This is a genomic window from Bradyrhizobium sp. 190, assembly GCF_023073415.1.
Lineage (GTDB): Bacteria > Pseudomonadota > Alphaproteobacteria > Rhizobiales > Xanthobacteraceae > Bradyrhizobium.
The window spans coordinates 1-57,253 of the sequence record NZ_JADPJL010000034.1 but is presented as its reverse complement, the minus strand read 5'-3'; the positions used below and the strand labels follow the sequence as shown (position 1 = coordinate 57,253).

49 protein-coding genes and 1 pseudogene (1 of these 50 cut by a window edge) are annotated in these 57,253 nt (G+C 63.3%); 39 read left to right on the top strand and 11 right to left on the bottom strand.

The annotated features are described in order from the left end of the window. The 3 genes from IVB22_RS20365 to IVB22_RS20355 all read left to right on the top strand — a co-directional run. Positions 1 to 890, top strand: the 3' portion of a protein-coding gene (locus tag IVB22_RS20365; RefSeq protein ID WP_247519068.1) for an alpha/beta fold hydrolase. 106 nt of this gene lie to the left of the window's left edge; 890 of the gene's 996 nt are visible here — the last part of the coding sequence; its start codon lies off the left edge, out of view; the stop codon is at positions 888 to 890. A gap of 126 nt (positions 891 to 1,016) precedes the next feature. After that, entirely contained in the window at positions 1,017 to 4,253 is a 3,237-nt protein-coding gene (locus IVB22_RS20360; RefSeq protein WP_247519067.1) for a bifunctional cytochrome P450/NADPH--P450 reductase, read from the top strand. Between the two features lie 162 nt (positions 4,254 to 4,415). After that, the gene (locus tag IVB22_RS20355; protein ID WP_247519066.1) at positions 4,416 to 5,090 is read left to right on the top strand and encodes a spermidine synthase; all 675 of its coding nucleotides are present in this window, start codon (positions 4,416 to 4,418) and stop codon (positions 5,088 to 5,090) included. Between the two features lie 152 nt (positions 5,091 to 5,242). Here IVB22_RS20355 and IVB22_RS20350 read toward each other — a convergent pair whose 3' ends face one another. Continuing rightward, positions 5,243 to 6,157 (bottom strand): alpha/beta fold hydrolase, encoded by a 915-nt coding sequence (locus tag IVB22_RS20350; RefSeq protein WP_247519065.1) that lies wholly within the window; start codon positions 6,155 to 6,157, stop codon positions 5,243 to 5,245. A gap of 167 nt (positions 6,158 to 6,324) precedes the next feature. Between IVB22_RS20350 and IVB22_RS20345 the strand changes: the two genes are divergently transcribed. The 17 genes from IVB22_RS20345 (at position 6,325) to IVB22_RS20265 (ending at position 21,327) form a co-directional block, all read left to right on the top strand. Next, positions 6,325 to 6,705, top strand: a complete 381-nt coding sequence (locus IVB22_RS20345; protein WP_247519064.1) for a hypothetical protein — start codon at positions 6,325 to 6,327, stop codon at positions 6,703 to 6,705. Continuing rightward, positions 6,702 to 7,784: an alpha/beta fold hydrolase gene (locus tag IVB22_RS20340; RefSeq protein WP_247519063.1), complete on the top strand. Its 1,083-nt coding sequence runs from the start codon at positions 6,702 to 6,704 to the stop codon at positions 7,782 to 7,784. Before IVB22_RS20345 ends, IVB22_RS20340 begins: the two co-directional genes overlap by 4 nt. Next, entirely contained in the window at positions 7,781 to 8,374 is a 594-nt protein-coding gene (locus IVB22_RS20335) for a GNAT family N-acetyltransferase (protein WP_247519062.1), read from the top strand. The genes IVB22_RS20340 and IVB22_RS20335 overlap by 4 nt, the downstream gene beginning before the upstream one ends. A gap of 262 nt (positions 8,375 to 8,636) precedes the next feature. Then, the gene (locus IVB22_RS20330; RefSeq protein WP_247519061.1) at positions 8,637 to 9,113 is read left to right on the top strand and encodes a phasin; all 477 of its coding nucleotides are present in this window, start codon (positions 8,637 to 8,639) and stop codon (positions 9,111 to 9,113) included. A 293-nt stretch (positions 9,114 to 9,406) separates the two neighbouring features. Beyond that, positions 9,407 to 10,690, top strand: a complete 1,284-nt coding sequence (locus IVB22_RS20325; protein ID WP_247519060.1) for a DUF445 domain-containing protein — start codon at positions 9,407 to 9,409, stop codon at positions 10,688 to 10,690. Between the two features lie 184 nt (positions 10,691 to 10,874). Then, the gene (locus IVB22_RS20320; protein WP_247519059.1) at positions 10,875 to 11,645 is read left to right on the top strand and encodes a triacylglycerol lipase; all 771 of its coding nucleotides are present in this window, start codon (positions 10,875 to 10,877) and stop codon (positions 11,643 to 11,645) included. Positions 11,646 to 11,819: 174 nt separating this feature from the next. Beyond that, positions 11,820 to 12,689: a phenylacetic acid degradation operon negative regulatory protein PaaX gene (paaX, locus tag IVB22_RS20315; protein ID WP_247519058.1), complete on the top strand. Its 870-nt coding sequence runs from the start codon at positions 11,820 to 11,822 to the stop codon at positions 12,687 to 12,689. Between the two features lie 75 nt (positions 12,690 to 12,764). Continuing rightward, entirely contained in the window at positions 12,765 to 13,757 is a 993-nt protein-coding gene (gene paaA / locus IVB22_RS20310) for a 1,2-phenylacetyl-CoA epoxidase subunit PaaA (protein ID WP_247519057.1), read from the top strand. A 13-nt stretch (positions 13,758 to 13,770) separates the two neighbouring features. Next, complete coding sequence (paaB, locus tag IVB22_RS20305) at positions 13,771 to 14,058, top strand: 1,2-phenylacetyl-CoA epoxidase subunit PaaB (RefSeq protein WP_057844448.1); 288 nt, start codon at positions 13,771 to 13,773, stop codon at positions 14,056 to 14,058. A gap of 129 nt (positions 14,059 to 14,187) precedes the next feature. Then, complete coding sequence (paaC, locus tag IVB22_RS20300; RefSeq protein WP_247519056.1) at positions 14,188 to 14,964, top strand: 1,2-phenylacetyl-CoA epoxidase subunit PaaC; 777 nt, start codon at positions 14,188 to 14,190, stop codon at positions 14,962 to 14,964. Continuing rightward, positions 14,958 to 15,461, top strand: coding sequence for a 1,2-phenylacetyl-CoA epoxidase subunit PaaD (paaD, locus tag IVB22_RS20295; protein ID WP_247519055.1), 504 nt, complete (start codon positions 14,958 to 14,960; stop codon positions 15,459 to 15,461). Before paaC ends, paaD begins: the two co-directional genes overlap by 7 nt. A gap of 2 nt (positions 15,462 to 15,463) precedes the next feature. After that, positions 15,464 to 16,543, top strand: coding sequence for a 1,2-phenylacetyl-CoA epoxidase subunit PaaE (gene paaE / locus IVB22_RS20290; RefSeq protein ID WP_247519054.1), 1,080 nt, complete (start codon positions 15,464 to 15,466; stop codon positions 16,541 to 16,543). A 133-nt stretch (positions 16,544 to 16,676) separates the two neighbouring features. Next, complete coding sequence (gene paaI, locus IVB22_RS20285; protein ID WP_247519053.1) at positions 16,677 to 17,135, top strand: hydroxyphenylacetyl-CoA thioesterase PaaI; 459 nt, start codon at positions 16,677 to 16,679, stop codon at positions 17,133 to 17,135. Positions 17,136 to 17,151: 16 nt separating this feature from the next. Then, positions 17,152 to 18,483, top strand: coding sequence for a phenylacetate--CoA ligase PaaK (gene paaK / locus IVB22_RS20280; RefSeq protein ID WP_247519052.1), 1,332 nt, complete (start codon positions 17,152 to 17,154; stop codon positions 18,481 to 18,483). A 138-nt stretch (positions 18,484 to 18,621) separates the two neighbouring features. Continuing rightward, positions 18,622 to 18,942, top strand: coding sequence for a GIY-YIG nuclease family protein (locus IVB22_RS20275; RefSeq protein WP_247519051.1), 321 nt, complete (start codon positions 18,622 to 18,624; stop codon positions 18,940 to 18,942). 83 nt (positions 18,943 to 19,025) lie between these two features. Continuing rightward, a complete protein-coding gene (locus IVB22_RS20270) occupies positions 19,026 to 20,045 on the top strand; it encodes a zinc-binding alcohol dehydrogenase family protein (protein ID WP_247519050.1) in 1,020 nt (339 codons plus the stop codon). 226 nt (positions 20,046 to 20,271) lie between these two features. Continuing rightward, positions 20,272 to 21,327, top strand: a complete 1,056-nt coding sequence (locus IVB22_RS20265) for a YeeE/YedE family protein (protein WP_247519103.1) — start codon at positions 20,272 to 20,274, stop codon at positions 21,325 to 21,327. Here IVB22_RS20265 and IVB22_RS20260 read toward each other — a convergent pair. The 3 genes from IVB22_RS20260 to IVB22_RS20250 form a co-directional block, all read right to left on the bottom strand. Continuing rightward, positions 21,324 to 22,547 (bottom strand): bifunctional alpha/beta hydrolase/OsmC family protein, encoded by a 1,224-nt coding sequence (locus IVB22_RS20260; protein WP_247519049.1) that lies wholly within the window; start codon positions 22,545 to 22,547, stop codon positions 21,324 to 21,326. The genes IVB22_RS20265 and IVB22_RS20260 overlap by 4 nt on opposite strands. 28 nt (positions 22,548 to 22,575) lie before the next feature. Next, positions 22,576 to 23,241 (bottom strand): sulfite oxidase-like oxidoreductase, encoded by a 666-nt coding sequence (locus tag IVB22_RS20255; RefSeq protein WP_247519048.1) that lies wholly within the window; start codon positions 23,239 to 23,241, stop codon positions 22,576 to 22,578. Positions 23,242 to 23,333: 92 nt separating this feature from the next. Further along, positions 23,334 to 24,755, bottom strand: a complete 1,422-nt coding sequence (locus IVB22_RS20250) for an amidase (RefSeq protein WP_247519047.1) — start codon at positions 24,753 to 24,755, stop codon at positions 23,334 to 23,336. A gap of 107 nt (positions 24,756 to 24,862) precedes the next feature. Here IVB22_RS20250 and IVB22_RS20245 point away from each other — a divergent pair, with 107 nt between their 5' ends. Further along, positions 24,863 to 25,714 (top strand): alpha/beta hydrolase, encoded by an 852-nt coding sequence (locus IVB22_RS20245; RefSeq protein WP_247519046.1) that lies wholly within the window; start codon positions 24,863 to 24,865, stop codon positions 25,712 to 25,714. 180 nt (positions 25,715 to 25,894) lie between these two features. Here IVB22_RS20245 and IVB22_RS20240 read toward each other — a convergent pair whose 3' ends face one another. Beyond that, positions 25,895 to 26,671, bottom strand: a complete 777-nt coding sequence (locus IVB22_RS20240; protein WP_247519045.1) for an SDR family oxidoreductase — start codon at positions 26,669 to 26,671, stop codon at positions 25,895 to 25,897. A gap of 171 nt (positions 26,672 to 26,842) precedes the next feature. Here IVB22_RS20240 and IVB22_RS20235 point away from each other — a divergent pair, with 171 nt between their 5' ends. After that, positions 26,843 to 27,922 (top strand): tartrate dehydrogenase, encoded by a 1,080-nt coding sequence (locus tag IVB22_RS20235; protein WP_247519044.1) that lies wholly within the window; start codon positions 26,843 to 26,845, stop codon positions 27,920 to 27,922. A 155-nt stretch (positions 27,923 to 28,077) separates the two neighbouring features. Here IVB22_RS20235 and IVB22_RS20230 read toward each other — a convergent pair whose 3' ends face one another. Genes IVB22_RS20230 through IVB22_RS20220 form a run of 3 tightly spaced genes read right to left on the bottom strand, consistent with a single transcriptional unit; the run spans position 28,078 to position 31,253 of the window. Continuing rightward, entirely contained in the window at positions 28,078 to 28,992 is a 915-nt protein-coding gene (locus IVB22_RS20230) for an NAD(P)-dependent oxidoreductase (protein WP_247519043.1), read from the bottom strand. Positions 28,993 to 29,043: 51 nt separating this feature from the next. Next, the gene (locus tag IVB22_RS20225; protein ID WP_247519042.1) at positions 29,044 to 30,294 is read right to left on the bottom strand and encodes a Zn-dependent hydrolase; all 1,251 of its coding nucleotides are present in this window, start codon (positions 30,292 to 30,294) and stop codon (positions 29,044 to 29,046) included. A 41-nt stretch (positions 30,295 to 30,335) separates the two neighbouring features. Next, positions 30,336 to 31,253 carry a LysR family transcriptional regulator gene (locus tag IVB22_RS20220; RefSeq protein WP_247519041.1) on the bottom strand — a complete coding sequence of 306 codons (918 nt, stop codon included), beginning with the start codon at positions 31,251 to 31,253 and terminating at the stop codon, positions 30,336 to 30,338. Positions 31,254 to 31,373: 120 nt separating this feature from the next. Between IVB22_RS20220 and IVB22_RS20215 the strand changes: the two genes are divergently transcribed. From IVB22_RS20215 to IVB22_RS20190, 6 genes are all read left to right on the top strand, one after another. After that, positions 31,374 to 32,195 (top strand): putative hydro-lyase, encoded by an 822-nt coding sequence (locus IVB22_RS20215; RefSeq protein ID WP_247519040.1) that lies wholly within the window; start codon positions 31,374 to 31,376, stop codon positions 32,193 to 32,195. An 82-nt stretch (positions 32,196 to 32,277) separates the two neighbouring features. Beyond that, positions 32,278 to 33,522 carry an ABC transporter substrate-binding protein gene (locus tag IVB22_RS20210; RefSeq protein WP_247519039.1) on the top strand — a complete coding sequence of 415 codons (1,245 nt, stop codon included), beginning with the start codon at positions 32,278 to 32,280 and terminating at the stop codon, positions 33,520 to 33,522. A 190-nt stretch (positions 33,523 to 33,712) separates the two neighbouring features. Next, a complete protein-coding gene (locus IVB22_RS20205; RefSeq protein ID WP_247519038.1) occupies positions 33,713 to 34,591 on the top strand; it encodes a branched-chain amino acid ABC transporter permease in 879 nt (292 codons plus the stop codon). Further along, a complete protein-coding gene (locus IVB22_RS20200) occupies positions 34,591 to 35,571 on the top strand; it encodes a branched-chain amino acid ABC transporter permease (RefSeq protein WP_247519037.1) in 981 nt (326 codons plus the stop codon). The genes IVB22_RS20205 and IVB22_RS20200 overlap by 1 nt, the downstream gene beginning before the upstream one ends. After that, the gene (locus IVB22_RS20195) at positions 35,568 to 36,305 is read left to right on the top strand and encodes an ABC transporter ATP-binding protein (RefSeq protein WP_247519036.1); all 738 of its coding nucleotides are present in this window, start codon (positions 35,568 to 35,570) and stop codon (positions 36,303 to 36,305) included. Before IVB22_RS20200 ends, IVB22_RS20195 begins: the two co-directional genes overlap by 4 nt. Then, on the top strand, positions 36,289 to 36,993 hold the full coding sequence (locus IVB22_RS20190; RefSeq protein ID WP_247519035.1) for an ABC transporter ATP-binding protein: 705 nt from the start codon (positions 36,289 to 36,291) through the stop codon (positions 36,991 to 36,993). The genes IVB22_RS20195 and IVB22_RS20190 overlap by 17 nt, the downstream gene beginning before the upstream one ends. Before the next feature lie 128 nt (positions 36,994 to 37,121). Here IVB22_RS20190 and IVB22_RS20185 read toward each other — a convergent pair whose 3' ends face one another. Then, the gene (locus IVB22_RS20185) at positions 37,122 to 37,781 is read right to left on the bottom strand and encodes an aldolase (RefSeq protein ID WP_247519034.1); all 660 of its coding nucleotides are present in this window, start codon (positions 37,779 to 37,781) and stop codon (positions 37,122 to 37,124) included. 120 nt (positions 37,782 to 37,901) lie between these two features. Between IVB22_RS20185 and ltnD the strand changes: the two genes are divergently transcribed. The 6 genes from ltnD (at position 37,902) to IVB22_RS20155 (ending at position 47,328) form a co-directional block, all read left to right on the top strand. Then, positions 37,902 to 38,816: an L-threonate dehydrogenase gene (gene ltnD / locus IVB22_RS20180; RefSeq protein WP_247519033.1), complete on the top strand. Its 915-nt coding sequence runs from the start codon at positions 37,902 to 37,904 to the stop codon at positions 38,814 to 38,816. A 379-nt stretch (positions 38,817 to 39,195) separates the two neighbouring features. After that, positions 39,196 to 39,978: a 2-oxo-tetronate isomerase gene (gene otnI, locus IVB22_RS20175; protein WP_247519032.1), complete on the top strand. Its 783-nt coding sequence runs from the start codon at positions 39,196 to 39,198 to the stop codon at positions 39,976 to 39,978. Next, positions 39,975 to 41,252: a 3-oxo-tetronate kinase gene (otnK, locus tag IVB22_RS20170; protein ID WP_247519031.1), complete on the top strand. Its 1,278-nt coding sequence runs from the start codon at positions 39,975 to 39,977 to the stop codon at positions 41,250 to 41,252. The genes otnI and otnK overlap by 4 nt, the downstream gene beginning before the upstream one ends. Before the next feature lie 173 nt (positions 41,253 to 41,425). Next, positions 41,426 to 43,117, top strand: coding sequence for a methyl-accepting chemotaxis protein (locus tag IVB22_RS20165; RefSeq protein WP_247519030.1), 1,692 nt, complete (start codon positions 41,426 to 41,428; stop codon positions 43,115 to 43,117). A 247-nt stretch (positions 43,118 to 43,364) separates the two neighbouring features. Beyond that, positions 43,365 to 45,395, top strand: a complete 2,031-nt coding sequence (locus IVB22_RS20160) for a methyl-accepting chemotaxis protein (protein ID WP_247519029.1) — start codon at positions 43,365 to 43,367, stop codon at positions 45,393 to 45,395. Between the two features lie 232 nt (positions 45,396 to 45,627). Continuing rightward, positions 45,628 to 47,328 carry a methyl-accepting chemotaxis protein gene (locus tag IVB22_RS20155; protein ID WP_247519028.1) on the top strand — a complete coding sequence of 567 codons (1,701 nt, stop codon included), beginning with the start codon at positions 45,628 to 45,630 and terminating at the stop codon, positions 47,326 to 47,328. 85 nt (positions 47,329 to 47,413) lie between these two features. Here IVB22_RS20155 and IVB22_RS20150 read toward each other — a convergent pair whose 3' ends face one another. Next, complete coding sequence (locus IVB22_RS20150) at positions 47,414 to 47,704, bottom strand: hypothetical protein (protein ID WP_247519027.1); 291 nt, start codon at positions 47,702 to 47,704, stop codon at positions 47,414 to 47,416. A 113-nt stretch (positions 47,705 to 47,817) separates the two neighbouring features. On the opposite strand from IVB22_RS20150, the gene IVB22_RS41635 reads away from it, so the two are divergent. The 4 genes from IVB22_RS41635 (at position 47,818) to IVB22_RS20130 (ending at position 55,292) form a co-directional block, all read left to right on the top strand. Next, positions 47,818 to 48,750, top strand: coding sequence for a helix-turn-helix domain-containing protein (locus IVB22_RS41635; protein WP_247519026.1), 933 nt, complete (start codon positions 47,818 to 47,820; stop codon positions 48,748 to 48,750). A 258-nt stretch (positions 48,751 to 49,008) separates the two neighbouring features. Continuing rightward, positions 49,009 to 50,757, top strand: a complete 1,749-nt coding sequence (locus IVB22_RS20140; protein WP_247519025.1) for a methyl-accepting chemotaxis protein — start codon at positions 49,009 to 49,011, stop codon at positions 50,755 to 50,757. A gap of 169 nt (positions 50,758 to 50,926) precedes the next feature. Further along, complete coding sequence (locus IVB22_RS20135; protein ID WP_247519024.1) at positions 50,927 to 54,106, top strand: efflux RND transporter permease subunit; 3,180 nt, start codon at positions 50,927 to 50,929, stop codon at positions 54,104 to 54,106. Beyond that, positions 54,096 to 55,292 (top strand): efflux RND transporter periplasmic adaptor subunit, encoded by a 1,197-nt coding sequence (locus IVB22_RS20130; RefSeq protein WP_247519023.1) that lies wholly within the window; start codon positions 54,096 to 54,098, stop codon positions 55,290 to 55,292. Before IVB22_RS20135 ends, IVB22_RS20130 begins: the two co-directional genes overlap by 11 nt. Before the next feature lie 145 nt (positions 55,293 to 55,437). Here IVB22_RS20130 and IVB22_RS20125 read toward each other — a convergent pair whose 3' ends face one another. Continuing rightward, positions 55,438 to 56,952: an acetyl-CoA acetyltransferase gene (locus tag IVB22_RS20125; protein WP_247519022.1), complete on the bottom strand. Its 1,515-nt coding sequence runs from the start codon at positions 56,950 to 56,952 to the stop codon at positions 55,438 to 55,440. Positions 56,953 to 57,060: 108 nt separating this feature from the next. Between IVB22_RS20125 and IVB22_RS20120 the strand changes: the two are divergent. After that, positions 57,061 to 57,253 (top strand): annotated as a pseudogene (locus IVB22_RS20120) (IS110 family transposase); the annotation flags it as partial.

Genomic DNA, 57,253 nt, shown 5'->3' with positions numbered 1-57,253 from the left:
GCTGGCCGGAGATCGCGTTCTCCTGGCGTCACCAGATCAAGGCCTTGAGCGAGGCCGGCATCCGGGTCATCGCGCCGGATCAGCGCGGCTATGGCGCAACCGACCGGCCCGAGCCGGTCGAGGCCTACGACATGGAGCATTTGACCGGCGACCTCGTCGGGCTGCTCGACCACCTCAAGATCGACAAGGCAATCTTCGTTGGCCACGACTGGGGCGGCTTCATCGTCTGGCAGATGCCGCTGCGCCACATCGACCGCGTCGCCGGCGTCATCGGCGTCAACACGCCGCATTACGACCGCCTGCCGGCCGATCCGATCGAGCTGTTCCGGAAGCGGTTCGGCGACAGCATGTATATCGTGCAGTTTCAGGATCCCGCCCGCGAGCCCGACAAGATCTTCGGCAGCCGCGTCGAGCAGACGTTTGACGCGTTCATGCGCAAGCCGTTGCCGCGCAAGGACGGCGCTTCGGCCGCGCCGTCTGTCGCGGGTGTCGGCGCGTCGGCCAAGACCAACCTGGCTTTTCCGCAGATGATCGCCGCCTACGACGCAAAATTCGATCCGCGCACGCCGATCCTGTCAGCGGAGGAAAAGAAGGTGTTCGTCGATACCTTCACGAAAACCGGCTTTACCGGCGGCATCAACTGGTACCGCAACTTTTCGCGCAACTGGCAGCGCTCGGAAGGCCTCGACCATACGGTGCGCGTGCCGTCGCTGATGATCATGGCCGAGAACGACGCGGTGCTGCCACCATCGGCTGCCGACGGCATGGAGAAGATCATCCCCGATCTGGAAAAGTATCTCGTGCGCGACAGCGGCCATTGGACGCAGCAGGAAAAGCCGGACGAGGTCAGCGCCAAGCTGATCGAATGGCGTAAACGAAGATTCGGATAGAAAGCTAACGCATCGTCATTGCGAGGAGCGAAGCGACGAAGCAATCCATTCCTTCTTTCCACTGAGCGATGGATTGCTTCGCTTCGCTCGCAATGACGATTGAGGCAGGCAGGAGACACTTCGACAATGGCGTCCAGCAACAAACTGAATCCGATACCGCATCCGCCGAAGAAGCCCGTCGTCGGCAACATGCTGTCGCTGGATCCGAACGCGCCGGTGCAGCATCTGGTGCGGCTCACCAAAGAACTGGGGCCGATCTTCTGGCTGGACATGATGGGCGCGCCGCTCGTCATCGTCTCCGGCCACGATCTGATCGATGAACTCTCCGACGAGAAGCGCTTCGACAAGGCGGTACGCGGTTCGCTGCGCCGCGTCCGCGCCGTCGGCGGCGACGGGCTGTTCACCGCCGATACCAGTGAGCCGAACTGGAGCAAGGCGCACAACATCCTGCTGCAGCCGTTCGGCAACCGCGCGATGCAGTCCTACCATCCGAGCATGGTCGACATCGCCGAGCAGCTCGTGAAGAAATGGGAGCGGCTCAACGCCGACGAGGAGATCGACGTCGTCCACGACATGACCGCGCTGACGCTCGACACCATCGGCCTCTGCGGCTTCGACTACCGCTTCAATTCGTTCTATCGCCGCGACTATCACCCGTTCGTGGAATCGCTGGTGCGCTCGCTCGAGACCATTATGATGACGCGCGGCATTCCGCTGGAAGGCCTGTGGCTGCAGAAGCGCCGCCGCGACCTCGCGCTGGATGTCGCCTTCATGAACAAGATGGTCGACGAGATCGTCGCCGAGCGTCGCGGCAACGCCGAGGCCGCCGAGGGCAAGAAGGACATGCTCGGCGCGATGATGACCGGTGTCGACCGCGCCACCGGCGAGCAGCTCGACGATGTCAACATCCGCTACCAGATCAACACGTTCCTGATCGCGGGCCACGAAACCACCAGCGGACTTCTGTCGTGCACGATCTATGCGCTGCTCAAGCATCCCGAAGTGCTCAAGAAGGCCTATGAGGAAGTCGATCGGGTGCTCGGGCCCGATATCAACGCGCGGCCGACCTATCAGCAGGTTACGCAGCTCACCTACATCACCCAGATTTTGAAGGAGGCGCTGCGGCTGTGGCCGCCGGCGCCGGCCTATGGCATCGCGCCGCTTCAGGACGAGACGATCGGCGGCAAGTACAAGCTTAAGAAGAATACTTTCGTCACGGTGCTGGTGATGGCGCTGCATCGCGATCCCAGCGTCTGGGGTCCGAACCCGGACGCGTTCGATCCGGAAAATTTCAGCCGCGAGGCCGAGGCCAAGCGCCCGGTCAACGCCTGGAAGCCGTTCGGCAATGGCCAGCGCGCCTGCATCGGCCGCGGCTTTGCGATGCACGAGGCGGCGCTCGCGATCGGCATGATCCTGCAGCGCTTCAAACTGATCGATACGCATCGCTACCAGATGCATTTGAAGGAAACGCTGACGATCAAGCCCGACGGCTTCAAGATCAAGGTGCGGCCGCGCGTCGACAAGGATCGTGGCGCCTTCGCCGGCCGGGCAGCGGTGGCCGTGGCCGCCTCGAACGCCGCGGCGCCGCAGGCGCGGGCCCGCCCCGGGCACAACACGCCGCTATTGGTGCTATTTGGCTCAAACCTCGGCACCGCGGAAGAGCTGGCGACGCGGGTGGCCGACCTCGCCGAGGTCAACGGCTTTGCGACCAAGCTCGGCGCGCTCGACGATTATGTCGGCAAGCTGCCGGAGCAGGGTGGGCTGCTGATCTTCTGCGCTTCCTACAACGGCGTCGCCCCTGATAACGCGACGCAGTTCGTCAAATGGCTGGACAGCGGCCAGCCGAAGGATGCGCTCGCCAAGGTGCGCTATGCCGTGTTCGGCTGCGGCAACAGCGACTGGGCGGCGACCTATCAATCCGTGCCGCGCTTGATCGACGATCAGCTGGCTGCGCATGGCGCGCGCAGCCTCTATGCCCGCGGCGAGGGCGATGCCCGCAGTGATCTCGACGGCCAGTTCGAGAAATGGTTCGCGAAGGCCGCGCCCGCGGCGATGAAGGAACTGGGCGTCGATTCCAGCTTCGCCCGCAGCGCCGACGACGCGCCGCTGTATTCGGTTGAGCCAGTGGCGCCGTCCGCCGTCAACGTGCTCGTTACGCAGGGCGGCGTCGCGCCGATGAAGGTGCTGGTCAATTCCGAACTGCAGAACAAAAGCGGCGCCAATCCTTCCGACCGCTCGACGCGGCATATCGAGGTGCAATTGCCGCCCGGCATCACCTATCGTGTCGGCGACCATCTCAGCGTCGTGCCGCGAAACGATCCGGCGCTGGTCGATTCCGTCGCGCGCCGCTTCGGCTTCTTGCCTGCCGATCAGATCCGGCTGCAGGTGGCCGAAGGCCGCCGCGCGCAATTGCCGGTCGGCGATGCCGTGTCGGTCGGGCGGTTGCTGACCGAGTTCGTGGAGTTGCAGCAGATTGCGACCCGCAAGCAGATCCAGATCATGACGGAACATACGCGCTGTCCCGTCACCAAGCCGAAGCTGCTCGCCTATGTCGGCGACGACGAGGCTTCCACGGAGCGTTACCGCTCGGACGTTCTGGACAAGCGCAAATCCGTATTCGATCTCCTGGAGGAACATCCGGCCTGCGAACTGCCGTTCCACGCTTACCTGGAAATGCTGTCGCTGCTGGCGCCGCGCTACTACTCGATCTCGTCGTCGCCGTCGGGTGATCCGGCGCGCTGCAGCGTCACCGTCGGCGTCGTGGAAGCGCCCGCCAGTTCGGGACGCGGCGTCTACAAGGGCGTGTGCTCGAACTATCTCTCCGGCCGCCGCGTCGGCGACAATGTGCATGCCACGGTGCGCGAGACCAAGGCCGGCTTCCGCCTGCCCGATGATCCGACCCAACCCGTGATCATGATCGGCCCCGGCACGGGACTTGCGCCATTCCGCGGCTTCCTGCAGGAGCGCGCGCATCGTAAGGCGCAAGGTGCGAAGCTCGGCCCCGCGATACTGTTCTTCGGTTGCCGGCATCCCGAACAGGATTTTCTCTACGCCGATGAGCTGAGGGCCTTCGCCGCCGACGGCATTGCCGAACTGCACACCGCGTTCTCGCGCGCCGACGGGCCGAAAACCTATGTGCAGCATCAGGTGGCGGCGCAGAAGGAGCACGTGTGGAGCCTGATCGAGCAGGGTGCGATCGTCTATGTCTGCGGCGACGGCAGCAAGATGGAGCCGGACGTCAAGGCCGCGCTGGTTGCGATCTATCGCGAAAAGTCCGGCGCTGGCGCCGAAGGCGGCCTGCGCTGGATCGACGATCTAGGCACGAAGAACCGTTACGTGCTGGACGTGTGGGCGGGTGGATAGGTTCTTCGTAGGGTGGGCAAAGCGCAGCGTGCCCACCATTTTCACCACGATTCCGCTTGCAATGGTGGGCACGCTTCCGCCTTCGCTCGTTGAGCTACGGCGGACAAGTCGCTTTGCCCACCCTACGGTTCATGGCCGCGCAATCATGCTACAAGCCTTGGCATGATTCCCTGGGAAAAACTCGACACCGCCCGCATTCCCGGCACCGACGATGAACTCCGCCTGATGCGCCGCGGCAAGGAGTTCTCCATCATGCTCGGTACTAACGAGCTGATGAACAGCCGCCTCTCGGGGTCGGAAGCCGCACTTGCGACGCTTGCGGCGAAGAAGATCGAAAAGGTCGCAAAGCCGCATGTGCTCATCGGCGGATTGGGCATGGGCTTTACCCTGCGCGCGGCGCTCGCCGTGCTCGGAAACAATGCGCAGATCGTGGTGGCCGAACTGGTGCCTTCGGTCGTCGCCTGGGCACGCGGCCCGATGGCGGAAATTTTTGGCGACAGCCTCAGCGATCCCCGCGTGAGCATTCGCGAATCCGATGTCACCGAAATCATCCGCTCGCACCGTTTGAAATTCGACGCCATTCTGCTCGACGTCGACAACGGCCCGGAGGGGCTGACCCGCAAGGCCAATGACGCGCTGTATAGTCCGTCCGGATTGGATGCGGCGCGCACGGCGTTGCGGCCGGGTGGCGTGCTGGCGGTCTGGTCTTCCGGGCCCAATGCGCCGTTCACCAAGCGGCTTCGCGGCGCTGGCTTCGACGTCAACGAGGTCAACGTCCGCGCCACCGGAAGGGGCGGCGGTGCGCGTCACGTGATCTGGATCGCGACGAAGAATTGAGACTCGTTGAAGTCAATTCTCGCCGTCGTCCCTGCGAAAGCAGGGACCCATACGCCGCGGCCCGGCTGATGAAGGGCAGTGGTTGACGCCTTGCTTAACTCACGACGCCCTGTGGTTATGGGTTCCTGCGTTCGCAGGAACGACGAAAGAGCTCACGCCGCCTTCGCCGCCGCGCGATGGGCGTGCTCGTCGATCGCGCCGATGATCTGCGGCCACATCGGGATCGGCAGCGCGTGGCCCATGCCTTCGATCATCAGCAGCTTTGCGCCCGGAATTGACGCCGCCGTGTCCTTGCCGCCTTCGGGGCGCACCAGCGGATCGACGGTGCCGTGAATGACGAGCGTCGGCACCTTCACCTGACCCAGGCGCTCCTTGCGGCTGCCGGAGGCCAGCACGGCGCGCAATTGGCGGCCGACGCCGTTCGGATTGAGGCCGCGCTCATAGGTACGTGCAGCGCGTGCGGGGTCTAGCGCCTCGTCTTCCGGGAACGAGCCGACGCGCAGCACTTTCCAGGTTTTGGCAAAGCGCGCAAAATACTCTTCCTTGGTGGTGGGCGGCGGCGCCATCAGCATGGCGGCGGCCTCGCGCGTCGGCGGCGGTATTTTGGGATTACCCGTGGTCGACATGATCGAGGTCAGTGAACGCACCCGCTGCGGGAACGAGAGCGCGACTTCCTGCGCGATCATGCCGCCCATCGAGGCGCCGACCAGATGCGCGGACTTGATGCCGAGCACGTCCATCAGGCCGACCGTGTCCTTGGCCATATCGATCAGTCTGTAGGGCGCCGCCACCGGGATCTTCAGGAACCGCAGCTTCAGGAGTTCGAACGGCGTCAGCCTTTTGCCGCCAGACATATGCGAGGACTTGCCGATGTCGCGATTGTCGAAGCGGATGACGCGAAAGCCGCGCGCGGCGAGCTGGCGGCAGAAATCGTCATCCCAATGGATCATCTGGGCGCCGAGCCCCATGATCAGCAACAGCGGTTCCGCGGCCGGATCGCCGAAAATCTCAAAGCAGATATCGATGCCGTTGGCGCGAGCGATCTGTGGCGGCTGATGGGCGAGCATCGCGTTTGTCTTCCCTTGGGTGACCTGAGCTTTGAGTAACTATGGCACGGTTTCCCGCATCGCAGAAGGCTTGGCAGTGGTTGACCGGCCCGCCGCAACGGTGTGGTATGGGGCCAAATACAAGCGAAGCGTGGCAAGCGCTCGTAACCTTTCGGGAGAGGGCGCCAATGGCCGACAAAGGCAACGATCCTGCCGTGATCTGGCAGACCATGCTTGGAGAGATGGAGAAGGGGTTCAACTCCTTCGCCAACCAGGCGATGACCTCGCCGGAATTCTCCAAGGCGATGAATCAGGTCGGCGGCGTGACGGCCGGCGCGCAGAAGCAGCTTGGCGAGCTGATGGAGAAATACCTGCTCGCGATGAACCTGCCGAGCCGGGCGCAGATGGTCGGCATGGCCGAACGGCTGCAGTCGATCGAGGGCCAGCTCAACGAGATCAAGGCGATGCTGCATCAGGTGCATCATAACTCGCTGGCGCAGGACAGCGGCCTTGGCACGCCGCGGCCGCCGCGCACCAAGCGTCCGCCATCGGAGGGAGAGCAGAAATGAACGCTCCCGCGGGTCTCGATCTGGTCTCCATCTCGGAGCGGGTCCAGTCCGAGGTGCAGCGCGCGATCCAGCGCAGCATCAAGGGCGTCGAATATTTTTCCTCGTCCGGCCCTTCGCTCGGCTCGACGCCAAAGGACATCCTGGCCGTCCGCGGCACCATGAACCTCTATCACTATCGGCCGATCGCGGATGAAATCTACCGCATTCCGATCCTGATCGTGATGGCGACCACCAACCGCGGCTATATCCTCGACCTGGTGCCGGGCCAGAGCTTTATCGAGTTTCTCCTGAAGCGCGGCTATGACGTCTACATGCTGGACTGGACCGCGCCGAAGCCGGAAGAAAAATCCCTGCGGATGGAGGACTACGTCCTCGACTTCATCCCGGACTGCATCCGCCGCGTGCAGCAGGATTCTGGCGAGCACGACGTCAACGTGATCGGCTATTGCTTCGGCGGCGTGCTGTCGCTGCTCTACGGCTCGATCTTCAACGACGGGCCGATGAAGAACCTGATCTGCTTCACCACCCCGATCGATTTCCGCGAGATGAAGCTGTTCTCGAATTTCTCCGACCGGCGCTATTTCGATGTCGACCGCCTCGTCGACAGCGTCGGCAATGTGCCGCCGGAAATGATCCTGTCCTCGTTCGAAATGCTGCGGCCGGCCTCGCGCACCGTCAGCCAAGTGCAATTGTGGGAAAACATCTGGAACGACGAATACGTCAAGGCCTACCGGATGATGGATCGCTGGGGCACGGACACCTTGCCGCTGGCCGGCGAGTACTTTCGCGCCATTACCAAGGATCTGATGTGGGACAACAAGCTTTACAACGACACCATGTCGGTCGGCGGACGCGCGGCTGATATTTCCAAAATCAAGGTGCCGATCCTGCATGCGGTCGCCGAGCACGACCACATCGTGCCGTATGACGCGGCAAAACATCTGATCGCCAAGGTCGGCTCAACGGACAAGGAAGAGGTGATGCTGAAGGGCGGTCACGTCAGCGTTGTCGCCGGCGCCAACGCGATCAAGCGGCTGTGGCCGAAACTGGACTCCTGGCTAGGTAAGAGATCAACATGAGCGAAACACGTTCCTATCCCCGCCACGTCAAGACCGACGCCGGCGACATCGAATTTCGCCTGATGTCGCGCAGCGACGAGGCCGCGGTGCTGGCATTTGCGCAAAAGCTTCCGACGCATGATCTGCTGTTCCTGCCGCGCAACATCAGCCAGCCCAAAGTGCTGTCGGCCTGGATCAACGAGATCGAGCGCGGCGCGATCGTGAGCCTGGTGGCGATCAAGGGCGGGACGGTGGTCGGCTGCGGCACGCTGGTGCGCGACCCGCATTCCTGGTCGCCCCATGTCGGCGAGATCCGGATGGTGGTGTCGCTGGACGTGCGCGGGCAGGGCGTCGGCCGGGCACTGTCGCAGGAGACTTTCGCCATCGCCTTGGGCGCAGGTCTTGAAAGGTTGTCGGTGCAGATGACGGTCGACCAGCAGTCGGCGATTGCCCTGTTCGAGAGCCTCGGCTTCAAGGCCGAGGCCCTGCTGCGCGACCATGTCCGGGACGTCGATGGCAAGAAGCACGACATCGTCGTGCTCGGGCATAATGTGGCGCAGGTACGGGCACAGATGGAAGCCTATGGGCTGCCGGGGGCGGTCCAGCACTGACCGGCCGTACACCGCCCGGACAAAAACTCGCAAAACAACCCCATGCAAAGTAGAGCGTGGCGGCTCCGACATTGGACTAAAGTAGAACTTTTGCCGGTTCTCTGGGCAAAGCGCTCATCCAACATGCTCATCACGGACTCGTGATATCGCGCTGCAACATTGATGTTGCGCCGCACCATTAACTATGGCACAACACTCGTGCCCCGGGCCAATCCGGACGGGGTGAGCCCATAGCTCAAACCTGAGGATGGAGAGACCCCCAATGACCACCGAAACCAATTCCGTGCTGAACACCGTCAAGGAAGCCTTCGCGCCCGTCACCGAGGCGTTCACCAAGCTTCAGAACCTGGAAGTTCCGGAAGCTGCCCGTGAGTTCGTGAAGAAGCAGGCCGAGACCGCCAAAGTTCGCGCCGCCGACATGCATGCCGGTTCCGAGAAGGTCACCGCTGCCATCGAGACCGCCGTTGCCGGTTCGGTTTCCGAGGCCGCCAAGATCAGCCGCAACATCCAGCAGGCGTTCTATCAGGACGCGGAAGCGTTCTTCGTCGGCATCGACAAGCTGGCTTCGGCCAAGTCGCTGAGCGAAGCCGCCCAGATCCAGTCGGACATGGTCCGTGCGCGCGGCGAAGTGCTCGTCTCGCGGGCGAAGGCCACCACCGAGTATCTCGGCAAGCTCGTCACCGAGGGTGCCAAGAACGCACAGGACAACTTCGCCAAGGTCTACTCCAAGACCGCCTGATCGCGATCCGCCTGACAACTGCATTTTCGAAGGCCCGCTTAGGCGGGCCTTCTTTTTGTCTGCCGCTTGCGTGCCCCGGCTGCTGCGCAGCGCCAAAAGCGCGTTCACGCGCGTCTTCGACGCGCTATGGCGGCGTGGTGCGCTGCTGATCCGGGGTCCATCGTGTTGCGTGGGTCCCGGCTCTGCGGAGCAGCGCGAAGCCGGACGACGCTTCGCATCGCCTAGGCTGCACCGCGTCCGGGACACGTCGAGCGCGAGGCGTTAGAATTCGAATTCACCATTCGAAAGCCGTCATGACCCTTCCCGCCACCTTCATCGATACCCCCGCCGACGCCGCACGCGCCGCCGAGCTGCGCCGCGTGAAGTTATTGGCAACGTCAGTGCTGGCGGCGACCTTCGTAATTTTCTTGGCAGCGAGGGCGCTGCTGCCCCTGCATCCCGCCTTCGGCTTTATCGCAGCCTTCGCGGAAGCCGCCACCATCGGCGGTCTCGCCGACTGGTACGCCGTGGTCGCCTTGTTCAAAAGGCCGTTGGGCTTGCCGATCCCGCACACCGCAATCATCCAGAGCAACCAGCACCGCATCGCCGACAAGCTCGGCGAATTCATCGAGGTGCATTTCCTCGAATCTGCCCCGGTCGAAGCCAAGCTGCGGCAGATCGATTTCGGCTCGTTCATCGCCGACTGGCTGCGCGACCGAAAGCGCAGCGAGGATCTCGCGCGCTTTGCGCTGCGGCTGTTGCCCGAGGCGGTGGCGGCGACCGAGAACTCCGGCCTGATGACCTTCGTCAGCCGCCGCATCACCGCGCAACTGATGGCGATCGATCTCGCCCCGCTTGCCGCCGGAACGTTGCGCGCCTTCGTGAAGGAGGGCCGGCATCAGGGCCTGCTCGATGATCTCCTGCGCGGAGTGCATCAGACCATGACGCAGGCCGAGACCATGGCGATGATCCGCGAAAAGATCCGCGCCGAATTGCCGACGCTGCTCAAACTCTATCGTGCCGACAAATTTCTGGTGAACAAGATCGTCGCCTCGGCAAGCGCATTCTTCGAGGAAGTCCGTAGCGATCCCGCGCATCCGTTTCGCGGCGAGTTCGACCGCATGGTGCTAACCTTCGTCGACCGGCTTGGCACCGATCCGGCGTATGCCGAGCGCATCCAAGGCCTGAAGCGCGATCTGCTGGCGCGCCCCGAGCTGTCCGGCCTTGCGCGCCACATCTGGGCCAACGCGCGCTCGTTCTTCGAGCGCAGCGCCTCGGGCGAGACGCAGGTGCTGGAGCAGTACCTGGTGCGCATGTTCGTGACGGCAGGCGAGGCGCTGGCAGGCGACCCCGAACTCCGTGCTGAAATCAATCAGGGGCTCGTTGCGGTGATGCGGACCGTCGTCGCCGAGCAGAAGAGCGGGGTCTCGGGCTTCATCTCCGACCAGGTCAAATCCTGGGACATGGGGCAGTTGATCTCGCTGATCGAAATCAACATCGGCCGCGACCTGCAATACATCCGCTTCAACGGCTCGCTGATCGGTGGGCTTGCGGGGCTTGCCCTTTACACGCTCGAATACCTGCTGCGGCTGCTGTGACTAATTAATCACGTCAACGCTTTTAGTTGTTCCGACTGTGATCTGCCCCGCTTGCAACGGCAAAACCGGTTCCTTAGCTTTTTATGGAACAATGTTGCGTTGCGAACGATTCTACTGCGTTGCGTCTAACTGAACCAGTGGCGTGGCTGCCGAGACGTAAGGGGCCCGCCCGAGAGGAGACATAATGTCCGTTGCTACACAGACGCTTTCGCCGCCGTCCAGAACGCTGATGTTTCTGGAGGGGCGAGCCATTTCCGAACTGGGCGCTTTTCTCGGTGCGTTGCCGCTGCTCAGCCTCGCGCCGCGAGGCGATGGTCATCCGGTGCTGGTATTGCCCGGGCTTGTTGCATCAGACACTTCCACGCGTCCGCTGCGCAGCTTCCTGAAGAGCCGCGGCTACGCCGTCTCCGGCTGGCGTCAGGGCCGCAATCTCGGGCTGCGCCACGGCGTGCAGAACGCGATGGTCGATCTCGTGCACGAGTTGAGCGACACGCATGGCCGAAAGGTCTCCCTCGTTGGCTGGAGCCTCGGCGGTCTCTACGCACGCCAACTCGCCAAGATGATGCCGGAGCGCGTGCGCTCGGTGATCACGCTCGGCAGCCCGTTCGCCGCCGGGCCGAAGGCGACCAACGCCTGGCGCGTCTACGAGATGGCAAGCGGCCGCCGTGCCGACGAAGAGGATGCACGTTTCGGCGGAGCGCTGTCCGGCACGCCGCCGGTGCCGACGACCGCGATCTTCAGCCGCACCGATGGCATCTGCGCCTGGCAGGGCTGCATGGAGAAGACGTCAGCGTCTTCCGAGAGCATCGAGGTCGAGAGCAGCCATTGCGGCATGGGCCATCACCCAGCCGTCGTCTACGCCGTCGCCGATCGCCTGGCGCAGGCGGAAGGCGAATGGTCGCCGTTCGATCGAAGCGGCTGGCGCAGCCTGGTTTATCCGAACCCGCATCGGTAGACCTCATTCCGGGCCATGGTTCGAGACGCGCGGCTTTGCCGCGCTCCTCACCATGAGGACCTCCCAAGGTTTGACCTCATCCTGAGGAGCGGCCGCTTGGCCGCGTCTCGAAGGATGAAGCGCGGCTCTTGCCGAGATTGTCGCTCCCCCGAAAAACGCGCTATGCCTTGACGCATGCCGCCGCCGCTTGCCCGCATCGTCCAGCAGCTGAAGCGCGAACCGTCGCGCACCGGTTCGATCGTCATCACCGTATTCGGCGATGCCATCGTGCCGCGCGGCGGCTCGGTCTGGCTCGGCACGCTGCTGGAGTTCTTCGAACAGCTCGACATCGACGCCAGCGTGGTGCGCACCGCGATGTCGCGGCTCACCGCGGACGGCTGGTTCGAACGCAATAAAGTCGGCCGCAACAGCTTCTATCGCCTGGTGCAGAGCGGGCGGCAAACTTTTGATATCGCAACGAAACACATCTACGGCCCGCCAGCCTCCGACTGGACCGGCCGGTTCGAATTGCTGCTGATCGGCAATGGCGAAGACCGCGACGCCGCGCGCGAGGCGCTGAAGAATGTGGGCTTCGGCAGTCCGCTGCCGGGCGTGTGGGTCGCGCCGTCGGGCGTACCCGTGCCGGAGGAAGCCGCCGGCGCTATTCGTCTCGAAGTCTCGGCCGAAGACGACAGCGGACGGCGCCTGCTCAGTGAAAGCTGGCCGCTGCATCGCACTGCCGACGCCTATCAGAAGTTCATGAAAACCTTCGAGCCGCTGCACGGCTGGATCGTCAGCGGCGAACGGCTCGCAGAGGCGGATGCCTTCACCGCGCGGATCCTTTTAATCCACCATTACCGCCGTGTTGTGCTGCGCGACCCGCTGTTGCCGACGGCGCTGCTGCCGGCGGACTGGCCGGGCAGGGCGGCTCGATCGCTGTGCGGGGAAATCTATCGCGCGCTACTTCCCGCGTCCGAACAATGGCTTGACCATCATGCGACCAACGAGACCGGGCCGCTGCCGAAGCCCGGTGCGGAACTCGCCAGGCGATTTGGCGATCCGTAAATATGTTACAAAAATGTATTGCATATCTACATTTATGTTATATATTTCCTCCCAACGACATCAGGGAGGTCCGCCATGTACACGCAGGCGCTCAATTCGTCCGAGGGCGAAGACCGCAACGTTGAGGACGCCGCGCGGGCCGCGCAGTTTCAGGCGCGCATCGACGCTGACGAACGCATCGAGCCCAACGACTGGATGCCGGCAGCCTACCGCAAGACGCTGACGCGGCAGATCTCCCAGCACGCGCACTCCGAAATCGTCGGCATGCTGCCCGAGGGCAACTGGATCACCCGCGCGCCGTCGCTGCGCCGGAAGGCCGCATTGCTCGCCAAGGTGCAGGACGAGTGCGGCCACGGGCTCTATCTCTACGCCGCCGCCGAGACGCTCGGCACCTCGCGCGAGGAACTGGTCGACCTGATGCTGGCGGGGAAAGCAAAGTATTCCTCGATCTTCAACTATCCGACGCTGACCTGGGCCGACATCGGCACGATCGGCTGGCTGGTCGACGGCGCGGCGATCATGAACCAGATCCCGCTGTGCCGCTGTTCCTATGGTCCTTACGCGCGCGCGATGATTCGCGTCTGCAAGGAGGAATCCTTTCATCAGCGCCAGGGCTTTGAGATCATGCTGATGCTGTGCCGCGGCACCGACGAACAGAAAGCAATGGCGCAGGATGCGCTGAACCGCTGGTGGTGGCCGGTGCTGATGATGTTCGGTCCGCCCGACCAGGCCAGCCAGCACAGCGACACCTCGACCAAATGGAAGATCAAGCGTTTTTCAAACGACGAGCTGCGACAGAAATTCGTCGACGCCACCGTACCGCAGGCGCAGTTCCTGGGACTTTCGATTCCCGATCCCGGCATGAAACAAAACGAGGCGGGCAACTGGGAATACAGCGCGATCGACTGGGAAGAATTCAAGCAGGTGCTATCAGGCAATGGCCCTTGCAACCGCGACCGTCTCGCCGCGCGACGCAAGGCGCATGACGACGGCGCCTGGGTGCGCGAGGCGGCGATGGCCTATGCCGAGAAGCGCCGGCAGCGCGCCACCCTGCAGGCCGCAGAGTAGGGAGACCTTCTAGATGGCAACGCCGAACATTCCGCTCTGGGAAGTCTTCATTCGCAGCCGCAACGGGCTGGCGCACAAGCATGTCGGCTCGCTGCACGCCACCGACGCCACGCTGGCGCTGCAGGCTGCGCGCGACATCTATACCCGCCGCGGTGAGGGCCTCTCGATCTGGGTGGTGCCGTCGAGCGCGATCACCGCGTCCGATCCGTCCGAGAAGGGCATGATGTTTGAGCCGGCGGAATCCAAGATCTACCGGCACCCGACGTTTTACGACGTGCCGGATGAAGTGGGGCATATGTGAAGTCCTCATCCTGAGGAGCTTGCGAAGCAAGCGTCTCGAAGGATGGCGGCAACGGGACTCGTGGCCATCCTTCGAGACGCGCCTTCGGCGCTCCTCAGGATGAGGTCGGAATGTGAAGAGGCAGGAAGCATGACCGTCGCCAATATCACCGTCTCCGAAACGCCGCTGGTGCTCTACACCCTGCGCCGTGCCGACGATGCGCTGATCCTGGGGCATCGGCTGTCGGAATGGTGCGGCCACGCGCCGATGCTGGAAGAGGACATGGCGCTCGCGAACATGGGTCTCGACCTGCTCGGCCAGGCGCGCGAGCTCTATGCCTATGCGGCCAAGGTCGAGGGCAGGGGCAACGACGAGGACAAGTTCGCCTATCTGCGCGACGTCAGGCAATACCGCAATCTGCTGCTGCTGGAACAGCCGAACGGAGATTTCGCGCGCACCATGGTGCGGCAGTTCTTCTATGCGACCTTCGCGGATCTCTACTGGCGCGCGATGATGCGCTCCAGCGATGCGACGCTGGCAGCGATTGCGGCTAAGTCGGAAAAGGAAAGCGCCTATCACGTGAGGCATTCCTCGGAATGGATCGTCCGTCTCGGCGACGGCACCGAGGAAAGCCACCGCCGCGTGCAATCGGCGATCGACGAACTCTGGGCCTTCACGGGCGAGATGTTTTCCGTCGATGACAGCGAGCGCGGCCTGATCGATGCCGGCATCGGCATCGATCCTGCACCGCTGCGATCGCAATGGCTGAAAACGATCACCGGCGTCGTCGGTGAGGCGACGCTCGCCTTGCCGAAGAATGACTGGATGCAGCAGGGGGGCCGCAGTGGCCGGCACAGCGAGCATCTCGGCCATCTCCTCAGCGAATTGCAATCGATGCCTCGAACATTTCCGGGGGCGACATGGTAACGGCCGTCCTCAGCGACAGCGATCTGCGCCGGCGCGCCTGGGAGGCGGCGTCGCAAGTGGTCGATCCCGAGATACCTGTGCTCACCATTGCCGACCTCGGCGTGCTCCGCGATGTCCAGATCCATGACGGCCGCGTCGAGGTCGCGATCACGCCGACCTATTCGGGTTGTCCCGCGATGAACATGATCGCGCTCGAGATCGAGCTAGCGCTGGAGCGCGCCGGCATCGGCCGGCCGACGGTTCGCACCGTGCTGTCGCCGGCCTGGACCACCGACTGGATGAGCGAGGACGGCCGTAACAAGCTTCGTGAATACGGAATCGCGCCGCCGCAGGCCTCAAATTCGCGCCGCGCGCTGTTCGGTGAACAGCACGTGGCCTGTCCGCAATGCGGCTCGCAGAATACCGAGCTGCTGTCCGAGTTCGGATCGACCTCCTGCAAAGCGCTGTGGCGGTGCAAGAGCTGCCGCGAACCCTTCGACTATTTCAAGTGTCATTGACCATGTCCGTAGCGCCGCGCTTTCACCGTCTTGCCGTCAACGACCTCCGCCGAGAGGCTGTGGATGCGGTGTCGATGACTTTTGCCATCCCGAAGGAGCTGGAAAGCGACTACAGCTTCATGCCGGGGCAATACCTCACCTTGCGCACGACAATGGACGGCGAGGAAGTGCGTCGTTCCTATTCGATCTGTTCCGGCCCCGACGACGGCGAACTGCGCATTGCGGTGAAGAAGGTGGATGGCGGCGCGTTCTCGAACTGGGCCGCGGACGAATTGAAGGCCGGCGACGAGCTCGACGTGATGACACCGACCGGGCGCTTCGGCATCACCCATGCGCCTGACGAGGCGCGTATCTATGTCGGCTTTGCCGCGGGAAGCGGCATCACGCCGATCCTGTCGATCGTCAAGGGCGTGCTGGCGCGCGAGCCGAACAGCCGCTTCTTCCTGTTTTACGGCAACCGCGCGACAGCAGGCATGCTGTTCCTCGAAGAGCTGGAGGAATTGAAGGATCGCTTCATGCAGCGGCTTTCGCTGTTCCATGTCATCTCAGGCGAAGAGCAGGACATTCCGATCCTGCACGGCCGTCTCGACGGCGAAAAAGTGCGCGTGCTGCTGCGCTCGCTGGTCCCCGCCGCGAGCGTCGATCACGTCTTCATTTGTGGCCCGATGGGCATGAGCGAGGACATCGAGGCGACCTGTCGCGAGATCGGCATTGCCGAGGAGCGCATTCATGTCGAGCGTTTTGTCTCGGAGTTCGGTGGCAAGCCGCGCCCGAAGAAAGTTATCGCAGCGTCCGCGCCGCCCAAGGCGATGGCCTCGCTGATTATCGACGGCAAGCGCCGCGAGGTGCCGGTCGCCGAGGAAGAATCGATCCTCGATGCGGCGCTGCGCGCGGGTATGGATCTGCCGTTCGCCTGCAAGGGCGGCATGTGCTCGACCTGCCGCGCCAAGCTGGTCGAGGGTGATGCGCAGATGGAAGTGAATTATTCGCTGGAGCCGTGGGAGCTGAACGCGGGGTTCATCCTGACCTGCCAGGCGCGGCCATGTTCGAACAAGGTGGTGGTGGACTACGACCACGTTTAGAGAATCGCGGGATCGTTGACACCTCAGGTGCTTCGTCCCAACACTGACTACGTAAAGAGGCCTGATCAAGCAGGCCCGTGAGATACAGGGAGAGAAACGTCGTGTATCCGTCTTGCCGAGCGGGCAACCCGCTATGAACGTCGCGCTTTCGCCCGACGAGATCGCCCGCGCCTGCGCGGATGCGATGTGGAACGAAGACGACGCCAGCAAGGGCCTCGGCATGAAAATTGTCGAGGTGAAGCCCGGCTTTGCGACGCTGACGATGACGGTGGCGCCGCACATGGTCAACGGCCAGCGCATCGCCCATGGCGGCTTCATCTTCCTGCTGGCCGATTCCACCTTCGCCTTTGCCTGCAACTCCCGCAACGAGCGTGCGGTTGCCGCGCAATGCGACATCACCTTCATCCGGCCGGGCAAGCTCGGCGATGTGCTGATCGCGACGGCGCGGGAAGTTTCGCGCAATGGACGGTCCGGGATTTACGACGTCCGCGTCACCGCTGGCGATGTCGTGATCGCCGAATTCCGCGGCCATTCCCGCACCATCGCCGGAACGTGGCTGCCGGTTGCGGACAACGGGGCCACACAAAGATAGCGAGAAGGGAAACGCCATGGCCATGGCAAGATTGAAATCCAGCGGAGGCGGTTACAGCGCTGAATTGGACGAGGCCGAGCGCGCCTCGCGCGACGAAATCATGGCGCTGCAGACCAAGCGTCTCGCCTGGTCGCTCAAGCACGCCTACGACAATGTCGCGCATTACAGGAAGACGTTCGATGCAGCCAGCGTGCATCCGTCCGATTTCAGGCAGCTCTCCGATCTCGCCAAATTCCCGTTCACGGTGAAGACCGATCTCCGCGACAATTACCCCTTTGGCATGTTCGCGGTACCGCGCGAAAAGCTGGTCCGCGTCCATGCGTCCTCGGGCACGACAGGCAAGCCGATCGTGGTCGGCTACACGCAGGGCGATATCGACATCTGGTCGGAGGTGATGGCGCGCTCGATCCGCGCCGCGGGCGGGCGCACCGGCATGCTGATGCACAATGCCTATGGCTACGGCCTGTTCACCGGCGGCCTCGGCGCGCATTATGGCGCGGAAAAGCTCGGCTGTACGGTGGTGCCGGTCTCCGGCGGCATGACCGAGCGGCAGGTGCAACTGATCAACGACTTCAAGCCCGACATCATCACGGTGACGCCGAGCTACATGCTGGCGATCTCCGATGAGTTCAAGAAGCAGGGCCTCGACCCGCGCAAATCGTCGCTGAAGTTCGGCATCTTCGGCGCCGAACCCTGGACCAACGCGATGCGCGCCGAGATCGAGCAGACGTTTGATATGGAGGCCACCGACATTTACGGCCTGTCGGAAGTGATCGGCCCCGGCGTAGCGCAGGAATGCGTGGAGACCAAGGATGGCCTCCATATCTGGGAGGATCATTTCTACCCCGAGGTGATCGATCCCGAGACCGGTGCGGTGCTGCCCCACGGCGAAAAGGGCGAACTGGTCTTCACCTCGCTGACCAAGGAAGGCTTTCCGATCATCCGCTACCGCACGCGTGACCTGACACGGCTGCTGCCGGGCACCGCGCGGCCGGGCATGCGGCGCATGGAGAAGGTGACGGGGCGATCGGACGACATGATCATCCTGCGCGGCGTCAACGTATTCCCGACCCAGATCGAGGAAGCGCTGCTGGCCACCGATTGGTGCGGCGGCCATTTCATCATAGAGCTGACGCGCGAGGGGCGGATGGACGAGATGACCGTGCTCGCCGAAGCCCGGCCCGAAAGCTGGGACGGCAGCGGGTTGCCCGCGCATGCCGAGAAAGTCGCGGTCTTCATCAAGAACACCATCGGCATCACCGCGCGCATCAAGGCTATAGCGCCGAACACGCTGGAACGTTCGCTCGGCAAGGCCAAGCGGGTTTACGACAAGCGGCCGAAAGGGTAACCATCGATCCTCATGGTGAGGAGGCGCGGTAGCGCCGTCTCGAACCATGTAGCCACAGACGGGCCTACATCCTTCGAGACGCGGCTAAGATGCCGCTCCTCAGGATGAGGAGTGAGAGTTGAGTATGCGGGGATAAAAATGGCGGAAGGTGCCTTTCTCTACATCCTTCGATGTGCTGACGGTAGCTTCTACATAGGGACCACACGAACGACATTGGAAATAAGAATTGCTCAGCACAACGCCGGAACGCTCGGCGGCTACACCGCGACCCGACGGCCGGTAACGCTGGTGTTCTCGCAATGGTTCGATCGCATCACCGACGCCATAGAGAACGAACGCAAGCTGAAGAAATGGAGCCGGGCAAAGAAGGAGGCTTTCATTCGAGGCGACTTCACGGCTTTGAAAGAGCTTTCTGCGCGCAGGTCGCGGCATCCTTCGAAAGCGACACCATTTGACTAGCCTCTTGCACTAAACCACCGGTCCGCTACTCATGGCCAAGCGGCCGCTTGCCGCAGAATGGGTTCGAGCCAACCGGAGATGTCGTGAAGCCGGCTCCCAAGTCAGATAAACAATCAGTCCAGGCCCGCTGCGTGCGCCTGCCGGCAAAGGCCGTCGATGCCGCGTCGATCTCGCCAGTCATCGAGACGCACGCGCTGTCGCGCCGCGAAAACGATCTGCTGATCGAACTCAAGGCCGCGGCCGTCAATCCATCCGACGTGAAGGCCGCGACCGGGTTGATGCCTTATGCCGTATTCCCGCGCACACCGGGCCGCGACTATGCGGGCGCCGTGATCGACGGTCCACAAGGCTGGATCGGGCGCGAGGTGTTCGGCTCGTCCGGCGATCTCGGCATCCGCCGCGATGGCACGCATGCCACGCATCTAGTGGTCGAGGCGGACGCGGTAGTTGAGAAGCCGGGTAGCATTTCCTGGGAGGAGGCCGCCGGCATCGGCGTGCCCTTCGTCACCGCGATGGAAGGCCTGCGCCGCGCCGGAATTCCCAAGGGCGGCGAGACCGTGCTGGTGATGGGCGTCAACGGCAAGGTCGGGCAGGCGGCGACGCAGATCGCGACTTGGTACGGCGCGCGGGTGATCGGCGTCGTCCGCAAGAGCGAGCCCTATGAAGGCCATTCCAATTCGCAAGTCGAGGTCATCGACGCCTCCGCGACCGATGTCGCGGCGCGGGTGCGCGAACTCACCGGCGGCAAGGGCGCCGACATCGTGTTCAATACCGTCGGCGATCCCTATTTCCAGGCGGCGCATCAATCGCTGGCGTTGCGCGGGCGGCAGATCCTGATCGCTGCGGTCGATCGCATCGTGCAGTTCAATATCCTGGAATTCTATCGCGGCCAGCACACTTACGTGGGCATCGATACGCTCGGCCTGTCGTCGGTCGCGACCGGTGCGGTGCTGCGGGAACTAGGCCCGGGCTTCGCCGGCGGACATCTCAAGCCGTTTCCGATCAAGCCGAATGCGATCTATCCGCTGGAACAGGCCAAGGCTGCCTTTATCGCCGTGGCCGGCTCGTCGCGCGATCGCGTCATCCTGCGTCCCTGGGCATAGGCTTTCACGCGCGGTCTTCCAACTTTACGCAGAAAACAAATCTCTCCCATTTTCATCAGAGACAACGATTTTGTTCTGCAATCGGCGGGTCGGACGAGGGATTAATTCTCTGCATTGGCTGGCCGTGGACGGCCCCATGCTTCCAACGTAATAGCAGCACGGAAATTGCTTCCTATTTAAGCGATGACGGCCGGGCGGCCGCGCGGAAAACTGGGAAAAGCCGGTGCTGGACAGTGGCAATATCGTCATCATCAGCGGACTGCTGATCGGTCTCGTCTATGGATCGGTCGGGCTGTTGAGCGGGTTTTGCCTGCTCAGCAGCCTGCGGGGCTTTTGGACGGAAGGCGATGGCCGGCTGGTTCGCACCTACGCGCTGGCGATCGGCGTGGCCGTCGCAGCGACGCAATTGCTGGCGGCGGCAGGTCTCGCCGATATCGGCAAATCGATCTATCTGCAGCCATCCTTCTCCGCGCCGGTGATGTTCTTTGGTGGCCTCTTGTTCGGCTACGGCATGGTGCTGTCGAATGGCTGCGGTTCACGCGCCCTGGTGCTGCTCGGGCGCGGCAACCTCCGTTCTTTCGTGGTGGTCGTCGTCCTCGCGATCTTTGCCCAGATGACTCTGAAGGGCCTGATCGCACCAACGCGTATCGCGATGGTCGGTGCATCGCAAACCACGGCCACGGCAAACTCGGTGCCGGCGCTGTTTGCGGCCGCGGGCTTGAGCGCAACGGCCGCGCGCATGCTGGCAGCCTCGATCATTTCGGCTGCGCTGATCATCTTCGCCTTTGCGCATCCTACGTTCCGGCGCTCGCCGGGCCAGATCGCCGCGGGTCTCGCGGTCGGCCTGCTGGTCGCGGCCGGCTGGTTTGCTACCGGCTATCTCGGCGCCGACGATTTTAATCCCACACCGGTCACCTCGCTCACCTTCATCGCGCCGATCGCGGATGCCCTTCAATATGTCATGCTGTCGACGGGATCGACGCTGAATTTCGGCATCGTCACCGTGTTCGGCGTGTTCGCCGGCAGCCTTGCCACTGCGCTCCTGACCGGACGCTTCCACCTCGAGGGCTTTCAATCGCCGCGTCACATGCTGCGCTCGGGTGGCGGCGCGGCGCTGATGGGCGCCGGCGGCGTGATGGCGTTCGGCTGTTCGATCGGGCAGGGCCTGACGGGATTTTCCACGCTGGCGCTGGCGTCGCTGATCGCATTCGCCGGTATTTTGGTCGGCACCGCGGCCGGCCTGCGCGGCGCACTCCGCGTCCGCCCGCTGGCGGCGGCTTAATCCGCCGCCTTCGTCACGATACGGATTTCCGAGGTGAGCGTCCGGTGCACCGGACACTTGTCGGCAATCTCCATCAAGCGCTTGCGTTGATCGGCATCAAGTGTGCCTTCGATTGAGATCACGCGGTCGATCTGATCCAGCATGCCCTCCCGAGTTTCGCATTCCTCGCAGTCTGTTGCGTGTATCTTGCTGTGCTTCAGCGTCACGGTGACGCGATCGAGCGGCAGCGATTTGCGGTCGGCATACATCCGCATCGTCATCGACGTGCAGGCGCCAAGGCCTGCAAGCAGGAAATCATACGGCCCGGGTCCGCTATCCTGGCCGCCGACGGCCAAGGGTTCATCCGCCACCATTTCATGCGGACCTGAGGTGACGATCTGCTGGAACTTGCTGTTGCGGGTTTCGCGCACCACGACGTTGCGCGGCGCCTCGCTCGCGGCAGCGGCGGACTGCGCTGCGACCGGCTCGATATAGCGTTCGGCCCAGGCGGCGATGACGCCGGCGACATAGGCAGCGTCGCGCTTGCCGGACAGCAGATGATCCGAGCCTGCCAGTGACACGAAGCTCTTGGGATGCTTGGCCGCGACGAAAATGTTCGTGGCATTGTCGATCCCGACCGTGTCGTCGGTCGGCGCATGCATGATCAGCAGCGCCTTGTGCAGCTTTGCGACGTGCGACATCAGGCTGTGTTCGGCTATGTCGTCGAGAAATTCGCGCTTGATGTGAAACGGCCGCCCGGCGAGTTGGACCTTCACCTTGCCGTGCTTGCGGATGTCCTCGAGCTGATCCCTGAACAGATGGGTGACATGGACGGGATCGGAGGGCGCAGCGATCGTGACGACCGCCTTCGCTTCCGGGATCTGCCCGGCGGCGGCAAGGATCGCCGCGCCGCCAAGGCTGTGCCCGATGAGGAGAGTGGGGGCTCCGCGGGTTTCACGCAGATGTGCTGCAGCGCGGACGAGATCGGCCACATTGGAGGAGAAGGTGGAGTTTGCAAATTCGCCCTCGCTGGAGCCGAGGCCGGTGAAATCGAACCGCAAAACCGCAATCCCTTTGGTGGCCAGCGCGGTTGCAATGCGTTTCGCGGCCAACACGTCCTTGCCGCAGGTAAAGCAATGCGCAAATAGTGCGTAGGCCTGCACGGGTCCATCCGGCGTATCCAGCGCGGCTGCAAGCTGATGGCCACCTTCACCGGTGAATTGAAAGCGTTCGCTCGGCACGGGCGTTCTCCCTAGTCAGTTTGCGGCTTTAGTCTCCCGAATATCTCTGCTCAGCCCACGGGTCGCCTCGGTTGTGATAACCGCGCACTTCCCAATAGCCCGGCGCATCCTCTGCAAGAAATTCGATGCTCTGCAGCCACTTCGCGCTTTTCCAGAAGTAGAGATGCGGCACCACCAGCCGCACCGGGCCGCCGTGTTCCTGTTCGAGCGGCGCACCCGACCAGCTATGGACGAGAATGGCATCCTCGGCGGCGAAATCCTCCAGCGCCAGGTTGGTGGTATAGCCGTCATGGGAATGCAGCACCACGAACCGCGCCTCGTCGCGCGGCCGGCAGGCATCGAGGAGATCACGGGTCGAGAGCCCCTCCCACTGATTGTCGTAGCGCGACCAGGTCGTGACGCAGTGAATGTCTGAAACGAACTTGCTCTGCGGCTGCGTGGAAAACTGCGAAAAGTCCCAGAAGATGGGATTTTCGACCGCGCCATAAACATCGAGCCGCCAGCGTTCGCGCGAAACGTTTGGCGTCAGTCCGAGATCGAGGGTCGGCCAATCCTTCGTCAGGTGTTGTCCAGGCGGCAGCCGCGCCTCGTCGGGTCGCGAGACTTTTCCCGTGAGAAATTTCCCCTCGCGCGCCCAGCGTTCCTTGCTGCGCGTCAGCTTGCTCTCGGGCGGCGGCTCGTGGTCATTGGTCATGTCGATCGCGACCTTGTTGCCAGCAGTATAGCGACACAGACATGAACCGCCAGCGACGAAAGCTCTTACCCCTCATCTTGAGGAGCTCACATCTATTTCGGCGCTCTTGGATCGATCGGTGTCGTGCCGCGCAGGCCCAGAATATCCTCCAGCAACTTGGCCCCCGCAAGCAACTGCGCCTCGCCGCGTGGCGGCGCCACCACCTGCAGTCCGACCGGCAGGCCCGATGCGGTAAATCCGCACGGCAACGACAGCGCGGGACAACACACCAGCGTGATCGCGTAGACGATGCCGAGCCATTCGACGTAGTTGTCGAACTTCTTGCCGGCGCATTCGGCGACGTAGCGGTTCTCGACCGGGAAGGGCGGTACGATCGTGGCGGGCGCGAGCAATAGATCGTATTTGTCGAAAAATTCCAGCGTGCGCGCGGTCATGGTGACGCGTTGGGCTTCGGCACGTTCGAGCTGCTCAACCGTCAGCTTGAGGCCTTCCTCGATGTTCCAGATCACCTCGGGCTTGAGCAGGTCGCGCTTTGAGCGCAGCAGCGCTGCCTTTGACAGCGCGAAGTCGAATGCGCGGAGCACGTGGAAACATTCATGGGCCTCGCGCAGGTCGGGATGGGCTTCCTCGACGATGACGCCAGCTTCCGCAAAGCGCTGCGCGGCCTTGCGGGTGATGGCCGCGACTTCAGGATCGACCGGCGTGATGCCGAGGTCGGGCGAATAGGCGATGCGCTTCGGCTTGCTGCCGGAACGCGCGGCGGAAAGAAACGAATTCGGCAGCACGGGCAGCGACAGCGGATCGGCTGGATGCTCGCCGCTCATGGCATCGAGCAGCAGCGCCAGGTCCTCCACGTTGCGCGCCATCGGACCCTGGACGCCGAGATTGCGATCGACCGCCGCGGCCACCGTATGCGCGACGCGGCCGATGCTGGGGCGCAATCCGACGATGCCGCAGAAGCTCGCGGGGTTGCGTAAGCTACCGCCCATGTCGGAGCCATGCGCCAGCCATGCCGTGCCGGTCGCGAGCGCCACCGCCGCGCCACCCGACGAGCCGGCGGCGGAGCGGGACGTATCCCAGGGATTGCGCGTCGGGCCGAACACTTCGTTGAAGGTGTTGGCGCCGGCGCCGAATTCCGGCGTGTTCGACTTGGCGTAGATTACTCCGCCATTGTTTTCGAGATGCTCGACCAGGATATCCGACTTCGCCGGGATATTATCCTTGTAGATCGGCGAACCCTGCGTGGTCAGGACGCCGGCGACATTGGTGAGGTCCTTGATCGGGATCGGCAGCCCCGCGAGCAGCCCGCGCTCGCTGGCCGGCTTCTTCATCAGCACGGTGGCGTGCTTTCGGGCGCGGTCGAAGCACAGCGTCGGCAGCGCGTTGACTTGGCCGTCGACCTCGGCGATGCGTTTTTCCAGTACGTCGAGCAGGTCGAGCGGGGTGACTTCACCCGATTTCAGCTTGCCGACAATGGCACACGCCGTCTCTCGCACCAACTCTTGATCAGCCACTTCGCTATCTCCCGCGCGTTTCCGTTTGTTCGTCGCAGATGGTGCTGTAGAACATTTTCCGGCAAAGTGGAAACGCACGGACGTGCGTGGCCGACCGGAGATATTGCATGACGACACTGTTTTCTGCGCTGGACTGGCGTGCGATGAGCCAGCAGGAGCGCGACCTCGGCCTCAATAACGGCGTCGCCGTGCCAGGCAGCATCGAGATGGTCGCCGGCTGGGAGCAGCGCTCCGCCGGGATGCGCAAGCGTCATCCCGGGCATCTCGACCTGCGGTATGGCCCGCGCGAGCGCAACCGGATTGATTTTTTGAAAGCTGCTGATGCCGCGCCGACGCTGCTGTTCATCCACGGCGGCTACTGGCAGGCGCGGGCGAAGGAGGTTTTTGCCGTTATGGCCGAAGGTCCGATGGCGCATGGCATCAACGTGGCACTGATCGGCTACACGCTGGCGCCGGAGGCCACGCTGGACGAAATCGTCGCCGAAATCCACGCCGGGATCGATTACCTCACCGGACAACTGCCCGCGCTTGGCGCCGCTGCCGGCGGCATCGTGGTATCAGGCTGGTCCGCCGGCGGGCACCTGACCTCGATGGCGCTGTCGCATCCGAGGGTGAGAGCGGGGATGGCGATCTCAGGCATCTACGATCTCGAGCCGATCCGCCATTCCTATCTCAACGATAAACTGCAGGCAGATGAAGCAACCTCCCGCCGCAACTCGCCGATGATGCAGGAAGGCGGTCCGTCAAAACCGCTGTCGCTGGTTGTCGGCAGCGCCGAACTGCCGCTGTTGCGCAAGCAGACCGCCGATTTCGCCGGCCACCGAGCGCGATATGGATTGCCAGTAACGTATGAGGAAATTCCCGATGCGAACCATTTCACCATCATGTACGAGATGATGTCGCCGAAGGGGAGGATCACGACGCTGATCCGGCAGTTGTTTGAGCGGACGACGGGTTAGTCGTCGCCGTCATTGCGGACGGGCTACCTGTCCAATCCTCATGGTGAGGAGGCGCGAAGCGCCGTCTCGAACCATGAGAGCCCGTGGCCCATCCTTCGAGACGCATCGCGTCGCGATGCTCCTCAGGATGAGGTCGGTGGATTTTTCAGGACGAGGTCTGTGGGTGCTGCTGCAAGCAGCCTAACCCCACCCAGCCGTATACCCGCCGTCCACGGTAAAGATCACCCCCGACGTGTACCCCGACCGATCAGACGCCAGGAACGCCATGAGGTCACCGATTTCGCGCGCATGCGCTGGACGGCCGAGCGGCATGCCTTTCTGGAATTCCTTGTAGCGGTTCTCGTCGCCGAACTGGTTCTTCGCCCGCGTCTTCAGCAGCGTGACGTGGCGGTCGGTGCCGACGGGGCCGGGATTGATGCCGACCACGCGAATATTGTCGGCGAGGCTCTTGCCGCCGAGCGCGCGCGTAAACGCCATCAGCGCGGCGTTGCCCGCGCTGCCGCAGATGTAATTGGCGTCGAACTTTTCACCGGCAGCACCGATGTCGTTGACGATGACACCGCCGCCGCGCGCCTTCATGTGGGCGTAGATCGCGCGGGTGAGGTTGATGTAGCCGAACACCTTCAGCTCCCAGGCGTGACGCCAGGTCGCCTCGTCGATCTTGTCGATCGAGCCGCCGGGAATGTCGCCCGCATTGTTGACGAGGATGTCGATATCGGCAGCTTCCTTGGCGAGCCTTGCGATGTCCTCGCCCTTGCGCAGGTCCACAACATGGGCGGTCGCGCCGATCTGGTGCGCCGAGCGCAGCCGCTCGGTCAGCGCTTTCAACTGCTCGCCGCTGCGAGCCGCCAGCATGACGTCGCAGCCTTCCTCGGCAAAGGCTTCGGCCGCGGCCGCGCCAATGCCCTTGGAGGCGCCGGTAATCAGGACGCGCTTGCCGCGCAGGTGCAGGTCCATGGAATTTCTCGCTTGGGTGAGGGAGGCAGTAGGGGCCGTAAATTGTTAGGCTTGCGGCGCCATGGCGGTCAACATTGCAGTGCAGCGTTGCGCAGGTGGCAGGTTTGGTCCATTGCAAGGCAATCAAATAACCGGCATTAGCCGCCTGACAAACAGCCAAGGAAACTCTCGATGAGCAGCGCCAAAAAGCAGTATCGGATCGCGGTCATTCCCGGTGACGGCATCGGCAAGGAAGTGGTTCCGGAGGGCCTGCGCGTGCTGGAGGCGGCGGCGAAAAAGCACGGTGTGTCGGTTCATTTCGATCATTTCGACTTCGCATCCTGGGACTACTACGAAAAACACGGCGAGATGATGCCGGAGGACTGGAAGGCGAAGATCGGCAAGCACGACGCGATCTATTTCGGCGCGGTCGGCTGGCCCGCCAAAATTCCGGATCACATTTCCCTGTGGGGCTCGCTCATAAAATTCCGGCGCGAGTTCGATCAATACGTCAATCTGCGCCCGGTGCGGCTGATGCCCGGCGTGCCGTCGCCGCTTGCCAACCGCAAGCCCGGCGATATCGATTTCTGGGTGGTGCGCGAGAATACGGAAGGCGAATATTCCTCCGTCGGCGGCCGCATGTTCCCGGACACCGACCGTGAATTCGTGACGCAACAGACCGTGATGACGCGTGTTGGCGTCGACCGCATTCTGAAATTTGCTTTTGATCTCGCGCAGTCACGCCCGAAGAAGCATCTGACCTCGGCGACCAAGTCCAACGGTATCTCGATCACGATGCCCTATTGGGACGAGCGCGTGGAAGCGATGGCGAAGAACTATCCCAAGGTGAAGTGGGACAAGTACCACATCGACATCCTCACCGCGAATTTCGTGCTGCATCCGGATTGGTTCGACGTCGTGGTCGGCTCCAATCTGTTCGGCGACATCCTCTCCGATCTCGGTCCCGCCTGCACCGGCACCATCGGCATCGCGCCGTCGGGCAACATCAATCCGGAAGGCAATTTCCCGTCGGTGTTCGAGCCGGTGCACGGCTCGGCGCCCGATATCGCAGGCCAGGGCATCGCCAACCCGATCGGCATGATCTGGTCCGGCGCGATGATGCTGGAGCACCTCGGCGAGAAGGAAGCGGCTCAGTCGATCGTCGGCGCGATCGAGCGCACGCTCGGCGAACGCACGCTGCGGACGCGGGATCTCGGTGGCAACGCCGATACGACCGCCTGCGGCAAGGCTGTAGCTGACATGGTGGATTGATTTCTTCCTTCTCCCCTTGTGGGAGAAGGTGTCGAAGCGAAGCGTAGGCGGATGAGGGGTCTCCATCCGCGGAGAAAGCGTCAGCCTGCCCACCATATCGAGCGGAGTGTTGATGGTGGGCACGGCGCTTGCGCGCCTTTGCCCACCCTACGATTTCACTTCCCCTTCACGATCCTTCGGCAATGCTCCCAGGCCGCGCGCATCAGATTCTCGCTGGCTTCCGGCGTGCGGAAGGCGGAATGCGCCGACAGCGTCACGTTGGAAAGTTTGGTCAGCGGATGATCCGCCGGCAGCGGCTCGATGTTGAAGACGTCGAGGCCGGCATGGCGGATCTGGCCCGACTTCAACGCATCGATCATGGCTTCCTCGTCAACGATGGCGCCGCGCGCGGTGTTGACGAGGATGACGCCGGGCTTCATCGCCTCGATGCAGGCGCGCGAGATCAGGCCGCGCGTCTCGTCGTTCAATAGCAGATGGATCGAAACGACGTCGCTCTCGGTCAGCAATTCATCGAGATCGACGAACTCGACCTTCGGATGTTTCTTCGGCGAACGGTTCCAGGCGATGACGCGCATGCCGGAGCCGATCGCGATGCGTGCGACTTCTGCGGCGATGCCACCGAAGCCGATCAGGCCGAGCGTCTTTCCGGTCAGCTGCATGCCGTCGTCGCGCAGCCAGTTACCGGCGCGTATCCCGCGGTCCATCTTGGCAAGGCCGCGCGCGCCCTCCCACATCAGCGCAATGGCGCATTCTGCGACAGCCGTATCGCCATAGCCCTTGATCAGGTGCACGTGGATGCCGGTCTCGGCGAGTTCGTCCGGGTTCATGTAGCTGCGCGCGCCGGTGCCGAGAAACACGACGTGCCTGAGCCCGGCGCACTTCTTGGCGATGTCGGTCGGCAGCGCGGTGTGATCGACAATGGCGATTTCGGCGCCGTCGAGAATTTCGGGATATTGCTCCGGGCTGATGTCCGGGTCCCGGTTGATCCGCACCTCGGGATCGCCCGGCTTCTCCAGACGCTCGAAGATCACGGCCAGCGATTCATTGGCGTCGACGAAAACTCCACGCATGGCATTTCCCCAAGTTCTGTTTATCAAGTTCTGTTTATCAAGTTCGATTTATCAGGATGCGACGCCGGCCAGTGCCAGCACGGTATGCATCAGCACATTGGCGCCCGCCGCGCAATCGGCTTGCGTGGCGTCCTCGAGTTCGTTGTGGCTGATGCCGTCCTTGCAGGGCACGAACACCATCGCCGCCGGCATCACGGTGTTGAGGTTGCAGGCATCGTGGCCGGCGCCGGAGGTGATGCGGCGATGCGAAAGCCCAAGCATCTTCGCGGCATTCTCGACAGCGTCCACCAGTTTGGGATCGAAGTGCGTCGGCGGCTTGCGCCAGATCAGGTCGAACTGGACGTCGACCTTGCGCCGCGCCGCGATCTCGGCAATCGCGCTGCGCAAATCCTTATCCAGCGCATCCATGATGGCGGCATCCGCGCTGCGGCAGTCGACGGTGAAGGCGATCTCGCCGGGAATGACGTTGCGCGAGGGGTTGGCAATCACCGCCTCGCCGACGGTGCCGACGGCTTTGGGGCCGTGCTTCTTCGCGATCGCTTCCATCGCCAGCACGATTTCCGACAGCGTCGCCAGCGCGTCGCGCCGCAGCGGCATCGGCGTCGAGCCGGCATGGCTTTCGAAACCGGTGATCTTGCCGTCATACCAGAGCACGCCCTGGCCGGAATCGACCACGCCGATAGTCTTGTTTTCCGCCTCGAGAATCGGCCCCTGTTCGATGTGCAGTTCGACGAAGCCCGAGAATTTCTGCGTCCCCACCGGGGTCGCGCCGCGGTAACCGATGCTGTCGAGTGCCTGCGCCACGGTGACGCCTTCGGCATCCTTACGCGACAAAATGTCGTCGGTGGTGAAGTCGCCGACGTAAGCCGCCGACGCCATCATCGCCGGCGCAAATCGCGAGCCTTCCTCGTTGGTCCAGTTGCAGATGCAGATCGGCGTCTCGGTTTCGATCCCGGCATCGTTGAGCGTACGCACCACCTCCAGCGCCGCCAGCGTGCCGAGCACGCCGTCATATTTGCCGCCGGTCGGTTGCGTATCGAGGTGGGAGCCGAGGCCGATCGGCGCTTTCGACATGTCGCGGCCCTTGCGCAGCCCGAACATCGAACCCAGCGCATCGACATGCACGTCCAGCCCTGCGGCCTCGCACCGCTCGCGGAACCAGTCGCGCACCTGCTTGTCCTCGGGGCCGAGCGTCAGCCGCCGCACACCGCCTTTCGGCGTGGCGCCGAATTTGGCGGTTTCGTGAATGGTGTCCCACAGCCGGGCGGAATCGATTTGCAGGTTGGAGGCGATTTTTGTCATTGGCCGTTCCGAAGTTCAGACGATACGCGAGGCACGCTTTTTCAATGACGCGCCTCGCGCGGCGCGTCAACAATGACGCCGCCGCGCGCAAGGCTGGCGGCGAGTTCGACGACGCGCTCCACCGCTACCGTGTCGGGGGAGGCGAGCCAGCTTGCCGAAAATGTCAGCGGGGCTAACTGCAGATTGGTCGACAATAATTGCAACCGCCCGTCTGCCAAGTCGCTCTCGACAATCGCGGTAGGTATCAGGGCGATACCGAGACCTTCGATCGCCATGTGGATGACGGTTGCGAGCGAGGCGCTGGCATGCAGGCGTATCGGCGGCAGGTCGGGGCGGTTGAACAGGGCGCGCACGATCTCATAGGGCTGGGTCCGGCGCGAAAAAGTGATGATCGGAAATTTCGCCAGATCATGCAGGGTCAGCGCCTGCTTGCCGAGGCCGAGCGACGGGCTCGCCAGAAAGCCCACGGAATAGTCGCATAGCGGCCGGTTGTTGACCATCGGAGCCGTCAGCGGCCCGAGCACGAAAGCGAGTTCGATTTCCTGTGCGAGGAGCCGGTTGCGCAGGTTCGAGGTGATGTCGACCTCGATCTCGAGCGAGAGGTTCGGATAGGCGTGATTGACGCTCTTGATGAGCTGCGGCAGCCAGGTGTGAACGATGGTTTCGGCGACGCCGAGCCGCAGCACGCCGCGCATCGCCGAACGATCGCCGACCACCGCCAGCATTTCCGAGCGCAGCCCGATCAGCTTCTCGGCATAGACCATCAATTGGCGCCCGCTTGGCGTCGGCAGCACCATGCGGCGGTCGCGCTGCAGGAGTTTCACGCCCACCTCGCGTTCGAGCTGGGCGATCCGTTGCGAGATCGCGGGCTGGGTGGTGTTGAGCTTCTGCGCAGCGCCGCGGAAGCTGCCCAGCGTCACCACCCACATGAAGGTCTCAATTGCCTTGAAATCAGTCATGCACCCTCTGCCCGCAGATTGATAACTCAGATTTATCGAACTTGATTAAAAAAGACGATTAGACATTATCATAGTCCTATGCCGGAGTAGATGTCGACAAGAATGGAAGCGGGGACAACGATGACCAGCTTGGCGAGGACGGAAACACGCGGTCACGATACGGCGGATTTATCGCCGAGCGTCGCGGCCCGGCATGCCTGCCGGACCGGCATGGCCCATCACACGGCGGGCGTCGCCAACGGCTTCGTCCAGGGTAATCTCGCAATCCTGCCGGAAAAACTCGCGGGCGCTTTTCACCGCTTCTGCCAGCTTAATCCCAAACCGTGCCCGATCATCGGCATGTCCGATGTCGGCGATCCCCGCATTCCCGCCCTCGGCATCGATCTCGACATCCGCACTGATCTGCCGCGCTACCGCGTCTGGCGTGACGGCGAAATCGTGGAGGAGCCGACCGACATCATGGCGCACTGGCGCGACGATCTCGTCGCCTTCGTGCTCGGCTGCTCATTCTCCTTCGAAGAAGCGCTGCTGGAGGAAGGTCTGCCGATCCGCCATATCGAGCGCGATGTGCGCGTGCCGATGTTCCGCACCAACATCGCCTGCAGCCCCGCAGGGCCCTTTGCCGGTCCCATGGTGGTGACGATGCGGCCGTTCAAGCCGGCGGATGCGATCCGCGCGGTGCAGATCACTTCGCGTTTCCCCTCGGTGCATGGTGCGCCGGTTCATATCGGTCTTCCCGAGTCGATCGGCATCGCTGACCTCGCCAAACCCGACTACGGCGATCCTGTGCCGGTCGAGGCGGATGAAATTCCGGTGTTCTGGGCGTGCGGCGTGACCCCGCAATCGGTCATCCAGGCCGCGAAGGTGCCGTTTGCGATTACGCATGCGCCCGGATTGATGCTTGTGACCGATCTCAGGAACAAGGCGCTTGCCGTGCTTTGATGCAGTTCCTGCTGATCATTGAGGCTTTACCGTAACCTTCGCCCGTTTCATCGATAGTCGCCATCCAACAAAGGATATCGCCATGAACATCACGCGCCGAAACGTACTGCTTGGAGCCACTGCTGCCGCAGCGCTCGGCCCGATCGCCGCCCGCGCCCAAACTACCGAAGTGGTGATCGGTGTGATCTATCCGTTCTCCGGCGCCAGTGCCCAAATGGGCGTCGATGCCCAGAAGTCGTTCGAGACTGCGCTCGACATCATCAACAAGAACCATGATTTCGATCTGCCGCTGGCGAAGGGCGAGGGGTTGCCCGGCTTCGGCGGCGCCAAGATCCGCCTCGTGTTCGCCGACCATCAGGCCGATCCGCAGAAGGGCCGCGCCGAGACCGAACGCCTGATCACCCAGGAAAAGGTCTGTGCCGTCATCGGTACCTATCAGAGCTCGGTCGCGGTCACCGTCAGCCAGGTTTGCGAGCGCTACCAGATCCCGTTCATCTCGGCCGACAATTCCTCGCCGAGCCTGCATCGCCGCGGCCTCAAATTCTATTTCCGCGCCGCTCCCCATGACGAGATGTTCTCGGCCGCCATGTTCAATTTCTTCGACGTGATGAAGAAGAAGGGCGCCAAGATCGACACGCTGTCGCTGTTCCACGAAGACACCATCTTCGGCACCGATTCCGCTAACACCCAGCTCAAGCTGGCTGCCGATCGCGGCTACAAGATCGCAACCGACATCAAGTATCGCTCCAATTCTCCGTCATTGTCGGCGGAGGTGCAGCAGCTCAAGACTGCGAACGCCGACGTGCTGATGCCCTCGAGCTACACCACCGACGGCATCCTGCTGGTCAAGACCATGGCCGAGCTCGGCTACAAGCCGAACGCGATCGTTGCCCAGAACGCCGGCTTCTCCGAGAAGGCGCTGTATGATGCGGTCGGCGACAAGCTCGAAGGCGTGATCTCGCGCGGCAGCTTCTCGCTCGATCTCGCCGCCAAGCGGCCGATGGTCGGCAAGATCAACGCCATGTTCAAGGAGAAGTCGGGCAAGGACTTCAACGACCTTACGTCGCGGCAGTTCATGGGCCTGCTCGTGATGGCTGATGCCATCAACCGCGCCAAGTCCACCGACGGCGAAAAGATCCGCGAGGCGCTGGTGGCGACCGACATCCCGGGCGAGCAGACCATCATGCCGTGGAAGCGCGTCAAGTTCGACGAGCTGGGCCAGAACAACGACGCCGATCCGGTGCTGCTGCAATATATCGGCGGCAAGTTCGTCACCATCTTCCCGCCGCAGGCCGCCATCGCTGAGGCTGTCTGGCCGATGAAATAAGCCGTCGCTTCTTAGAGAGACATCACAAGCGCAGCGTCGTCCCTGCGAACGCAGGGACCCATACGCCGAGGAGCATCGGTTTCATCGTGGCCTCACGTCCTTCTTTCAAATGTGACTCCGGTGGTTATGGGTCCCTGCGCCCGTGCGCAATGCGCACTAGGCAGGGACGACCTGCGATGGAGGTATCCCGATGACCGCCGAGACTATCATCCAGAGTCTGGCGAGCGGTCTCCTCATGGGGCTGCTCTACGGTTTGATTGCCGTCGGGCTCGCGCTGATCTTCGGCCTGATGGACGTCGTGAACTTCGCCCATGGCGAATTCCTGATGATCGCGATGTATGCGACGTTCTTCCTGTTCGTGTTCTTCGCGATTGACCCCTTGCTGGCGGCGCCGCTGGTCGCTGCGGCGCTGTTCGTGTTTGGAGCGGTGGCCTATCTGTTGATCGTGCGGTTTGCGGTCCGCGCCAAGGCCAACGCCGGCATGGTGCAGATCTTCTCGACGTTTGGATTAGCGATCGTCATGCGCGGCGTGGCGCAGTTCTTCTTCACGCCGGACTACCGCAGCGTTACGCATTCATGGCTCGGCGGCAAAACAGTTTCGGTTTTCGGCATTTTCCTGCCGGTGCCGCAACTGGTGGGCGCCCTGGTCGCGATCGCCGCATTCGGTGCGCTTTACCTCTTCATCAACCGCACCGACTTCGGCCGCGCGCTGGAAGCGACCCGCGAGGATGCCGGCGCGGTGGCGCTGGTCGGTATCGACAAGAACAAGGTGTTTGCGCTGGGCTGGGGCCTCGGTGCGGCGCTGGTGGGCCTCGCCGGCGCCGTGATGGCGATCTTCTTCTACATCTATCCGGACGTCGGCGCTTCGTTCGCGCTGATCGCCTATGTGACGGTGGCGCTGGGCGGCTTCGGCAGCGTGTTCGGCGCCTTCGCCGGCGGCATCATCGTCGGCCTCGTCGAGGCCACGACCGCAATGCTGCTGCCGCCTTCGCTCAAGGCGGTCGGCATTTACGCGGTCTATCTCCTCGTCGTCTTCATCCGGCCGCGCGGCCTGTTCGGGTCGATGTGATGGATACGAATTTCGCCAGAAGCCGCCGCCGCGACCTCATCGTCGCATTTTGTCTTGCCGCTGTCGCAGCCGTGGTGCCGCTGTTCGTCAAGGACTCCTACGTCCAGAACATCATGGTGCTGACGCTGATGTGGGGGGCGCTGTCGCAGAGCTGGAATATCCTCTCCGGCTATTGCGGACAGATCTCGCTCGGTCACGCGCTCTATTTCGGGATTGGCGCCTATACCACGACGCTGCTGTTCACCAAGTTCGGCGTCTTGCCGTGGTTCGGTATGCTCGGCGGCGGCGTCATCTCCGCGGTCATTGCCATGGCGCTCGGCTATCCCTGCTTCCGCCTGCGCGGGCATTACTTCGTCATCGCCACCATCGTCATCGCCGAGATCGGGCTGTTGCTGTTCCACAACTGGGATTGGGCAGGCGCGGCAATGGGCATCGAGATTCCCGTGCGCGGCGACAGCTGGCTGAAATTCCAGTTCCCGCGCAGCAAGCTGCCGTATTTCTACTTCGCGCTGGCGCTGGCCTGCGTTGCCTGGTTCGTCACCTGGTGGCTGGAAGATTCCAAATGGGGCTATTGGTGGCGCGCGGTGAAGGACAATCCGGACGCCGCTGAAAGCCTTGGTGTCGTCGTGTTCAATTCCAAGATGGGCGCAGCGGCGGTATCGGCGTTCCTGGTCGCGATCGGCGGCAGCTTCTATGCGCAGTTCGTCTCTTATATCGATCCCGAGAGCATCATGGGCTTTCACATCTCGCTGCTGATGGCGCTGCCCGCGGTGTTGGGAGGCATCGGCACGCTGTGGGGGCCGATGCTGGGCGCCGTCATCCTGATCCCGCTGACGGAATTGACGCGGTCCTACGCCGGCGGCTCCGGCCGTGGCGTCGACCTGATCGTCTATGGCGGCCTGATCATCGCGATCTCGCTGGCGCGGCCGCAAGGGCTGGTCGGTCTGTTCTCGCCCAGGCGCAAGGAGGCGGCCCGATGACGACGACGCCACTCCTCGAAACCCGCGGTGTCTGGCAGCGCTTTGGCGGCCTGATTGCGAACAGCGACGTCTCGATCTCGGTCGGACGTGGTGAAATCGTCGGCCTGATCGGTCCGAACGGCGCCGGCAAGTCGACGCTGTTCAACCTGATCGCGGGCGTGCTGCCGCCGACGCAAGGCTCGATCATCTTCGACGGCGAGGACGTCACCGCGTTGCCGGCGGCGGAACGCTGCCAGCGCGGGGTCGGCCGTACCTTCCAGGTCGTGAAGAGCTTTGAGACCATGACGGTCATCGACAATGTCATCGTCGGCGCGCTGGTCCGCACCACGGTGATGCGCGACGCCCGCCGCAAGGCGTATCAGGTGCTGGAGTTCTGCGGCCTGGCCGCGCGGGCCAACGTGCTCGCCAGCGATCTGGTGCCTTCCGAAAAGCGCCGGCTCGAAGTTGCGCGTGCGCTGGCGACCGAGCCGAAATTATTGCTGCTCGACGAAGTGCTCACCGGACTGACGCCGGTCGAAGCCAAAACCGGCGTCGAGCTGGTGCGCAAGGTGCGCGATACCGGCGTCACCGTGCTGATGGTCGAACATGTCATGGAAATCGTGATGCCGCTGGTCGACCGCGCCATCGTGCTCGACCTCGGCAAGGTGCTGGTCGAGGGCAAGCCCACCGACGTCGTTCGCGATCCGAAAGTCATTACCGCCTATCTGGGGGATCGTCATGCTGTCGGTGCATGAAGTCACCACTGCCTATCAGGGCCTGGTCGCGATCTCGGCGGTCTCGATCGAGGTGGCGAAGGGCGAAATCGTCTGCGTCGCCGGCGCCAACGGCGCTGGCAAGTCCACATTGCTGAAATCGATCGCCGGTGCGGAACGGCCGCGCTCCGGCACCGTCTCGTTCGACGGCACCAGGATCGACGGCATGGCGCAGCACGTCATCACCTCGCGCGGCATTGCCTATGTGCCGGAAAACCGCCGGCTGTTTCCGCGGCTGTCGGTGCGCGACAATTTGCGGCTCGGCAGCTACCTTTTTCGCGGTCAGAGCAACCGCGACGAGCCGCTCGACCTCGTATTCCAACTGTTCCCGCGCCTGCAGGAACGGCTGGAGCAGCGCGCCGAAACGTTGTCCGGTGGCGAGCAGCAGATGCTGGCGATCAGCCGCGCGCTGATGACACGGCCACGGCTGTTGATGCTGGACGAGCCCTCGCAGGGCATCATGCCGAAACTGGTCGATGAAATCTTCCAGGCCGTGAAGCGCATCCGCGACGCCGGCATGACCGTGCTGATCGTCGAACAGCGCATGTCGGAATGCCTGGAGATCGCCGACCGCGCGTACATCCTGCAAACCGGCCGCGTCCTGATGCAGGGCAGTGCCGCGGACATCCGCGTCAATCCGGATGTCAGGAAGGCTTACCTCGGACTGTGATGCACCGGGGAGAGAGCGTCCTGGATTTCTCCGTCATGCCCGGGCTTGTCCCGGGCATCCACGTCTTGCTTTCTCACCGCGTCAAAGACGTGGATGGCCGGGACAAGCCCGGCCATGACGAGGAGGCGCTAGTCGTGCCCATGCTCCGGCAGCGTCAGCCCGAACACCTTCGTCAAATCCTCTACCTGCTCCGGTGACAGATAGCGCGGGTTCAGCCCACGCAGCAGCAGGTACAGTTTCGCCGTCTCTTCCAGTTCCTCGATCGCGTAGACGGCAGCCTCCAGTGTATCGCCAGACACCACCGGCCCGTGGTTGGCCAGCAGCACGGACGAGTATTTCCCGGCCAGTCCCTTGATAGCGTCGGCCACTGCCGGATCGCCGGGCCGGTAATACGGCACGAGCGCGGTGTGGCCGCATTTCATCAAATAATATGGCGTCATCGCCGGCAGCGCGGCGCGGGGGTCAATCTCGGGCAGCATCGACAACGCCACCGAGTGGGTCGAATGCAGATGCACCACAGCGCGTGCGGCGGTGCGGGTCTGGTAGAGCGCGGTGTGGAGGGGGACTTCCTTGGTCGGCGCATCGCCGGAAACCAGTTTTCCGTCGGGGCCGAGCCGCGACATCCGCGCCGGATCGAGCGAGCCCAGCGAGGCGTTGGTTGGTGTCACGAGCCAGCCGCCGTCGTCGAGTTTCACGCTGATATTGCCCGAGGAGCCCGGCGTCAGCCCGCGCTCGAACAGCGAGCGGCCCAGGCGGCAGATTTCCTCGCGGATCCTTGTTTCGCTCATGAACTGAACCCCGTTTTAAAACCTTGTCTCACGCTTTGGCAGCGCGGCCAAGCCGTGATACCCAGAGGCAAGGCCGCCGGCCAATGGCGGCTAGAATGAAGCCAATTGAGGGACCGCCGCATGCCAGAATCCGCCAAACCGCGTGTCGCCGTCATCGGGCTGGGCTCGATGGGCTATGGCATGGCGACTTCGCTGCGCCGCGCCGGGCTCGAAGTGACCGGCTGCGACGTCTCGGCGGACTCCGTGGCGCGGTTCGTGGCCGACGGTGGCAAGGGCGCCGGGACGCCGGCGGAAGCGGCGAAATCGGCCGACATCGTCGTCAGCGTGGTCGTCAACGCCGCCCAAACCGAGACCATCCTGTTCGGCGCCAATGGCGTCGCTGAAACCTTGGGCAAGGGCGCGGTGTTCATCTCATCCGCCACCATGGACCCCGACGTCGCCCGCCGGCTCGCCAAACAGTTGGAAGCAACCGGGCGGCACTACCTCGACGCGCCAATTTCCGGCGGTGCGCAGCGCGCGGCGCAGGGCGAACTCACGATCCTCGCATCCGGCAGTCCGGCCGCCTTTGCCAAAGCCCGTCCCGCACTCGATGCGATGGCCGCAAAACTTTACGAGCTTGGCGATGACGCAGGCCAAGGCGCCGCGTTCAAGATGATCAACCAGTTACTCGCCGGCGTCCACATCGCCGCCGCCTCGGAAGCAATCGCGTTCGCCGCCAAGCAGGGCCTCGACATCCGCAAGGTCTACGAGGTGATCACGGCGTCTGCCGGCAATTCCTGGATGTTCGAGAATCGCATGCCGCATGTGCTCGACGGCGATTATTCGCCGCGCAGCGCGGTGGAGATCTTTGTGAAAGACCTCGGCATCATCCAGGACATGGCGCGCTCGCAGAAATTCCCGGTGCCGGTCGCCGCCGCCGCGCTGCAGATGTTTCTGATGACGGCCGCATCAGGCATGGGCCGCGACGACGACGCCTCGGTGGCGCGGATGTACGCCAAGGTCACCGGCACGCATCTGCCGGGTGAGCCGAAGTAGCCGGAAGCGACAATCCGACCGAGGGGCGCAAGATGCCGACTGAAGTTGCGAAATCTACCCTTCTTATCAGCGGGCCGCGCTTCTACAGTCAGGCGGACGAGGATCATTTCTTCGCATGGCTTCAATCAATTCCCGAAATCGAGAAGGTAACGGGAGTTGTACGCGACCTGGAACTGACTGTCCGCCGTCCAATGGACAAAGAAAGTCTCCGCGATCTCATTGCGCTCATGAGGAGGTACAATTTGGATCGCGGCCCCCTTAGGCCTTTATGTGCCGAGCAGACGGACGAATACTTTCGGAACAGTTGGATGGTCTCAGGTTGAGTCACGTCCTATCAAGATGCAACTCTTCAGAGCAATGATTAGCGAGATCAGGACCCATGCCCCGCTTTGCCGCCAATCTTTCCATGATGTTCACCGATGTGCCGTTCCTTGATCGCTTCGAGGCTGCGGCGAAAGCAGGCTTCACCGCGGTCGAATTCCTGTTTCCTTACGACCACCCGGCCGAGGCCGTCGGCGAACGGCTGAAAAAGAACGGCCTGACGCAGGCGCTGTTCAATTTGCCGCCGGGCAATTGGGACGCCGGCGAGAAAGGCTTTGCCGCGCTGCCGGAGCGCTTTGACGATTTGAAGCGAAGCCTCGAGACGGCGCTTCCTTACGCGAAGGCGACCGGCGTCAAGCGGCTGCATCTGATGGCGGGTATCGCCAACCGAAGTGAGCCGAAAGCCGTCGAGCAGTTTTATAAATCGGTGGCGTGGACGGCGGAATTCTTCGCGCCCCACGGCCTCGACGTCGTGATCGAGCCGATCAATGCCCGCAACGTGCCCGGTTATTTCCTCAACGATTTTGGCTTCGCGCGCGACCTGATCGCCGAGCTGAAGATCCCGAACCTGAAACTGCAGTTCGACATCTATCACTGCCAGATCATTCATGGCGACGTCACCATGCGGCTGCGCGAGATGATGCCGATCACAGGACACGTCCAGATCGCCAGCATCCCCTCGCGCAATGAGCCCGACGGCGAGGAGCTGAACTATCCGTTCCTGTTCGCTGAACTCGACCGGCTCGGCTATGGCGGCTTCGTCGGCTGCGAATATAACCCGCGCGGCAAGACCACTGACGGCCTCGCCTGGTTCAAGCCCTATGCCGGAGTGAAGCCGTGAAACTGTCCTTGGGCTGCATTGCCGACGACTACACCGGCGCCTCCGATCTCGCCAACACGCTGACGCGTCAGGGCCTGCGCACGGTGCAGACCATCGGCGTACCGTCGGACGACCTCGCGCTGCCGGAGGTCGACGCGGTGGTGGTGTCGCTCAAGAGCCGCTCGATCGAGGCTGATGTTGCGGTCGATCGTTCGCGCGCGGCGGAGAAATGGCTGCGCGGCCGCGGCGCCGGCCACGTGCTGTTCAAGATCTGCTCGACCTTCGATTCCACCGATGCCGGCAATATCGGCCCCGTCATGGACGCGCTGCGCGCCGATTCCGGCGACGCCATCGTTCTGGTGACGCCGGCCTTCCCGGAAACCGGCCGCACCGTCTATCAGGGGAATCTGTTCGTAGGCGCCGTGCCGCTGAACGAAAGCCCGCTAAAGGACCATCCGCTCAACCCGATGCACGATTCCAATCTGGTGCGGGTGCTGGCACGCCAAAGCCAGACCAAAGTCGGGCTGGTCGATCTGGCGACGCTGGCGCGCGGCGCGGACGCGGTTCGTGGGCGTCTCGCCGATCTTGCGGGCAAGGGCATCGGCGCTGTTATCATCGACGCCGTGTTCGACCGCGACCTCGAAACCATCGGCGGCGTCGCGCTGGATCATCGCCTTTCAGTCGGCGCGTCCGGCATCGGCCTGGGTCTCGCGCGGGCGCTGGTCGCCTCCGGCAAGGTCAAATCGGCTGCCGCGGGCGCGGTCTCCGGCACGCCGGTCGGCGGACCGGCGGCGTGCCTGGCTGGGAGCTGTTCGCAGGCGACGTTGGCGCAGATTGCGAACGCCGAAAAGACCATGGCCGTGCTGCATCTCGACCCCGAACAGATCATCGCCGGCCCCGGCGAGGTACGGCGGGCGCTGGCCTGGGCGACCGACCGAATCAGCGGCGGCCCGATCCTGATCGCCAGCAGCTCGACGCCGGATCAGGTTGCAGCTCTGCAATCTCGGCATGGCCGCGATGCAGCCGGACATGCCATCGAGCAGGCGATGGCCGATATCGCCGAGGGCCTGGTGCGCACAGGCGTGCGGCGGCTGGTGGTCGCGGGTGGTGAAACTTCAGGCGCCGTCGTCGATCGCCTGCGCATTCCCGGATTCCTCGTAGGCGCAGAAATCGCTGCAGGAGTGCCGGTTTTAAGCGCTGTCGGCGCCGACAGAGGCGAGATGTTGCTTGCCCTGAAATCGGGCAATTTCGGCGGGCCCGAGTTTTTTTCCGACGCGCTGAAGCTGATGCGCTGACCGCTTCGCCGGCATTCACCTCCCGGTAAAATCGGCCAGCATCGGTATTTTAGTCAACGTGCGTTAACTCAACCTGAGGCAGCATCGGTTTTGATGTTGGCAAGGCGTCTCCGTTTTCCCGCCTTGCCGCCATCCGGCGTGCCCCGCGCGCCCAAAACCAAGAGATTCCTGCCATGCTCGCCAAATACTCCATCCGCACCAAGATCATCGCTGTGGTGGCGTTCCTGCTCGTCGCGATGACGGGCATGGGCCTGCTCGCCGTCCGCAACATGCGGGCCATCAACGCCAACACGGTGGACATCGCGACGAGCTGGATGCCGAGCGTCCGCGTGCTCGGCGACTTGCGCGCCAGTGTCATCACCTATCGCAACGTGATCCGCGAGCACATGCTGGCTGAGACGCTGGAAGAAAAGCTGGCGGCGGAAAAGACGCTGGCGAGCGTCATCGAGTCCAACACCAAGATCCGCGCGGCCTATGAGCCGTTGATTACGTCTCCGGAAGAGCGCGCGCTCTACGCTCAGTGGTCTCAGCTCTGGGACAAGTATCGCAAGGGAACTCAGGAGGTCATGGAGCTGTCCCGCAAGGCGGCCGGCCAGATTCCGACGGAAGCGAACGACTTGAACAACACCACCGTGAACAAGGTCGGGCTCGACGCCGACGCCGTCCTGAAGAAGGATATCGACCTCAACAACGCGGGCGGCGACAAGGCGGCGCAGGAGGCCGCCGACAATTATGCATTCGCTTTCATGATGCTCGCGACCATCCTGGGTGTGGCCGTCATCACCGGTATCGCCGTCAGCTATTATCTGGTTCGCGACGTATCTGATGGCATCGCCTCCATCGCCACCCCGATGCAGGCGTTGGGCCAAGGCGATTTGAGCGCGGATGTGCCGCATCAGGGCGAAAAGACCGAAATCGGCGCGATGGCGGACACCTTGCGGGTATTCAAGCAGGCGCTGATTGCCAAGAAGGCCGCCGACGAGGCCGCAGCCACCGACGCCGAAGCCAAGATCGAACGTGGCCGGCGGGTCGACGGCATCACCCGCAATTTCGAAAACGTGATCGGCGAGATCGTGCAGACGGTGTCGTCGGCTTCGACGCAGCTCGAAGCCTCCGCCGGCACGCTGTCGGCGACAGCCGAACGCTCGCAGACGCTGACATCAACCGTGGCCTCGGCTTCCGGGGAAGCCTCCGCCAACGTGCAGTCAGTGGCGTCGGCGACCGAAGAGCTTTCTTCGTCGGTGACCGAGATCGGCCGTCAGGTGCAGGAATCGGCGCGGATGGCGACGGACGCGGTCGGTCAGGCCCGCGTCACCAACAACCGGGTCAGCGAATTGTCCAAGGCGGCGGGCCGGATCGGCGACGTGGTCGAACTCATCAACACCATCGCCGGCCAGACCAACCTGCTCGCGCTCAACGCCACCATCGAGGCGGCGCGCGCCGGTGATGCGGGCCGCGGCTTTGCGGTCGTGGCGTCGGAAGTCAAGGCGCTGGCCGAACAGACGGCAAAGGCCACCGGCGAAATCAGCCAGCAGATTGCCGGCATCCAGGGCGCAACCCAGGAGTCCGTGAGCGCGATCAAGGAAATCAGCGGCACCATCGAAAGGCTGGCGGAAATCTCCTCGGCGATCGCGGCTGCCGTGGAAGAGCAGGGCGCAGCAACGCAGGAAATCTCCCGCAACGTGCAGCAGGCGGCCAGGGGCACCCAGCAGGTCTCAACCAACATCACCGCTGTGCAGCGCGGCGCCAGCGAGACCGGCGCGGCCTCCTCGCAGGTGCTTTCGGCGGCGCAGTTGCTGTCGGGCGACAGCAAGCGTCTCAGGCTCGAGGTCGGCAAGTTTCTGGAGTCGGTTCGGGCAGCCTGACAGCCGGCCGGCGTCAGGCGAAGGGTCCGGCTCCAGGCAAGGGGAACCGGGCGCTTTCGCGTTTGGCGCGAAGTCGGCAGCACTACAACCCGACTGGATATTAAGTAGTTGCACGCAAGCGGAAATTAACCGGTCCCCGCTACGCTGCTCGCGCATCTCCGGGATTCGCGCGTGAAGGTTGCCGGTTCCTTTGCGCCGCAAATTTCACCTCCGGAAAACTGCTTCAGAAGAATTTGGGGTCGTCGACATGATCAAGCTCAACCGTATCGGAAACAAACTGGGCTTGGCCGGGGCGGTCGGCGTCTTGCTGGCGATCGGCATGGTGGCCAACCAGATGGTCACCGAATCGAAGATCGAGGATTCCAGCGATCGCGCCACGCGATCGCAGCAGGTGGCGAATAATGCGCTCGCCGCGCATATCGACCTGCGCAAGATTCAGCTTGCCGCTGACGACGTCCGCCTGGCGAGAACTCGCGCTGAAGTCGAAAAGGCCCTTGCCGATCTGCAGCGCCACAAGGCGAGCGCGGCAAAGGAGCTGGAGGCGGCGCTGGCAATAGCCCAGCGGCCGGAAGCCAAGGAACAGCTCCAGAAGACCAAGGCGTTGATGGAAGGCTTTGCCGCGGCAGTGGAAGATCTCGCGAAGGCGCAGACGACGCTGCTGGCGCAGATCGAGAAGCGCTCGGTCGTTTCCGAAGAATGGAACAAGTCGGTCGATACTCAGATGAAGTTGCCGGCCATGCAAAAGCTGGACAACCGCCTCGAGATCGAGCGTTTGTTGTTTCAGGCCGATGGCAAGGTGAACGCGCTGCGGGCGAATGCCTGGAAGCTCGGCGCTACCGGCGAGGCCAACCTGGTCACGGAGATGGCCAAGACCGAGGCCTCGCTCAAGGATGTCTTCAACAAGTTGCGTGGCGAAGCCGATGATCGGGATTTGCTGGTCGTGGTCAGCAACCTTTCCTCGATCGTGAAGCGCTTCCTGGCCGCCAATGAGGAGGCCGTCAAGACCGAGCAGTCGAAGAGCGAGATCATCGCCACCCGCACCGTCAAGGCCGCCGCTGACGTCGCCCACCTGATGGAGACGACGGTCGAGGGCGCGCAGAGGGATGCGAAGATCTCCAAGGACGCGGTGATGTTCGATACCGAGCGCGCCAACCAGATCAACCTGATCATGGCGATCATCGTTGTCGCCTCGCTGATCGCCTCGGTGGTGTTCTCCTTCCTCGGCGTCGCGCGTCCGATGACGCGGCTGAACGGTGCGCTGGGCAGGATGGCCGGCGGTGATCTCGACGTCGAAATTCCCGGCGCCGGCCGCGGCGACGAAATCGGCGACCTCGCCAAGACGGTGACCGTCATCCGCGAGAACGCCGAGCACAAGGCGCGCGAGGAAGCCGAAGCCAAGGTCGAGCAGGACCTGGTCGCGGCGAAGCGGCGCAAGGCCGAAATGATCAAGCTCGCCGACGATTTCGAAGGTGCGGTCGGCAATATCGTGGAGACGGTGTCATCGGCATCGACCCAGCTCGAATCCGCCGCCGGCACGCTGACGACGACCGCCGAACGCGCCCAGGAGCTGACCACGATGGTCGCCGCGGCTTCCGAGGAAGCCTCCACCAATGTGCAGTCGGTGGCCTCCTCCACCGAGGAGATGGCGTCATCCATCACCGAGATCGGCCGTCAGGTTCAGGAATCGGCGCGGATGGCCAATGAGGCCGTCGATCAGGCCCGCACCACCAATGGCCGGGTCAGCGAACTGGCGAAGGCGGCCGCCCGCATCGGCGCCGTGGTCGAACTCATCAACACCATCGCCGAACAGACCAACTTGCTGGCGCTCAACGCCACCATCGAGGCGGCGCGCGCCGGCGACGCCGGCCGCGGTTTCGCCGTCGTGGCGTCTGAGGTAAAGGCGCTGGCCGAACAAACCTCGAAGGCGACCGGCGAGATCGGCCAGCAGATCACCGGCATCCAGGCAGCGACCGAGGAGTCGGTCGGGGCGATCCAGGCGATCAGCAGCACCATCGAAAAGCTGTCGGAGATCTCCTCGACCATTGCCGCCGCCGTGGAAGAGCAGGGCGCGGCCACGCAGGAAATCTCCCGCAACGTGCAGCAGGCCGCCCGCGGCACCCAGCAGGTCTCCGCCAACATCACCGACGTGCAGCGAGGCGCCGGCGAGACCGGCACGGCCTCTTCGCAGGTGCTCTCCTCGGCGCAGTCGCTGTCGTCGGAGTCGAGCCGCCTCAAGGCCCAGGTCGGCAAGTTCCTGAATTCGGTGCGGGCGGCGTAAGCAGCCGACAGGCCGCAAGTCAAAAAGGCCCACCTCTAAACCAAGGGGAGGGCTTTTTGCTGTTCGTGAACCCCCAGATGAAACTTGCCTGAGGCACCGACCGCGCAAGGCTCCGATTATTAATAAAACCCAGTATATCTACTGAGTACAAAATTAACGGGAAGAAAGCGGCCGACATATACGATTCCGCGAAATGGGGCGCACGACATCCGTCGTCGCGTGGAGATCAAGCATGTTTGGAACGATACGCCGGGCCAGGATGACGGTTGGCCGAAAGATCTACGCTCTCATCTGCCTCAGCTTCATCGGGCTTCTGGGCGTGACCTTTCTCGAGTCGCGGGAACTGGCATCGGCCCTCGACCAGCAGAAGCAGATCGAGCTGCGGCACCTCGGCGACCTCGCGCTAGGCATCATCAAGGAAGAGCATGCCGCGACGCAGAAGGGCGGCGTTTCGGACGCCGACGCCCAGAAGCGCGCGATGGCGCGGATCGGGGCGCTCCGCTACGGCAACAACGATTATTACTGGATCAACGATATGCATCCGAAGATGGTGATGCATCCGATCAAGCCGGAAATGAATGGCAACGATCTGTCGAGCTACAAGGATCCGAACGGCAAGCTGCTGTTCGTCGACTTCGTCAATACGGTCAAAAAGAGCGGCTCAGGCTTCGTTCCCTATGAGTGGCCCAAGCCGGGCTTCGACAAGCCGCAGCCGAAATTGTCCTACGTGGTCGGCTTCGCGCCGTGGAACTGGGTCGTCGGCACCGGCGTCTACATCGACGACCTGAAGGCGCAGACCTGGGCTTCGACCCAGCGCTCCCTGATCGCTGCCGGCGCGATCCTGCTGTTTATGCTCGTGGTGTCGATCTTCGTGGCGCGTAGCGTCACCGGCCCGCTGCAACGGATGACGGTCGCGATGAACGATCTCGCCAGCGGCAACCTTGCCGTCGAGGTGCCCGGCGTCGGACGCGGCGACGAGGTCGGCGAGATGGCCAAGGCCGTCGAGATCTTCAAGAGCAATGCCGTCGCCCGTCAGACGCTGGAGACCGAGCAGCGCGAGGCGGAGATCCGCGCGACGAGCGGCCGCAAGGCAGACATGCACAAGATGGCCAACGATTTCGAAGCCGCCGTTGGCCAGATCGTCGAAGCGGTGTCGTCGGCATCGAGCCAGCTCGAAGTATCCGCGGGCACGCTGACCGCGACCGCGGAGCGCGCGCAGGAGCTCACGACCGCAGTCGCGGCAGCCTCCGAGGAAGCTTCCACCAACGTACAATCGGTTGCCTCCGCCACGGAGGAGATGGCCTCGTCCGTCACCGAGATCAGCCGCCAGGTGCAGGAATCGGCGCGGATGGCCAATGACGCCGTTGATCAGGCGCGTGTCACCAACGACCGCGTCAGCGAATTGTCGAAGGCGGCAACCCGCATCGGCGACGTTGTCGAACTCATCAATACCATCGCGGGCCAGACCAACCTGCTTGCGCTCAACGCCACCATCGAGGCGGCGCGCGCCGGCGAGGCCGGCCGCGGTTTTGCGGTCGTGGCTTCCGAAGTGAAGGCGCTGGCGGAGCAGACCGCGAAGGCGACCGGCGAGATCGGACAACAGATTACCGGCATCCAGGCGGCAACCCAGGAGTCGGTGAACGCAATCCAGGCCATCAGCGGCACGATTGAAAAATTGTCGGAGATTTCGTCGACCATTGCGGCCGCCGTGGAAGAGCAGGGCGCCGCGACGCAGGAAATCTCCCGCAACGTGCAGCAGGCGGCGGCGGGTACCCAGCAGGTGTCCTCCAATATCGGCGACGTGCAGCGCGGCGCCGGCGAAACCGGATCGGCGTCCTCGCAGGTGCTTGCGGCGGCGCAATCGCTGTCGGGCGACTCCAACCGCCTCAAGCTTGAGGTCGGCAGGTTCCTTGACTCGGTGCGGGCGGCCTAATCGTACTGACTATTCGGTCCGAAGCCGGCGCCTCCTGCCGGCTTTGCGACCGCCGATGGTTGCGAATCAGAAGCGCAGGCTGCCCTCAGGCAGCCTGTTGTTCGGCTGCACGAGGAGCGGGAAACATCCCTAGATCGTAAAATTGCGATTGCGGCATTGGCCGACCAATCGCCCTGAGTGAAACTGATGGCGAATGCGGCCAACGAATTTCCGAGATCGGGAAAACTTGGTAATATGGACGGGCATTGTGAAGATCTGATGCCAGAAGATCTGATGCCATGTGTTCTGCGTCAATGAAGACGAGCCAGAACTCAAGACGCTTCATTCGATGGCAGGGCGCATCGAGGCGCCCGTCCGCCATGGTCAAGTTGCGCATACGATCCCTCTCAATTCCGGCTAGCGCTTTTTTTCGTTGTTGCGACGATCGCTACCGACGGCTCGGATGACCGCCGCGTGTCGTTGCTTGATGAACTAGTTGAGTCTGACTTCGTGAAGATCAGCCGGTCTCCGGATATCGATCATTTCCGGAGTATCGAAGCGTTGGGGGAAGCCAACAGCATTCCGCTCGATTATCGGGACTTCGCCGCATCGTTCGCATCGCTGAGGCTGAAGTCCTGCACGATCTATCTGCAGCGGACATTTCCGCGAATCCTTCAGATTCAATATTCCACGTCCGGAGCGATCATCGGCCTGTTGATGGACGATGCGGCTTCGCTGACGCTGAACGGTGTGGAGGGCCGCGCGCCGGCACTCCTGCTGGTCAAGGGCAGCGCGCAGTGCGAGATCGTGGAGCAGCGGGCCAATCTGGTCGCCTTGGTGAATTTCGATTCCGTCGACGATCGCGGCTGGCCGGGTGAACTCGGCCGCGCTCAGTTGATCGCGACGGAACCCGCCAAGTTCGAGGCGCTTCGCACGACGTTGCGCGATGTCCTGATCCTTGCGTCGCATTCACCCGATATCCTCGATCAGCCTGATGTGATCGAGAGTGTTGAAGAATCGGTCCTGCAGGCGGTCGATCTGGTGATGGCTGCCGCATCGCCGGCGCCCGAAGGCAAGCGCTTGAGCCTGAGCCATTATCTGGCGCTGGTCCGGAAATTCGACGAGTTCGTCGCGCTCAACGCCGGCAAGACGCTGTACAGCGCCGACGTGGCGCGACAGCTTGGGGTCTCGGTCCGCACGCTGCATAACGCCGTGGTTGCGATTCGCGGCATGAGCATGCATCGTTATATGCGGCTGCGGCGGCTGTGGAGCGTGCGTCAGCAACTGCTGCGGGGGACGTCGCTGCAATCGATCAAGGCGGTCGCACTCGTGAACGGCTTCTGGCACATGGGCGAGTTCACTGCGCTGTATCGCGAGTTGTTCGGCGAAACGCCGCAGCAGACTTTGTCTGCGGCACGTAAGAATACGGACAGTCAGTCGTGATACCGGCGAAGCGAGCGGCGATACCGTAGTTCTACGATTTCCTCAAGTATCTCCGCTTAGCCACTGATTAACCATCGTATGAAACCTTAGCGGCATGAGTGTCGCTCTGTGGCGAAGCCGCCGCAGGAGCCCTTCGTTCGCAACGAACCGGCTCGTCCGACTATCCGGCCCGACGCTTTTCAACCGTGATCCCGCTGCGCGGGAAACAACGGCATCCCTGCGATTTCGCTGACACTGCTGCTTTCAAGGACGCCCATCATGTCGAGCATCACCCGCTTCGTTCTGAATCTATCCATCGGCGCCAAGCTCGGCATCGCCTCGGGCCTCGGCGTTCTGCTCGTCGCCACGATGGTGACCGTCCAGATCCGGTCCAACGCGGCGATGCGCGATCTCGACGCGCGGATGGCCGGGCAGCAGACGATCGCGCGGGATGCTGCGGAGGCAAAGGCGTCGATCGCGGCTATGCAGGTCGGTGTCCGGGATCTTCGTCTGGCCAATAGTTCGGCTGACCTGCAAAAAGCGAGCGACGGTGTCGCTGCCCGCGTGAAATCAGTGAGCCATTTCGCCGACGAGATGCTCAAACTGTCCAAGTCCGCCGAGAATCGTGCCCGCATCGAGAAACTCAAGGCGAGGGCGGCAGATTATTCGAAGGGCGCTCAGCAGATCGCGGCTGTTCGCGGCGAATCAATCGCGGTGGGCAGCGGCGCCGACGTGGCTGCGAAGGTCGCAAAGCTGAACGACGAAGTCATGCGCATCGCCCGCGAAGTCACGCTGCCGATCGTTGCCGAACTCGAGCCACTCGCCAACCAGATCGCCGAATTCGCCAAGCACAACGTGGAAGAACAGGCTGCACAGGGAGCCCGGGAAATGGCTACGGCGGAGTGGGAATCCCTGGCGTTGGGTATCGGCACGGTTCTGTTGCTGATCGTATCCAGCATATTTTCTTTCTTCACGATCTCCCGGCCGATGCACGCATTGAGCGTGTCGATGGACGAACTTGCCGGCGGCAATTTCGCAGTAGTGCTACCCGGCCTCGGACGCAAGGACGAGCTTGGAGCCGTGGCCGGCGCCGTCGAGAAATTCAAGGTCGTTTCGGAGCAAAAGTCCCGCGACGAGGCGGAAGCCAAGATCAAGCAGGATCAGATCGCGGCCCAGCAGCGCAAGGCCGATATGGTCCGGCTGGCGGATTCCTTCGAGACGGCGGTTGGCGAGATCGTCGAGACCGTGTCGTCGGCCTCTACCGAACTCGAAGCTTCCGCCGGCACACTGACGGCAACCGCCGAGCGCGCCCAGCAGGTGACCACGATGGTAGCCGCGGCCTCGGAGGAGGCTTCCACCAACGTGCAGTCGGTGGCATCGGCGACGGAGGAACTGTCTTCCTCGGTTAACGAGATCAGCCGCCAGGTCCAGGAATCGGCGCGGATGGCCGGCGAAGCCGTCGACCAGGCGCGCCACACCAATGAACGCGTCAGCGAATTGTCGAAGGCAGCCGCCCGCATCGGCGACGTGGTCGAACTCATCAACACCATCGCCGGCCAGACCAACCTCCTGGCGCTCAATGCCACCATCGAGGCCGCGCGCGCCGGTGAAGCCGGCCGCGGCTTTGCCGTCGTGGCCTCCGAAGTGAAGGCGCTCGCCGAACAAACCGCAAAGGCCACCGGCGAGATCGGCCAGCAGATCACCAGTATCCAGGGCGCAACCCAGGAATCGGTGAACGCGATCCAGGCAATCAGCGGGACCATCGAAAGGCTGTCGGAGATCGCATCGACGATAGCAGCGGCGGTGGAGGAGCAGGGCGCGGCGACGCAGGAAATCTCCCGCAACGTGCAGCAGGCCGCCCACGGCACCCAGCAGGTTTCCTCCAACATCACCGACGTGCAGCGCGGCGCCAGCGAGACCGGCTCTGCGTCGTCGCAGGTGCTCTCCGCGGCGCAGTCGCTGTCGTCGGACTCCAACCGCCTCAAGCTCGAAGTCGGGAAGTTCCTGGATACGGTGCGGGCGGCCTGACGAGGTCGGCCGCGGCTCCGGCATAGGAGCTATGCCGGGGAAGTGACGGGCGGCTGTGCTGCAGGAATTGGCCTTTTTGCCCTGTTTCGGCTAAATCAGCGCAATCGAACTGGGCTCTTTGCAGCGCCAGTTGCCATCCCGCCGCGGGGCCCCGGGGAATGCCACTTACATGATCGCGCTGGTCCGTATCGCGCTGAGCAGGCCGTATACGTTTGTCGTGCTCGCATTGCTGCTGTTGATCATCGGACCGCTGGCGGCGCTGCGCACGCCGACCGACATCTTTCCGGACATCCGCATCCCGGTCATCGGGGTGGTCTGGAACTATACCGGCCTGCCGCCGGACCAGATGTCGGGGCGCATCATCACGCCGTTTCAGCGGGCGCTGACCACGACGGTCAACGATATCGAGCACATCGTCGCCAATTCCTACAACGGCATTGGAATCGTCAAGATCTTCTTCCAGCCCAATGTCGATATCCGCACCGCCAACGCCCAGGTGACGGCGATCTCGCAGACGATGATCAGGCAGTTGCCGCCCGGTGCTACGCCGCCGCTGATCCTGAATTACAGCGCAGCCACCGTTCCGATCATCCAGGTCGCGCTCTCGGGTGAGGGGCTGACCGAGCAAAATCTCGCCGACATCGGGATCAATCAGCTCCGCACGCCGCTGGTCACCGTGCCCGGTGCCGCCATTCCCTATCCGTTCGGCGGCAAGCAGCGCCAGGTTCAGATCGACCTCAATCCGGCCGCGCTGCAGGCCCGCGGCCTGTCGGGACAGGATGTCGCCAATGCGCTGGCCGCGCAGAACCTGATCACCCCGGTCGGTACCCAGAAGATCGGCCAATTCGAATACATCATCCAGCTCAACAACTCGCCGCTTCGGATGGAAGAGCTCGGCGGATTGCCGATCAAGACCGTCAACGGCGCCATGGTCTATATTCGTGACGTTGCTTCCGTGCGCGACGGCAACCCGCCGCAGACCAACATCGTTCACGTCGACGGCAACCGTTCGGTGCTGATGATGGTGCTGAAGGCGGGCGCGACCTCGACGCTCGATATCATCGCCGGCATCAAGCAGAAGGTGATCGACGTCAGGGACCAGCTTCCGGAGACGTTGAAGATTGGCTTCATCGGCGACCAGTCGGTGTTCGTCCGCGGCGCGATCGAGGGCGTCGCCGTCGAAGGCGTCATCGCCGCGCTCCTGACCAGCGTGATGATCCTGCTGTTCCTCGGAAGCTGGCGTTCGACGGTCATCATTGCCGTTTCGATCCCGCTGTCAGTGCTCGGCGCCATCATCATGCTGTCGGCGATCGGCGAGACGCTCAACATCATGACGCTCGGCGGGCTGGCGCTGGCGGTCGGCATCCTCGTCGACGACGCCACCGTCACCATCGAGAACATCAACTACCATCTGGAGCAGGGCAAGCCGGTCGAAACGTCCATCCTTGACGGCGCCAACCAGATCGTGACGCCGGCCTTCGTATCCCTGCTGTGCATCTGCATCGTGTTCGTGCCAATGTTCTTTCTGCAGGGCGTTGCGCGCTTCCTGTTCGTGCCGATGGCCGAAGCAGTCATGTTTGCGATGATCTGGTCGTTCATCCTGTCGCGCACGCTGGTGCCGACGATGGCGAAATATCTCCTCAGGGCGCATGTCCACCACGACGGCGAACCGCCGCCGTCGCGCAATCCGCTGGTGCGCTTCCAGCGCGCCTTCGAGGCGCGGTTCGAGCGCGTTCGCGGCACCTATCACGATCTTCTGTCAATGGCGCTGGCACGGCGGCCGCTGTTCGTCACCGGTTTCCTCGGCGTCGTTGCGCTGTCCTTCCTGCTGGTGCCGTTCCTCGGCCGCAACTTCTTCCCGGCGGTGGATGCCGGCAACATCCTGATGCACGTCCGCACCCAGATCGGCACCCGCGTCGAGGAGACGGCCAACCAGCTCGCCGACGTCCAGAAGGCGATCCGCAAGATCATCCCGCCCGGCGAGATCGACACGCTCACCGACAATATCGGCATGCCGATTTCCGGCATCAACATGACCTACAACAACACCGGCGTGATCGGCCCGGCGGACGGCGACATCCAGATCAAGCTCCGGGAAGGTCACCGTCCCACGGATGAATACGTCCAGGCCCTGCGTGAGCAATTGCCGCGACTGTTTCCCGGCATGAACTTCTCGTTCCTTCCGGCCGACATCGTCAGCCAGATCCTGAACTTCGGCGCGCCGGCGCCGATCGACCTGCAGATCCGCGGCGCCAACCTCGAAGCCAACTTCGCTTACGCCAACAAGCTCTTGAGCCGGATCCGCCGGATTCCCGGCATCGCGGACGCGCGCATCCAGCAATCACCCAACAACCCGACCTTCAACATCGACGTCGATCGCACGCGGGCGCAATATGTCGGGCTGACCGAGCGCGACGTCACCAACAGCCTCGTCGTCAACCTCGCCGGCAGTTCACAGGTCGCGCCAACCTTCTATCTCAACCCTGACAATGGCGTGTCGTACTCGATCGTGATGCAGACGCCGCAATACAAGATGGACTCACTCAGCGCCTTGCAGGCGCTGCCGATCACCGCCAGCGGCAATCCGCAATCGCCGATTCTGGGCGGCATTGCGGACGTAAGGCGTTCGACGTCGAGTGCCGTGGTTTCCCAGTACGACATCCAGTCGATGGTTCAGATCTTTGCGACGCCGCAGGGGCGCGATCTCGGCGCGGTCGCTGCCGATGTCAGGGCAGCGATGGCGGACACGGCCAAGGACGTGCCGAAGGGATCGTCGGTGGTGCTGCTTGGCCAGGTCGAGACCATGAACAGCGCGTTTTCCGGCCTGCTGTTCGGACTGCTTGCCGCCGTGGTGCTGATCTATTTCCTGATCGTCGTGAACTTCCAGTCCTGGTCCGATCCTTTCGTGATCATCACGGCGCTGCCGGCGGCACTCGCCGGCATCGTCTGGATGCTGTTCACGACCCAGACCACGCTCTCGGTGCCGGCGCTGACCGGCGCGATCATGTGCATGGGCGTGGCCACTGCCAACAGCGTGCTGGTGATCAGCTTTGCCCGCGAGCGCTACGAACAGCTCGGCGATCCCGTCGCGGCCGCTCTGGAAGCCGGTTTTGTCCGCTTCCGTCCGGTGTTGATGACGGCGCTTGCCATGATCATCGGCATGACGCCAATGGCGCTGGGTCTCGGCGAGGGCGGCGAGCAGAACGCCCCGCTCGGGCGCGCCGTGATCGGGGGGCTGATTTTTGCGACGATTGCTACCCTGATGTTTGTCCCTGTGGTGTTCAGCATGGTACACAAGAAGCAAGGCGCCCAAGCCGCCGCCCCGTCGGAGATGCCGCATGCCCACTGAACCGCGCCCGCCGGTCTCGCATCGGAAACTGGGCATATTCGGGGTTGTGGCATTGATCGGCGCGGCGCTGATCGTCGCCACCGGCATTCGCGCCCGCGAGGATTCCAGCGCGAAACTGAAGGAATGGACCGACGCACAGGCGGTCCCGTCCGTCGCCGTCGCGCTTCCCAGCGGGAAGGCGCTCAGTCCTACCATCGATCTGCCGGGTCGGCTGGAAGCCTATTCGCGCGCGCCGATCTTCGCACGCGTCAGCGGCTACCTGAAGAGCTGGAGCGCCGATATCGGCGCTAAGGTGAAAGCGGGCCAGGTGATTGCCGAGATCGAGGCGCCGGACCTCGACCAGCAATTGCTGCAGGCGAGGGCCGATCTCGCCAGTCAGCAATCCAGCGCGCGTCTGTCCGAAGCCACGTTGAACCGGCGCAAGACTTTGCTCGCCTCGAATTTCGTCTCGATGCAGGAGATCGACGAACGCACGGCCGATCTCGCCAACAAGAAGGCCGCCGTCAATTCCGGCCAGGCCAATGTCGAGCGGCTGGAAGCGCTTGCCGGCTACAAGAAGATCACGGTGCCGTTCGACGGCGTGGTCACCTCGCGCGAGACCGATGTCGGCGCGCTGATCAATGCCGGCGGCGGCGCGGGCCCTGCGATGTTCGTCGTCTCCGACATCACCAAGTTGCGCGTTTATGTGAACGTGCCGCAGAACTACGTGCCCGCGATCAGGATCGGCGCCAAGGCGGTGCTGACGATGCCGGAATATCCGAACCGCACGTTTGCGGCCACGGTGGAGGCATCCTCGCAATCGGTCGACGTATCTTCCGGCACCACGCGCATGCAGCTCGCGCTCGACAATGCGAACGGCGAGCTGATGCCGGGCGGCTATGCCAGCGTCCGCCTGCCGCTGCAGCGCGATGCCGTGCCGCTGCATATCCCCGCAAGCGCGCTGATCTTCAACAAGGACGGTCTGCGGGTCGCCACCGTCGGTCCCGACGACAAGGTGTTGTTCAAGACCGTGACCATCGCGCGCGACCTCGGCAGGGAGATCGAGCTTGCCTCCGGCCTTGCAGCCGACGACCGAGTTATCACCGCGCCGCCGGACGGTCTCGCCGACGGCGACGAGGTTCGCGTGGTCGGCGCCAAGGACGGCAAGCCCACGACCGCCTCCGAAAAGCAGGACGTGAAGGGGTAGAGGGCTTTCGCGCGACGTAGACCGTAGGGTGGGCAAAGGCGCCTTGCGCCGTGCCCACCATCCATCCGGGATTGTCGCCGAGAACGGTGGGCACGCTTCGCTTTGCCCACCCTGCGAATGTGCTCCCGGCAATGCCAGGCGGGGGCTACCCCACCCGCCACTCCAGCACGCTGTCTTCGGCCGTGACGATATTGCCGACCGATCCGACCGGCGTCCGCTCCATATTTAGTAGATGCACGAGCGTCGCTGAGTCCGTGGCGGGAATGCGGGCCAGCGCCCGCGCATCGGCTTCGGTGCGCAGCATCACCACGCCGTGCTCGACCTCGCCATTGCCCTTATAGATCACGGTAAAACTCTCGACCTTGCCCTGGCCTGACGCTTCGGTGACGAAGTCCGGCACCTTGCGACGGCTGCGGTCGGCTTCGGCCTGTACGCTGGTGTCCTGCGCGAACGCCTGCTTCGGCGCCTCGCGCGACAGCACCAGCCCGTGATGCTTGGTGACGAAGCCCCCCTGGCCGTAGAGCAGGCCGAGCTTGCCGCCCTGACGCAGCTTGCGCACCATCGCGACGGCGGCGTGCGTCATATAGGTATTGAGCGGCGCGCCGAAGAAGGTGAGGCCGCCGGTTACCGTCGGCTGCACATCGGGGCCGAGGCCAAGCGTTCGCCGTGCCATCTTGGGCACGCAGGGGAAGCAGCTATAAAGCTCGATGGCGTCGAATTTCCTGCCGTCACCCTCGGCCAGATCCATCACGGCCTTCAGAACCGCGTTCTGCGGATGGCTTTCGTAGAACTGGTCCCTGACAAGATAATCGCGCGGCTCTTCCGCCGAGGCGCCGCCGATCGGATAGATCAGGCGATCTTCGGGCACTCCGGCCGCCCGGGCCTTTGCCAGCGACGTCAGCAGCACCGCGCCGCCCATGTTCACGGTCGGATTGGCCACCATCAATTTTGTATAGGGCCAGGCGATCAGCCGGTTTTCCGGCGTCGGCGTGGTGATCTCGTCTGGCGCAAAACGCTTCTTCAGCCATGAATTTTCATTCTCGGAAGCGACGCGCGCGTAAGTCGACCACAGCGCGCCGGATTCCGCCAGCGCCTCGCGCGGGGTTTGGCCCCAATGTGCTGACGTGGCGGATTCATACAGCGGATAGACCGTGATGGGGCGGAACACACCGAGCTTCACCGCCATCGGCTTCTGGAACGCCGCGCCGCGCTTCGGCTCTTCGACGTCATGGGCGAACGGCGTCCATGGCAGCGCGATGCCGCCACGCTCGGCCTTGGTTGCGGTGGATTGCGCCTCCGCGCCGCACACCACGGCCACGCCGCATTCGCCGCGCGCGATGCGCTTTGCCGCTTCGTGGATATAGCGGATCGGGCTCTCGCCGCCGACCGGGCCATAATAGCAATGCGCCGGGCTGGCGCCGAGCCGCGCGGCGAGCTGCTTTTCGGGATCGCGGTAGCGCCAGCTCAGGAAATTGACGACGTCGAGCGAGCCGAGTTCGCCGAGCAGTTTTGCCCCGCTGTCCGCTTCCGCGCGCCGCACGGCTTGTTCGAGCAGCGCCAGCGGCTCGAGGCCGGCGGCGATGTCCTTCGGTCGGTCGACGATCTCGCCGACGCCGACGATGACGGGAATGCGGTCTTCGGGGAGGAGGGTGGTGGACATTTTTTCTTGTTCTCTTTCTGGAAATTCAGACTCGTAGATTCCATGGGGCGGTGAGCGTGTCCCTTCCGATAGGTTTGGGTTTCCACACTCGAACCATCGGAGCGTCAGATGCAAGCATCGACCGTAGACACGCCCACCGCCGGCCATTGTTGCACGATTTTCGTTGCAATCGAACTGAGTCAGAAGGCTTGGCTGGTGACGCTGCACAGCCCGGACCGGGACCGGATCTCGCGTCGGACGCTTGAGGGCGGTGACGATGCCGGGTTGCTGGCATTGCTGGAGGGCGTCCGGACGCGGGCGG

Excerpts from the sequence above, each read along its gene's own strand:
- IVB22_RS20360 (WP_247519067.1), top strand. The coding sequence starts at position 1,017 with ATGGCGTCCAGCAACAAACTGAATCCGATACCGCATCCGCCGAAGAAG.
- IVB22_RS20355 (WP_247519066.1), top strand. The coding sequence starts at position 4,416 with ATGATTCCCTGGGAAAAACTCGACACCGCCCGCATTCCCGGCACCGAC.
- IVB22_RS20350 (WP_247519065.1), bottom strand. The coding sequence starts at position 6,157 with ATGCTCGCCCATCAGCCGCCACAGATCGCTCGCGCCAACGGCATCGAT.
- IVB22_RS20345 (WP_247519064.1), top strand. The coding sequence starts at position 6,325 with ATGGCCGACAAAGGCAACGATCCTGCCGTGATCTGGCAGACCATGCTT.
- IVB22_RS20340 (WP_247519063.1), top strand. The coding sequence starts at position 6,702 with ATGAACGCTCCCGCGGGTCTCGATCTGGTCTCCATCTCGGAGCGGGTC.
- IVB22_RS20335 (WP_247519062.1), top strand. The coding sequence starts at position 7,781 with ATGAGCGAAACACGTTCCTATCCCCGCCACGTCAAGACCGACGCCGGC.
- IVB22_RS20330 (WP_247519061.1), top strand. The coding sequence starts at position 8,637 with ATGACCACCGAAACCAATTCCGTGCTGAACACCGTCAAGGAAGCCTTC.
- IVB22_RS20325 (WP_247519060.1), top strand. The coding sequence starts at position 9,407 with ATGACCCTTCCCGCCACCTTCATCGATACCCCCGCCGACGCCGCACGC.
- IVB22_RS20320 (WP_247519059.1), top strand. The coding sequence starts at position 10,875 with ATGTCCGTTGCTACACAGACGCTTTCGCCGCCGTCCAGAACGCTGATG.
- paaX (WP_247519058.1), top strand. The coding sequence starts at position 11,820 with ATGCCGCCGCCGCTTGCCCGCATCGTCCAGCAGCTGAAGCGCGAACCG.
- paaA (WP_247519057.1), top strand. The coding sequence starts at position 12,765 with ATGTACACGCAGGCGCTCAATTCGTCCGAGGGCGAAGACCGCAACGTT.
- paaB (WP_057844448.1), top strand. The coding sequence starts at position 13,771 with ATGGCAACGCCGAACATTCCGCTCTGGGAAGTCTTCATTCGCAGCCGC.
- paaC (WP_247519056.1), top strand. The coding sequence starts at position 14,188 with ATGACCGTCGCCAATATCACCGTCTCCGAAACGCCGCTGGTGCTCTAC.
- paaD (WP_247519055.1), top strand. The coding sequence starts at position 14,958 with ATGGTAACGGCCGTCCTCAGCGACAGCGATCTGCGCCGGCGCGCCTGG.
- paaE (WP_247519054.1), top strand. The coding sequence starts at position 15,464 with ATGTCCGTAGCGCCGCGCTTTCACCGTCTTGCCGTCAACGACCTCCGC.
- paaI (WP_247519053.1), top strand. The coding sequence starts at position 16,677 with ATGAACGTCGCGCTTTCGCCCGACGAGATCGCCCGCGCCTGCGCGGAT.
- paaK (WP_247519052.1), top strand. The coding sequence starts at position 17,152 with ATGGCCATGGCAAGATTGAAATCCAGCGGAGGCGGTTACAGCGCTGAA.
- IVB22_RS20275 (WP_247519051.1), top strand. The coding sequence starts at position 18,622 with ATGGCGGAAGGTGCCTTTCTCTACATCCTTCGATGTGCTGACGGTAGC.
- IVB22_RS20255 (WP_247519048.1), bottom strand. The coding sequence starts at position 23,241 with ATGACCAATGACCACGAGCCGCCGCCCGAGAGCAAGCTGACGCGCAGC.
- IVB22_RS20245 (WP_247519046.1), top strand. The coding sequence starts at position 24,863 with ATGACGACACTGTTTTCTGCGCTGGACTGGCGTGCGATGAGCCAGCAG.
- IVB22_RS20240 (WP_247519045.1), bottom strand. The coding sequence starts at position 26,671 with ATGGACCTGCACCTGCGCGGCAAGCGCGTCCTGATTACCGGCGCCTCC.
- IVB22_RS20235 (WP_247519044.1), top strand. The coding sequence starts at position 26,843 with ATGAGCAGCGCCAAAAAGCAGTATCGGATCGCGGTCATTCCCGGTGAC.
- IVB22_RS20230 (WP_247519043.1), bottom strand. The coding sequence starts at position 28,992 with ATGCGTGGAGTTTTCGTCGACGCCAATGAATCGCTGGCCGTGATCTTC.
- IVB22_RS20225 (WP_247519042.1), bottom strand. The coding sequence starts at position 30,294 with ATGACAAAAATCGCCTCCAACCTGCAAATCGATTCCGCCCGGCTGTGG.
- IVB22_RS20220 (WP_247519041.1), bottom strand. The coding sequence starts at position 31,253 with ATGACTGATTTCAAGGCAATTGAGACCTTCATGTGGGTGGTGACGCTG.
- IVB22_RS20215 (WP_247519040.1), top strand. The coding sequence starts at position 31,374 with ATGACCAGCTTGGCGAGGACGGAAACACGCGGTCACGATACGGCGGAT.
- IVB22_RS20210 (WP_247519039.1), top strand. The coding sequence starts at position 32,278 with ATGAACATCACGCGCCGAAACGTACTGCTTGGAGCCACTGCTGCCGCA.
- IVB22_RS20205 (WP_247519038.1), top strand. The coding sequence starts at position 33,713 with ATGACCGCCGAGACTATCATCCAGAGTCTGGCGAGCGGTCTCCTCATG.
- IVB22_RS20200 (WP_247519037.1), top strand. The coding sequence starts at position 34,591 with ATGGATACGAATTTCGCCAGAAGCCGCCGCCGCGACCTCATCGTCGCA.
- IVB22_RS20195 (WP_247519036.1), top strand. The coding sequence starts at position 35,568 with ATGACGACGACGCCACTCCTCGAAACCCGCGGTGTCTGGCAGCGCTTT.
- IVB22_RS20190 (WP_247519035.1), top strand. The coding sequence starts at position 36,289 with ATGCTGTCGGTGCATGAAGTCACCACTGCCTATCAGGGCCTGGTCGCG.
- IVB22_RS20185 (WP_247519034.1), bottom strand. The coding sequence starts at position 37,781 with ATGAGCGAAACAAGGATCCGCGAGGAAATCTGCCGCCTGGGCCGCTCG.
- ltnD (WP_247519033.1), top strand. The coding sequence starts at position 37,902 with ATGCCAGAATCCGCCAAACCGCGTGTCGCCGTCATCGGGCTGGGCTCG.
- otnI (WP_247519032.1), top strand. The coding sequence starts at position 39,196 with ATGCCCCGCTTTGCCGCCAATCTTTCCATGATGTTCACCGATGTGCCG.
- IVB22_RS20165 (WP_247519030.1), top strand. The coding sequence starts at position 41,426 with ATGCTCGCCAAATACTCCATCCGCACCAAGATCATCGCTGTGGTGGCG.
- IVB22_RS20160 (WP_247519029.1), top strand. The coding sequence starts at position 43,365 with ATGATCAAGCTCAACCGTATCGGAAACAAACTGGGCTTGGCCGGGGCG.
- IVB22_RS20155 (WP_247519028.1), top strand. The coding sequence starts at position 45,628 with ATGTTTGGAACGATACGCCGGGCCAGGATGACGGTTGGCCGAAAGATC.
- IVB22_RS20150 (WP_247519027.1), bottom strand. The coding sequence starts at position 47,704 with ATGCGCAACTTGACCATGGCGGACGGGCGCCTCGATGCGCCCTGCCAT.
- IVB22_RS20140 (WP_247519025.1), top strand. The coding sequence starts at position 49,009 with ATGTCGAGCATCACCCGCTTCGTTCTGAATCTATCCATCGGCGCCAAG.
- IVB22_RS20135 (WP_247519024.1), top strand. The coding sequence starts at position 50,927 with ATGATCGCGCTGGTCCGTATCGCGCTGAGCAGGCCGTATACGTTTGTC.
- IVB22_RS20130 (WP_247519023.1), top strand. The coding sequence starts at position 54,096 with ATGCCCACTGAACCGCGCCCGCCGGTCTCGCATCGGAAACTGGGCATA.
- IVB22_RS20125 (WP_247519022.1), bottom strand. The coding sequence starts at position 56,952 with ATGTCCACCACCCTCCTCCCCGAAGACCGCATTCCCGTCATCGTCGGC.